The sequence below is a fragment of the Stieleria neptunia genome, assembly GCF_007754155.1.
GTDB lineage: Bacteria > Planctomycetota > Planctomycetia > Pirellulales > Pirellulaceae > Stieleria > Stieleria neptunia.
In genome coordinates this window covers 9,860,537-9,918,207 of the sequence record NZ_CP037423.1, presented here as the reverse complement: position 1 = coordinate 9,918,207, position 57,671 = coordinate 9,860,537, and the positions used below count along the sequence as shown (strand labels likewise).

At 58.5% G+C, this 57,671-nt stretch carries 30 protein-coding genes and 1 pseudogene (2 of these 31 running past the window's edge); 23 read left to right on the top strand and 8 right to left on the bottom strand.

The window, feature by feature from the left end; genetic code table 11:
• The 3 genes from Enr13x_RS34365 to Enr13x_RS34355 form a co-directional block, all read right to left on the bottom strand.
• Window positions 1-1,072: the 5' portion of a M56 family metallopeptidase gene (locus Enr13x_RS34365; RefSeq protein WP_145391403.1), read on the bottom strand. The gene continues 2,336 nt to the left of window position 1, outside the view; 1,072 of the gene's 3,408 nt are visible here — the first part of the coding sequence; it begins with the start codon at window positions 1,070-1,072; its stop codon lies beyond the left edge, outside the window.
• Window positions 1,073-1,074: 2 nt separating this feature from the next.
• The gene (locus Enr13x_RS34360; RefSeq protein ID WP_390621052.1) at window positions 1,075-1,545 is read right to left on the bottom strand and encodes a BlaI/MecI/CopY family transcriptional regulator; all 471 of its coding nucleotides are present in this window, start codon (window positions 1,543-1,545) and stop codon (window positions 1,075-1,077) included.
• Window positions 1,546-1,671: 126 nt separating this feature from the next.
• Window positions 1,672-2,235, bottom strand: coding sequence for a hypothetical protein (locus Enr13x_RS34355; protein WP_145391401.1), 564 nt, complete (start codon window positions 2,233-2,235; stop codon window positions 1,672-1,674).
• 732 nt (window positions 2,236-2,967) lie between these two features.
• Between Enr13x_RS34355 and Enr13x_RS34350 the strand changes: the two are divergent.
• Both Enr13x_RS34350 and Enr13x_RS38610 read left to right on the top strand, forming a co-directional pair.
• Window positions 2,968-4,102 (top strand): annotated as a pseudogene (locus Enr13x_RS34350) (transposase).
• 613 nt (window positions 4,103-4,715) lie between these two features.
• The gene (locus Enr13x_RS38610; RefSeq protein ID WP_197455573.1) at window positions 4,716-5,234 is read left to right on the top strand and encodes a PDZ domain-containing protein; all 519 of its coding nucleotides are present in this window, start codon (window positions 4,716-4,718) and stop codon (window positions 5,232-5,234) included.
• A 73-nt stretch (window positions 5,235-5,307) separates the two neighbouring features.
• On the opposite strand, the gene Enr13x_RS34340 is transcribed toward Enr13x_RS38610, so the two are convergent.
• Window positions 5,308-6,894, bottom strand: a complete 1,587-nt coding sequence (locus Enr13x_RS34340) for a sulfatase family protein (RefSeq protein ID WP_145391399.1) — start codon at window positions 6,892-6,894, stop codon at window positions 5,308-5,310.
• Between the two features lie 381 nt (window positions 6,895-7,275).
• On the opposite strand from Enr13x_RS34340, the gene Enr13x_RS34335 reads away from it, so the two are divergent.
• A complete protein-coding gene (locus tag Enr13x_RS34335) occupies window positions 7,276-7,869 on the top strand; it encodes a sigma-70 family RNA polymerase sigma factor (protein WP_145391398.1) in 594 nt (197 codons plus the stop codon).
• A 76-nt stretch (window positions 7,870-7,945) separates the two neighbouring features.
• On the opposite strand, the gene Enr13x_RS34330 is transcribed toward Enr13x_RS34335, so the two are convergent.
• Together Enr13x_RS34330 and Enr13x_RS34325 are read right to left on the bottom strand one after the other, a co-directional pair.
• Window positions 7,946-8,554 carry a PEP-CTERM sorting domain-containing protein gene (locus Enr13x_RS34330; RefSeq protein ID WP_145391397.1) on the bottom strand — a complete coding sequence of 203 codons (609 nt, stop codon included), beginning with the start codon at window positions 8,552-8,554 and terminating at the stop codon, window positions 7,946-7,948.
• Between the two features lie 59 nt (window positions 8,555-8,613).
• Window positions 8,614-32,043, bottom strand: a complete 23,430-nt coding sequence (locus Enr13x_RS34325) for a PKD domain-containing protein (RefSeq protein ID WP_145391396.1) — start codon at window positions 32,041-32,043, stop codon at window positions 8,614-8,616.
• A 412-nt stretch (window positions 32,044-32,455) separates the two neighbouring features.
• Between Enr13x_RS34325 and Enr13x_RS34320 the strand changes: the two genes are divergently transcribed.
• A complete protein-coding gene (locus Enr13x_RS34320) occupies window positions 32,456-35,776 on the top strand; it encodes a WD40 domain-containing protein (protein ID WP_145391395.1) in 3,321 nt (1,106 codons plus the stop codon).
• A 245-nt stretch (window positions 35,777-36,021) separates the two neighbouring features.
• On the opposite strand, the gene Enr13x_RS34315 is transcribed toward Enr13x_RS34320, so the two are convergent.
• Complete coding sequence (locus tag Enr13x_RS34315) at window positions 36,022-37,038, bottom strand: Acg family FMN-binding oxidoreductase (RefSeq protein WP_145391394.1); 1,017 nt, start codon at window positions 37,036-37,038, stop codon at window positions 36,022-36,024.
• Between the two features lie 667 nt (window positions 37,039-37,705).
• Between Enr13x_RS34315 and Enr13x_RS34310 the strand changes: the two genes are divergently transcribed.
• The 8 genes from Enr13x_RS34310 to Enr13x_RS34275 all read left to right on the top strand — a co-directional run bounded on the left by Enr13x_RS34310 (window position 37,706) and on the right by Enr13x_RS34275 (window position 46,339).
• A complete protein-coding gene (locus Enr13x_RS34310; RefSeq protein ID WP_145391393.1) occupies window positions 37,706-38,026 on the top strand; it encodes a hypothetical protein in 321 nt (106 codons plus the stop codon).
• Window positions 38,027-39,113: 1,087 nt separating this feature from the next.
• Complete coding sequence (locus tag Enr13x_RS38605) at window positions 39,114-39,260, top strand: hypothetical protein (protein WP_197455348.1); 147 nt, start codon at window positions 39,114-39,116, stop codon at window positions 39,258-39,260.
• Window positions 39,261-39,388: 128 nt separating this feature from the next.
• Window positions 39,389-40,585 carry an IS91 family transposase gene (locus Enr13x_RS34305; protein WP_145385673.1) on the top strand — a complete coding sequence of 399 codons (1,197 nt, stop codon included), beginning with the start codon at window positions 39,389-39,391 and terminating at the stop codon, window positions 40,583-40,585.
• Between the two features lie 314 nt (window positions 40,586-40,899).
• Window positions 40,900-42,096, top strand: a complete 1,197-nt coding sequence (locus Enr13x_RS34300; protein WP_145390903.1) for an IS91 family transposase — start codon at window positions 40,900-40,902, stop codon at window positions 42,094-42,096.
• Between the two features lie 566 nt (window positions 42,097-42,662).
• Window positions 42,663-43,583 (top strand): tyrosine-type recombinase/integrase, encoded by a 921-nt coding sequence (locus tag Enr13x_RS39235; protein ID WP_231743776.1) that lies wholly within the window; start codon window positions 42,663-42,665, stop codon window positions 43,581-43,583.
• Window positions 43,502-44,608, top strand: coding sequence for an IS91 family transposase (locus Enr13x_RS34290; RefSeq protein WP_261344217.1), 1,107 nt, complete (start codon window positions 43,502-43,504; stop codon window positions 44,606-44,608). The genes Enr13x_RS39235 and Enr13x_RS34290 overlap by 82 nt, the downstream gene beginning before the upstream one ends.
• A gap of 343 nt (window positions 44,609-44,951) precedes the next feature.
• Entirely contained in the window at window positions 44,952-45,872 is a 921-nt protein-coding gene (locus tag Enr13x_RS34280; RefSeq protein ID WP_231743739.1) for an ISAzo13 family transposase, read from the top strand.
• A gap of 119 nt (window positions 45,873-45,991) precedes the next feature.
• The gene (locus Enr13x_RS34275) at window positions 45,992-46,339 is read left to right on the top strand and encodes a hypothetical protein (RefSeq protein WP_145391391.1); all 348 of its coding nucleotides are present in this window, start codon (window positions 45,992-45,994) and stop codon (window positions 46,337-46,339) included.
• Between the two features lie 1,003 nt (window positions 46,340-47,342).
• Here Enr13x_RS34275 and Enr13x_RS38600 read toward each other — a convergent pair.
• Entirely contained in the window at window positions 47,343-47,510 is a 168-nt protein-coding gene (locus Enr13x_RS38600) for a hypothetical protein (RefSeq protein WP_197455571.1), read from the bottom strand.
• A gap of 123 nt (window positions 47,511-47,633) precedes the next feature.
• Here Enr13x_RS38600 and Enr13x_RS34270 point away from each other — a divergent pair, with 123 nt between their 5' ends.
• The 11 genes from Enr13x_RS34270 to Enr13x_RS34230 all read left to right on the top strand — a co-directional run.
• Entirely contained in the window at window positions 47,634-48,830 is a 1,197-nt protein-coding gene (locus tag Enr13x_RS34270; protein ID WP_145385673.1) for an IS91 family transposase, read from the top strand.
• A 488-nt stretch (window positions 48,831-49,318) separates the two neighbouring features.
• Window positions 49,319-50,764, top strand: a complete 1,446-nt coding sequence (locus tag Enr13x_RS34265) for an IS1380 family transposase (protein WP_145391390.1) — start codon at window positions 49,319-49,321, stop codon at window positions 50,762-50,764.
• A gap of 321 nt (window positions 50,765-51,085) precedes the next feature.
• A complete protein-coding gene (locus Enr13x_RS34260) occupies window positions 51,086-51,595 on the top strand; it encodes a hypothetical protein (RefSeq protein WP_145391389.1) in 510 nt (169 codons plus the stop codon).
• A gap of 809 nt (window positions 51,596-52,404) precedes the next feature.
• The gene (locus tag Enr13x_RS34255; RefSeq protein WP_145390898.1) at window positions 52,405-52,911 is read left to right on the top strand and encodes a hypothetical protein; all 507 of its coding nucleotides are present in this window, start codon (window positions 52,405-52,407) and stop codon (window positions 52,909-52,911) included.
• Window positions 52,912-53,227: 316 nt separating this feature from the next.
• Window positions 53,228-53,374: a hypothetical protein gene (locus Enr13x_RS38595; protein WP_197455570.1), complete on the top strand. Its 147-nt coding sequence runs from the start codon at window positions 53,228-53,230 to the stop codon at window positions 53,372-53,374.
• 321 nt (window positions 53,375-53,695) lie between these two features.
• Window positions 53,696-53,842: a hypothetical protein gene (locus Enr13x_RS38590; RefSeq protein WP_197455569.1), complete on the top strand. Its 147-nt coding sequence runs from the start codon at window positions 53,696-53,698 to the stop codon at window positions 53,840-53,842.
• A 111-nt stretch (window positions 53,843-53,953) separates the two neighbouring features.
• The gene (locus Enr13x_RS34250) at window positions 53,954-54,520 is read left to right on the top strand and encodes a hypothetical protein (RefSeq protein WP_231743950.1); all 567 of its coding nucleotides are present in this window, start codon (window positions 53,954-53,956) and stop codon (window positions 54,518-54,520) included.
• Window positions 54,521-54,706: 186 nt separating this feature from the next.
• Window positions 54,707-55,018 (top strand): hypothetical protein, encoded by a 312-nt coding sequence (locus Enr13x_RS34245; RefSeq protein WP_145391388.1) that lies wholly within the window; start codon window positions 54,707-54,709, stop codon window positions 55,016-55,018.
• Between the two features lie 18 nt (window positions 55,019-55,036).
• Complete coding sequence (locus tag Enr13x_RS38585) at window positions 55,037-55,570, top strand: hypothetical protein (protein WP_197455568.1); 534 nt, start codon at window positions 55,037-55,039, stop codon at window positions 55,568-55,570.
• A gap of 1,356 nt (window positions 55,571-56,926) precedes the next feature.
• Complete coding sequence (locus Enr13x_RS34235; RefSeq protein ID WP_145391387.1) at window positions 56,927-57,151, top strand: hypothetical protein; 225 nt, start codon at window positions 56,927-56,929, stop codon at window positions 57,149-57,151.
• A 113-nt stretch (window positions 57,152-57,264) separates the two neighbouring features.
• Window positions 57,265-57,671 carry the 5' portion of a hypothetical protein gene (locus Enr13x_RS34230; protein WP_197455567.1) on the top strand. The gene runs 325 nt beyond the window's last position, so the window shows 407 of its 732 coding nt (coding positions 1-407); its start codon is at window positions 57,265-57,267; the stop codon falls past the right edge of the window.

The following is a 57,671-nucleotide window of genomic DNA, read 5'->3' as shown; positions in this document are numbered from 1 at the left end:
ATGCCACGCGATGTTCGAGTTTCCACTGCGACGAAAACAGGCCGGCGACGCTGCTCGGTGCCCAGCGTCCACAACGACGCTCCGCAAATTCCAGCAACGTTTGACTGTATTGAGTCCCATCGCTATCCGCCAACACATAATTGTCGCAAACATCCTCGCGGGCCTGGGCGAGTCGCCGATTGACGCGATAGACCAGCGGATGCCACCAATACAGTGCCGCGGCAAGGTGTTGAAGCAAAACGACAAACTGATCGCGCCGGACGACATGGGCCAGTTTATGGATCATCACTTCACGCATCTGTTGTCGCGTCGCGGTGCTCGGCATTTCAGCGGGCAACACAACGTGCGGATGAAGGATTCCCGCCGCCATCGGCGTATCGATACGATCGGATGTCACCAACGCGATTCGGGTTCCATCCGCGCCCACGTGTTTGCAGGCGTCCGCAAACGCATCCAGTAGGCGGGGGGTGGAGACCGGATGCGCGGCCTGCATAAGCTGTCGAACACGCAGCAAACTGACGGTCAATCGAAGCAGCAAAACCATGCTGCCAAGGCACCAGGTCGCCAGCGCGACCGGTGTGAAGGCGTGCAACACGTCCAACCATCGCGGTTGAGCTTCTGGTGCCGGTGTCGCTGTCTGCACTTCGGCTTGCAGCGTTCGCGATGCCAACGAAATCGGTTGGTTTGCACCATCGATCGCGTCAGCCATCTCGTCTGGCAATTCAACTGCAGCCGAGGCCGTTACCGTGTGCGGTCGACGAATGACTTCGTCTGTCGGCATTTGACGCGGCGCGGTGATATGACGCTCGAACGATGGCGATTCGACCGATTCGGGTTCGACCGTGGACTGGTTTTGGCCGATCCAACTGACTCGTCGCCATCCTGGATCCATTTGCTGCAACACGACGACCGAGATCGGGCTGAACAAGATCAAGACGATCGCTGTGAGATTGATCCAGTGTCGAAACGCCGCAAGCCGACCGGCGGCTGCGTCGAAGCAGGCCGCGACGATCAGAATGATGGTGACGTGCAAAACCAAACTGCCGCCCCAATTCAGGTCAAAGAAGCTCATGATCACTTCCCTCGGCGTTTACCGCGTTTGGGGGTTGGGTTGTCTGCCACATTCGACGAGGAACCCGACTCGAGTTCTGCGTCTTGAATCATCTTGCGAATCCGCTGCGATTCTTCGCTGGTCAAACCGCGGTGTTCAATCAGCGCGTTGACCATGTCCTCGGGCGAACCGGCAAAGAATCGATCGATCAGTTGTGACACCTTCACGCCGAGCGATCGTTTGCGTTCCCGCACCGCCGAATAGACGAACGTCCGGCCCTGTTTGCGGTGTTGCAGCCATCCCTTTTCTTCCAAACGCACGATCGTCGTCTGCACCGTATTGCGGGCGACGCTGCGGCCCTGGTCCTGCAACTGCTCACGCACCTGGCTGACGGTGGCTTCACCGTGTTGCCAGAAAATCTCCATCAGCTCCCGCTGCGCGGCGGTTAACGGTGGTGGCTCGGCCCGTTTCATCGACTCTCTCCCGATCGGCATTCTGACTACACGTTGTAGGCATTGTTGCCGACAATGTGTAGGCGATGCAACAGGGAGTTGCCGGAATTCTCAAAAACGCGTTTGGGCCGTCGGAGGATGCACAGACGCAAGGCACCCCATCTGCTGTTAGGAATCGCCAGACTCAACGACCTCGCCGTCAAACGGAGCGTCTGCGCTGCTCCAATACTTGGCCAAGAAATACACCGTCGCAATGATGCCCCAGCCAAGTCCAATGATCACACCGAAATCCAAGATGCCGCGCCACGGTTGTGGGATGAATCGAAATAGCACGACGATCGAGGCGATCAGAATCAATAGCACCACTCCTGTGAGTCGACGCTTGCGCGGTGCGTGAAAAAACGCCATGCAGAATAGCGGTGCCAACAGCAATCGTAGTGGCGTCGAGCGCTCACGCAGATACACCGAACGGGCCGCGACACGCGGCGAAAAAGCTCGCTGGAAGCCTCTGTAACCTTCGCTGTACGCCATGAACGCGGTCCACAGAATAAGCACCAGGTAGTGTTCCAGGTTCCATGAGTGCGTGACCGCTCCGCGGGTTTGATGGAACATGCGGAAGACGGCGTATGAGAGAACCGCGACGGTGCCAGCGACTCCCCATAGTGCCGCGATGGTGCCCAGTTTCCGATTCAGAAACATCTGTGTCGCTCGCGTACCTAGATTGACCTCCATGTGAATCGTCTCGGTGTTGACGAGTCACTGCACCAGAATAGAGCATAGTGGAGCGTAGTATGCGAAGGCACACCAAGACCTTTTTGTCAGTCGAGCCCTCGAGTTAGTCGGAATGGGGCGTGCGAAAAAGCGTCCGCGCGAGCCATCGCCCTCCTGCTCCCTGCGGGGGATATCGATTCTTTTACTGCAGGGATTTGGCCACCGATTTAGATTCTCTCCCCCTGGGGGTTCTTCGTGAATTTTAGTGGCTAATCGCTCAGGACCCAGGTTTTTCGAGGCATTGCTGCGATGTCCGAATGGGGAGAGCGAGGACAAACGCTCGGTTCAAACGACCCTCCGCCGACACGGGGGCCGGCGGAGGGCACGAAGCACCTTCGGCGCATTGCAGACCAGGTGATTCCTTGGCGGGTTGCTCCTCAGCCGCCGCAGGCCACAAGTGACCAAATGATTCCGAGGAACTGGGTGTGAGGATTATCATGTCGGATACGCGGCGGGTCGTGGAGGCCGTTCTCTACGTGGTGCTTCGTGCCCGCTTCTCAGCCTGGTCCCGGGAGTTTGCTTGAAAATGGCATTGGTGGCTCGCCTCACGGCGTTGACCCCGTTTGAGAGAATAACAGAGCCCTACTCCCGCGCCTGCCGCGTTTTTCCGTTGAAGTCACCTTTCGGAGTTCCGCCATGGCCAAGAAGAAATCCTCTGGGAAACCTAAGCGTCGATCACGTGGTGGGTTTCCGATTGACAACGCACCCGTTCCACAATCACTTGACACAATCAACTTGAACGCTGCCGGCATCGATATTGGTTCGACCCAGCACTATGTTGCCGTGCCCTCCGATCGCGACTCATCACACGTTCGCTGCTTCGGCACCTTTACATCCGATCTGGCGTCGCTCGCAGATTGGTTGGAAGAGTGCGGCAATTTGTGTTCTGCGTTCTTACATGCGGCAACGAGCCATGCTCGTCGCCAACGCGAGCGAGCATATCCAACGGATGCAGAAGGCGATGATGGAAATGAATGTCCAGCTCCATCACGTCATTTCGGACATCACCGGCACCACTGGCCTTGCCATTTTGGATGCCATTGTTGCGGGCAGTCGAGACCCTCACCTACTCGCAAAACTTCGCGATCCAAGGTGCAAAAATGACGAGTCGACGATCGCGAAAGCTCTGGAAGGCAATTGGCGTGAAGAACATGTATTTGCGTTAAAACAGGCTCTGGAACTGTACCGTTTTTACGGTTCCAAACTGTCGGAAGTCGATTCCAAGCTTGAAGAACATTTGGGTACATTTTCCGACCGAAGTGACGGTGAGATTCTGCCGAAGCTGAAGGCTCCTAAAGCTGGAAGCAATAGCCCCCGGTTCGATATGCGCAATCAGCTCTACCGGGTGCTGGGCGTCGACATGACGACCATTGATGGGATTAGCGGTCAATCCGCAATCACACTGATTTCTGAAATCGGTACCGACATGAGTAGGTGGGCAACAGAGAAGCATTTCACTTCTTGGCTTTGCCTATGTCCGGGCAGTAAGAAGACAGGTGGGAAATTGCTCAGTGGTAAAACACGTACAAGTGCGAACCGAGCCGCCGCCGCACTTCGAACAGCCGCCGCGTCCCTGGCACGATCAAACTGCGCCTTAGGAGCGTTCTTTCGCAGGATCCGTTCCCGTCTTGGTTCACCCAAAGCGATCACGGCGACGGCCCACAAGCTCGCGAAAATAGTTTATGGGATGCTGAAGTACGGGAGGGAATATGTCGATGTCGGCAACGACTATTACGAACAGCAATACAAGAAGCGAGCAATGGAAAACCTGGCGAAACGGGCAGCTGCACTCAACCTGCGAGTGGTCCCCAATGAACTAGCTGGGTAGGAAGTTCCTTGAGAGCAGAGCCCGCCTCCGCTTCACCTGGCTTCGCCATCCTACCGAACAGAACAGAACCATCGGACATCGCAGTCATCCCTCAAAAAACCTTCCCCGAGTATTCGAGAGCACCCACGAAAATCCGCGAAGAACCCCCCTGCGAGAGAGGGCGTTTGCGCAGCAAGCAAACGCCAGAGAGGGCCGGCGCTGCAAAAGTCTTGGCGCCTTGCGCTACGATCAACTCCGCCACTTATGCAATTGACGTCCCGCGCAGCGACTGTGGGCGGCCGAAGCCTGCACACCAACGCCGTGGATGTCTAGCCTTCAGCCGATTCCGGGCAAGACCGTGATCGGCATGGGAATTGCGTCGATTCCGAATCCGCAGACGAATCGTTGTGGGGTGGTGGTGTTTCATCCACCGCGTCGCGATTCGATCGAAAGCCATTCAACCAAAACGAACCGCCTGATCGAGAATCGACCAATGTCAACCACGCCAATCCCACACCGAGCCAGTATGAATTCCCCGGCACCCTTGCCGAGAAGGTTTGGATGCTACATTTCAGCTCTGGTTTTTGCCATCGCTTTCATTCACGCCAGCGGCGAACTGAACGCACAGGAAACCGTGAATTCGAATGACCGCGTGCCCGGTTCGCGATCGATCGATGCGCTGTTGATCGAGTTGGACCAATTCCAGACGGATGAAAATCTTGATCCCGTCGACGCGGTGGCGATCGACGGGAAACCGATGTTGGGCGTCCTGCTGGACGACTCGCCGCTGGGCGTCGAAGTGGTGGGTGTGACCGATGGCCTTGCCGGCGACCGCGCCGGATTGATCAAGGGCGACAAGATCGTGCAGATCGATGAAGCGGATGTCGAGACGCCGGCGGACGCCCAGATGGCCCTCGCGAATCATCCGTTGGGTTCGCCCCTGCAATTGGTCTACATCCGCAACAATCGACGTTATGAGCGCGAGATTCGATTTACCGGTGCGTCGGACGCGGGGGGGCAAGCGGCCGATGCAGCCGCCTATCGAGTCACGAGCCTGGAGCGGGAAGTCGCGGTCTTGCGCCGACAAGTTGTCTTGTTGCGAGATGCGATTCGACTTCTCGCGGCGGATCATCACCATGATGCCGCTGAATAGACGGCGAACGTAACGCAAGCTTCCTGCTTGCGAATGCTGCGTGATCGCAAGCAGGATGCTTACCCCACTGCCGCTACCGCTTCGCCTTGGCCCGCGGTTTTGCCGGCAGCGGTTTGACCATCACGATCTCGGTGTCGTTGGCCAGTTTTTCACCGGGCGTGGTGCGACCGTCGTCGATGACTTTGCGCAACATCGCCTTCATCTTTGCCACGCGATCGGGATGTTCGGCGATCAAATTGTTTTGCTCGCCCGGGTCGGCTGCCAGGTCGTACAGCTGCATCGGCGGCATGCCGGACGGGTCATAGCGGCCCGGCCGTGGGCTGCTCCATCCGCCCGAGCCGGGGCACAGGCAAAGTTTCCAGTCGCCGTCACGGATCGCGAATTGGCCGCCGATCGATTGCGAGATGATCGAGTTCCGCGGCGGTTGATCGGCTTGGCCGAGCATGGTGGACAGGAACGACACGCTGTCTTCGGCGCCGTCGGCGGGAATCGTCGCGCCGGTGATTTCGGCCGCGGTGGCCAGGAAATCGATTTGACCGATCAGGTGTTCGGTGCGTGACCCCGGTTTGACTTTGCCGGGCCAGCGGACCACGAACGGGACGCGGTGCCCGCCCTCGTAGATGTCGGCTTTGTGTCCGCGATAGATGTAGTTTTGGTCGTGTCCGGCCGCTTCCAATTCGTTGATCTTCGCCGCGGGAGAACAACCGTTGTCGGTCGTGAACACGATCAGTGTTTCGTCGGCGATGTTGTTTTTGTCGAGCGCCTCGAGTACTTGTCCGACCGTCGCATCGACTTGCATGGTGAAGTCGCCGTAGACATTGATACCGCTCTTGCCGCGCCACTGGTCGGTGGGCACGATCGGCGTGTGCGGTGCGTTGAGCGGAAAGTAGATGAAGAAGGGCTGATCCGAATCGGCGTTGTCATTGATAAAGCGAACAGTTTCATCCGTGATTTTCGGCAACACGTCGACGGCTTCGAAGTTCGCACCGGCGGGGCCCTTGCGGTTGAACGCTTTGACGACGGTCGCCTTTTCGGTCGGGACGCGGTTGCGGACAAACACGTACGGGGGCATGTCGAGCGAGGCGCTGATGCCAAAGAAGTAGTCAAACCCCAGGTCGTTGGGGCCGTTTTGGATTTCGCCTTCGTAATCGACGTCCCAACCCTTGGCATAGGGTTTGGAAAAGTCGCCGCCGTCGTTGGCGGTGCCGCCAGCTTTCAGGGGCCAATCCCAGCCGAGGTGCCATTTGCCGATGCCGGCTGTTTTGTAGCCTTGGCTTTTCAGCATCGAGGCGATCGTCAGTCGGCCCGGAGAAATCAGCGGCTTGGAAAACCCGCCCAGCACGCCTTTCTGCAAATGCGTTCGCCAGTGATAGCGACCCGTCAGCACGCTGTAGCGTGTCGGCGTGCAAACCGAAGACGAAGTGTGGGCGTCGCCAAAGATCATGCCTTCGGCGGCAATCCGGTCGATGTTCGGTGTCGGGATTTTGGAATCCGGGTTGAGCGCCCCGACGTCGCCAAAACCTTGGTCATCGGCGAGAATAAAAATGATGTTCGGTCGATCGCTCGAGGCGGCTCGGACGATCGACACGTCGACAGTCAAGATGAAGAGTGCCGCGGCGGCAGCGAGAGCGAGCGACGCGAAACCGGATCGCAAAAACATATTAAATCTCATTACATGAAATAGATGGACGTTCGGTGTTGGTCACGAATTTGCGTTCCCCAGAGAACCTGCGGATCGAGGCCGGCAAATCGAATGATGCCCCAGTTGGGTGAGGAACCGAACGCGGTTCGGGCCCCCAGTTTCTTCGCTCGGGCTCCCAAAGTCAAATTGCGACACTTGCGGTGGATGGCGAATCCAAAACCGGACGTTATCCGCAAAACGCATCGCTTCCCTCTTTGGACCGAATTGTGACGCATTCCAAATGCCGGAATCGCTCGATGGTGTCACGGCAGACGGTTCACAATGGAAGGTCGCGAGCGATCAGGTAAGATAAAGCTGCGGGTCGGAATGTGCACCGATTCATCAGCTGTAGGAAAGTACATGCGTGTGACTGGGGCCGATAAAGACGAAATCACGTTGCTGTTGCAAAGCGATCGGGATGGGGAGGCGCTTTCGGAGAAGCTTTTCCCTCTGATTTATGGCGAATTGCGACGGATGGCGGCTGCGCAAATGGCGCGCGAGAAACCGGGACAGACGCTGCAGCCGACGGCGTTGGTCCACGAGGCATATCTCCGCCTGGTCGGCGATTCAGAAGTACGTTGGCAGAATCGTGCTCATTTTTTTTCCGCGGCGGCGCGGTCCATGCGTCAGATTTTGGTCAATCGGGCGGTAAAGAAAAAGGCACAAAAACATGGTGGCGATCTGCAACGCCTGCCGTTTGATGAAGCGTTCTTTTCCGATGAACCTCCGCCGGATCAGTTGTTGGCACTGGACGAGGCACTCCATCGATTGGAAGCGATTGACACGCGGAAGGGCCAAGTCGTCATGATGCGGTACTTTGGTGGTCTGAGCATCGAAGAAACCGCCACCGCGCTGGGGATGTCAGCGGCGACGGTCAAGCGGGAATGGCAGTTTTCTCGATCATGGCTGTATCGGGAAATGACGCGTGAGGGGAATCAAGGATCGTCGAAATAATACGTGGGATAGGCTTCCAGCCTGTCATGGCGAAAACGACAGGCTGGAAGCCTATCCCACACTCCATTCCCGTCACTTACCTTTTTCGGCGTCGGCAACCGAACCCGATGGCGGCCATCGCCAAGAGAGTTAGGCTGGAAGGTTCCGGAACCGCGACGACCCGTATGGTTGCGGTTTCGGACCCGAAAATCTGGTTGTCGAAATCAGCGTTGATGCCATCGAAAATCAACTCTTGAAATCCGGTGTCCGTTGTCGATGCAATGGTTGTTCCCTCGGCGATCCCGGTGAAGGTGAACGTCCCGATGGTGATCGACGTGGGACTGCCCGCCGGAGCAAGGACTCCGGACAGGTCGATGCTTTGCGCACTTAGCAACGGCATGCTTGGGTCCGACAAATCTGAAAATGTCGAGTCTTCGAAGCCGGTGCCGAATTGAATGGCGGTGACCGCTGCGGCGGGTGAATCGAGCAGCAATTGGACGTCGGCGATCATCAGTCCGTTGGCCGTCAGATCGACGGGCGTCGCCGGGTCAGTCTGCGTCAAGACAACGTCAATGTCGACCGATTCGCCAAGCGTGATGTCCGCATCGATGGGGTCAAAATGAAGGACAAGGCCTGCGCGGCCGACATCGGAAAACGCGACGACGATCGACAGGCACAGAAGGAAGTGTTTCAGGGGCTTTTGCATGATTCTCTACTTGTGAAGTGATGTGGACGAAAGGAGGCTCGGTGTTGTGGTATAGGGGCTTAGGGAGAAAGTTGAGTTCGATAGCGATTCCGGAACTCACTGAAGTCGCCGGCGTCGACATCGCCGTCGTCATCGAAGTCGAATGCCGCATCGAAGTCCGGGTGAGAATCGGTCTTGCGATACGTGCTTCGCATCGCGGCGAGGTCCGCTGCGTCGACGTCGCGGTCGCCGTCGCGGTCCCCATAGAATCGAAAGAATTCATCGACGACATCGGTCGCCATCGCCGTCGAACCGACGGTGATTCGGTCCGCGTCGATGTGAAGCTGATAGTTTCCATCGGCCAGCGAACCGCCGATGAATTCGTCTCCCTCAAACGTGAGCGTGACGACCGAGTAGCCCAGACTGTCATCGGTGTTGATGGTCGGCGTGATCGTTTCGGGACCATCTTTGGTCAGCGTGAATGCCCCGTCGGCAACGCTGACCGTCGTGTTGAAGGCAATCGAAATCTCACGAATCATCGAGCGTTGGCCGCTCTCGTCGTCGATCGCGATGTCCACGACCTCCGGAATGACAGCCGACTCATCAACATCGGTGAGCCGGATGTAGACGGTTCGGGTCGCGGTCTTGCCGCCGCTATCGGTCGCCGTGACCTGAACCGTGAAGACGGGCGTCGTTTCGAAATCGAGCGGGCTGCTATCGTTGACGGACAGGACGCCGCTATCGGGATCAATCGCAAACGGTGTGTCGGTGTCCAAGCTGAACGTCACCTGGTCGCCCAAATCGCTGTCGGTCGCCGTCGCCGTGTCGATCACCGTGCCAACCGGAGCGTTCTCGTCCAACTCGAAGAACAAATCGCTGAGCGCCAGCACCGGGGCAAACTCATTGACATTGTTGACCGTGATTGAAATCGTCGCCTCGGCCGTTTCACCGAACAGGTCCGTGACGATGACTTGCAGCGTGTAGCTGTCCGCGAATTCGGCATCGAGCAAGTCTTCGGCGACCCGGATCACTCCGGTGTCGGGATCGATGGTGAATTCGGGGGGCGCGGCGGGTCCGGGAGTCGCGGCCGGATCGATCAGCTGGAACGTCAGATCGCTGTCGTCGTTGGCGGCAACGGTGCCGACGATCGTGCCGGCCGGCGAATTCTCGTCGACGACAAACGATTGGTCATCGATCGTGGGCAGGACGTTGGCGTAGGTACCTACCAGCGCGCGAGCGGATTCCGTGGCGGAGACGCCACCGTCATCGTCCGTGATTTTGACGGTGACATCGTAGATCTGCTCGACCGAATAGACGTGAACCGCCGTGAGCGTCCCGATGCCCGTGGCGGCGTCGTACGTGCCCGATTCGGTCGTCACGTTTCCGTCACCCCAGTCGACCGATGCGGTATAGGTGTCTGAGGTACCGGCGGGATCGGTGAAGGTGGCCGTCAGCGTGACGTTGTCGCCAACCTCTGCGGCGTCGTTGATTGTTTGAGCCGACGTTTCAATCGTCAGCATCGTGGGCGCGACGTTCACAACCGTCACCGTGGCGTCCTGGCTACCGCTGCTGGTCGCATCGGCGACATCGACGACGGTGACGGTCACGGTGTAGTCGTCGGACGTCGTCGCGGTCGGGTTGTCGTCGTCGTAGACGTGCGTGACCGAAAATGTTCGAGCGGTGACTGGAACCGTCGTCACGGCGCCGTCGCCCCAGGCAACTTGGACCTCGTGCGTGTCCAACACTCCGACATCGGTGATGGTCCCCACCAATCGCAGTTGGGTTCCTTCGTCAATGGCCAGCGGAGTCAGGGTGTACGCCAAGGTCGGGGACGCGTTGGCGACCACGATCGTCGCGGTCCCGGACACGCTCGCACCATCGTCATCGGTCAACGTCACAGCGATCGTATAGGTTCCGTCGTCTTCATAGGGATGCACGACGTTGAAGTCGGTCGATCGAGCGTCCAGGGGAAGAACTTCGGGATCCGAACCGTCGGCCCAGTCGACGGCGAGCGTGAAGCTGTCCAGCGCGCCGGGATCGCTGACATCGCCGGTCAGCGACACCGAGTTCCCTTCGACCATCACGGCCAGACCGCTCGATTCGAGGGCGACCAGATTGCTCAGCATGGGAGCCTGGTTGGCGACTGCGATGTCCTTCGTGACGGCGTCGTACGTCCCCTTGTCGTCTTTGGGAGTGACCGAGATCGTGGTCGTGCCCGATCCGTTGTCGACAAAGACGTGGCTGACGACCAGCGGGTCGACGCCGCTGATCGGGGTGACCGTTTCAATCGCGCCGCCGTCGCCCCAGTCGATCAAGAACGTCGGGTCACCATCGGTGCTGCCGGGATCGCTGAAGTCGATCGTCAACTGATAGCTTGCCCCTTCGGCGGCAACGTCCGCACCTTCCAAAACAACCGTCGGATCGACATCGTTGACTTGGATGGTTGTCACGTACTCGCTTGTTCCGCCGTCGCCGTCGTCGATGGTACCGCGGATTTCCAGCAGCCCGTCTTCGGTCAGCGCGCCGCCGTCCCAGGTGGCCGGGATCGTCGTCGTCGGTGTGTCGGAAACGACATCGATCGTTCCGTCGTTTCCGAAGTCAAAGCGGAATGTTAAATCGTCTCCGGACGCCGGTTCGACGATCGATTCAAAGAACACGTTGTAGGTATCGCCCGAAGCCGGCCCTTCGTTGATGCCGCCGTCGGGCACATCGGTTGAAAGCTCGGCCGTCGGACCGACGTTGTTGACCGTCAGCGTTCCAGTGTTCGTGACCGAATCTCCGTTGGCGTAGGTGGCTCGCAGGGAAATGATGATGACGTCATGGGTGCTGCCATCAATTCCCAGATTCAGCAGATCTGTCTCCCAATCCAAGACCGCGTCCAGTTCCGTCGCGTCGCCGAACGCTGCGTCGCCGTTGAGGTCCCAGGAAACGCTGGTGGGTGTGCCGATGATTTCGGCGGCCAGTTGCAACGATTCACCCTCGTCGATGATGTAGTCACCCGCTCGAACGTTGTCACTCGATACCGTTGCCGACACCGAGTGCGTGGCCGTCGCGGCGATACCTGGAGTGGATTCGTCATCGATCACCTCCACGACGATGTCATAGAGATTGGGGCTGTCATAGGTGTGTGTGGCGGACGTCACCTCGTTGCCGAACGATTCACTGGTCCCGTCGCCCCAGTTGACCAACCAAGACAGGACGTTGTCATCGCCGGGGTCGAGCGCGGAGAATTGCAGCGTCAGCGGCAGGCCGACCCGGACGCTCGAGTCGGCAATGAGACTGATTTCCGGAGCGACATCGGTCACGGTCAATTCGATGACTTCTGTCGTCGTCACCCCCGCAGCGTTGGTTGCGCTGACCAGGATCGGGTAGGTCTCGGTTCCGTCATCAATTCCCAGCGAAGCCAACTGGCCCCAGGTCCGTTCTAGGCTGGTGCTTCCGGAATTGTCGATCTCAAACCCGTTGATGGTCCAGGTGACGTCGCCCACACCGGCATTCTGCGGGACGTCCGGCAGCGTCACGCTGAGCAGTAGATCGTCGCCTTCGTCAATCGACGGATCGACTTGGTCGAAATCGATTCTCGGTCCCGACTCGACCACGACGACCTCGATATCGCTGAAGTCAACGACGCCGCGCGCCGGATCGTCGATGCCGACTTGACCGGCTCGCGGCGGGTCGGACGGGTTCACCGTCGTGTTGGGGTCGCCCGGATTGAAGAACAACTGATCGCCGTCGCTGGTCGATTGATCGGTCGGGTTGCCGCCATCGATCACGGTCGTGGTCGACGAAGGAAGTTGATCTCCGGCGACAAAGAACTGGTCATCGCCGGCATCGCCCAGCAGCGTCACCGATTGAGCGTCGCCGGGTGTGATCAAGTGGAACGTGTCGTTTTCCGATCCTCCCGAGACGTTCAATGTGTCGGTGCCGCCGGCCGCGAGCGTGGCGAGACTGATTTCGTCGTCGCCGCCGCCCAGGTCGATGGTGGTTGTCGCGGCAAGGTCGTAAACGCTTACGATGTCGGCCTGGTCGCCGCTGACGACGGTCAGCGAAGTCACGTTAGCGCCGGGCGTCGCCGCCACGTTGATCACGTCTTCGCCACCGGCGGTCCCCACCGTCACCGCCTGGATGTCGATAAACTGCGCCCGAACCGCATCGGCCGCCTCGGTGACTCGGAAGTTGGCTTGAACCGAATAGGTGCGGTTCAGGACCGTCGCACCGGTGAAGGTTCGGTCTGCATTCTCCAGATCCGAAAGGCTGTCGCTGATGTTTCCCGTTGATAGATTCAAGCTAAACGTGGTGGACGCCGTGGCTTCGTCGTAGTCGATCGTTCCACGATCGGCGAAGAATCCCGTCGAGAACCAGCCGAAGTATTTGCCCGTCGTATCGGCACTGCCTTGTTCTAGATCAAAGTCAAACACGGTGCCGGAATTTGAACCGGAATCGATGACGCGCTCCGTTCCGACGGCCGTGATCGTCCACTGGTCGCCATTGCGGGAAAGGAGCAGGGGCGTGGCCTGGGCGGGATACACGTCGTTGATCGAGTCTGCACTGGGGAAGAAACTCCAGCTATCGATCACCGACTCGGATTCGCCGAACGCTGTCGGCAGCACGAACAATTGGTCTTCATGGAGCACCGTGCCGGTCCGCTGCACGACCGCATTGCCTAAAACGCCGGAGGACGTGAAGGAAACCAATCCGCCGCGGGTGTTGGAATCACCGAGGGTCGCGGCGACGATTTCGCCGCCGCTGGTTCCACCGGTAATCCAGATGGGTGCGACCAAGCCCTCGACGCCGGCGGAATTGTTACGCAGTCGTTGAACCATCGCGCCGCTGCCGTCGAGTTTGACGACCACGATGGAATCAGAATCACGATTGGTGATGTAGGCGAGGCTGGCGTCGCTGGATTCAAACAATGACGTCGGATGCAGCATGCCGGTCACGCCATCGGTGTTGTTGGTGACATTCTGAAGAAACGTCACTTCGCCGTTTGAGCCGGTTGAGAACGTGGTGACGAAGTTGTCGTCGGGGCTGATCAAGTGCAGGAAGTTGTCGCCCGCGATCAACTGCGTCGCACCGCGGAACTGCAGCGTGTCATCATTGGGTTCGATATCGACCAACGTGTATCCGCCCGTGTCAACTCGATAGCCTCGCAGCAACGTTCCCGACGCGGTTTCAGACAGCGTGTAGTACGTGCTGCCCAAACGCGCCAAGTCCAAGAAGACTTCGTTCGATCCGGGAGAGATTTCGCCTTCGTGATGGAAGGTCCCCCCGTTGTCAACATTGGGAATGGCCGTCAGCAAACCGCTGTCAGAATCAATGGTAAAGAACTTGTAGCGGGTTTCGACATCGCCGGTATTGTCGTTAGTCACTGTGAACAAACCCGCCGCGTGGCCTTCGGGACCGTTGACCTGCAATCGTTGCAGATCGACGGTATAGCTGCCGATGGTGTCAAAAATGTCGACGGTCAACGTTTGAGTTTGCAGCGGCGTGAGCAAACCGGACGACGCGTCACGTGCAAACGTGGCCACATTTGACAAGCCAGACTGAATCTGCAGCAGATCGCCCAATTCGGTGTAGATCAAATTTCGAAGATCGGTCAGTGCGGTCCTGCCATCGAAGTTGTTCTCGATGACTTGCAGCACACGATGGTCGCTGCCGTCGATGACCAGCAGCGCGTCACGCGTCTCGGAGAGCGCATAGATTTCGCCGGCCGGTCCGGTCAGAACTTCGGTCAAGCCATCAAACGCGGCGTCCGCAGACGCGATTCCCACCGATTGCAGTGCCGGCCGGGCAGCGGTGATGTAGGCGACTTGGTCCTCGCCCGCGGCACCAAGTTCGCTGGCACTGAGATTCGTCAGCGAGCCCTGATCGCTGTCATCACCGGCGACCGAGACGTTGACGCGGACCGTTTGTGTTCCGCCGGAGTTGGGGATCAGGGTGACCCAAACGTCGCCCGCATTCAGCGCGGTCAGTGTTTGGGGCCCATCGCTGGACCGGTCGATGTCGTCAAAGGCGAGTTCGGTCTGCGTCGAGATCGTCGTGTCGTCATCGCTGTGCACGCCGATGCCGATCATCGGGTCCGCCAAATTCAGATTCGACACGTTTGCGACCAAGACCCAGTCGTAACCGGGGAAATTGATCGCGGAGGGGTGATCGCCGAGTCCGATATCGGCGAGCCCACCGGGCAACCGCATCGTTGCGACCAGACCGTTGGTTTGGGGAGCATCGCGGTTGGCGGTTTGCGGATTGAAGTCGATCTCGTCGATGCTGATGTCGTCGAGTAAACCGTAGATCTGTGATCCGCCGATCAAGTTGGGAATGTAGGGCGTGAAGACTCCGTCGCCAAGATCGCCGTGCAGGTACGGATTCAGTGCAGTCGGTCCGCTGATCTCCTCAGCGGCGGCGCTGTCGATGTCAGTCGATGTACGGCTCAACTCGCTCGAATCATCGTTGTCACCGATCAGAATCCGACCGTCGGCGCCCTCATCGGTCGCAACTCCGCCGAAGGTTCCATTGCCTCCGTCGGCAAATAGATCAACGGCTTTTTGGACGCCGTCGACGGTAAACACGAGCGAGGAGCCGACCAGTTTGACCGTTCCTCCGGCACCACCGGCGCCCGATCCACCGCGTCCCCCGTCGCCGCCGCGACCGCCATCGGAGCCATCACCACCGGCGGTTCCGTCACCGCCGTCGCCTGCGTCACCACTTTCAGATCCACCGCCATCACCTGCTAAACCTCCTTCGCCACCGAGTGCCCCCTGGCCGTGACCGCCGCCGCGACCATCGAAGGTTCCGACGCGGTCGGTACCGTCTTCGCCGGCGCCCTCGGCATCTTCGCCGTCATCGGCCGACCCGCCGTTGGATCCTCCGGTGCTTGAACTGGCTCCATTGAGTCCCCCGACTCCGACGGCGCCCTGGGTTCCACCGCTGCCGCCTCCGACACCGCCCTGTCCGCCTGCACCGCCTTCACCGGTGTGGCCATCGCCACCCTCGGCACGGAAGTCCGACGAACCGATTCGCAGTTCACCGAGTACGACGATCTCGAAAGCACCGCCGCCACCGCCGCCGGCACCACCATCGGCGCCGCCGCCACCGCCGCCTCCATTGCCACCACCGCCACCGCCACCGCCGGCACCACCACCGCCACCGGCATAGGAATTGTTCAAAGCAACGCGACCGCCGCCACCGCCGCCACCACCACCGCCGCCGCCGCCCGCGCCACCGGCTCCACCGCCGCCGCCACCACCTCCGCCGCCTCCGCCACCGCCACCGCCGGCGGAGATCACGGTGCTGGTGCCTTCATTACCGCCGCCGCCGCCATGCCCGCCGATCGCACCACTATCCCCGTGCTTATCGCCTTGGCCGTCTTGGGCTGGATCCGCCGGTCCACCGTCATGGGGATCGGTGCGGATGGCAGCTCCTCCCGCGTTTCCACCTGTACCACCGCGGGTCGTATGGCGGACGCCGCTCTCACCGCCGATGCCGGCGCCGGTGTCTTCGTCGGTCACGCCCGCGGCCCCGCCGACGCCGCCACCAAAACCGTCGGTGCCCGCCGTCCCGTCGGCGCCGTTGCCGCCGGCATCAAGGGTGGTTGTAAACAGCGCCCCCGCTTCGCCCGACTCGCCCTTCAGCCCGTCATAGGCACTCAGCAATGACGTCGCGTTACCGAACGCCGCACCGCCGTCCCCGCCGTCCCCACCGTCGCCGCCGCTGAGCCCCAAACCACCGGTGACGCCTTCCCCGCCCTCGCCGCCGCCGCCGCCGTCTCCCGCACCGGGACCGCCGACGCCGGCAACCAATACCGCTTCTGCTGTTCCCTCATTGAGAACTTCGGCGTTACTTCCCGACATGTCGAACTGGACACTGTCGCCGATGACCGCGTTGTTTTCAACGTAGATCGATAACGCGTGATCGCCGGCCGCGCTGACGCTGCTGCCGTCGGGAATGACCAGATCCCCGAGGAATCGATAGCGAACGATGTACGTTTCTCCGGCCACCGGCGTGACGACGTTTTCGCTGTCATCAAGATACTCGACGACGAAGGGCGTACCGTTGATCGACGCCGTCTCGGTGCCTGCGATGAACACGGTCGGATCGTCATTGTTCATGTCGGCATCGTTCAGGCTGCCGGTATTGAACACGATCGATTGCGCCGTCAGCGAATCGATGTCCGCGGCGTCGGCGACCGGCGTCGGCCCCGGCGACTCCGGTGCGTTCTGCAACAACCCCTGACTGGCGACCAGATTGTCCATCCGCAAGCCGAACGTGCCGGGTGCCCGAAAGGTGACCGAGTCGACATCTTGAAACTGGGTCAGCGGCAATGTGACGAGGTCCGAATTCCCGACGAATGAGACGCTTTCACTTCGCGTCGCTCCGCTGGATGTTATCCCGTTCAGCGTCAGGTTGACCGTGCCATTGAAATCGATGTGACGCAGGTCCAGCGAGTGCAGGGTGAACGGACGACCGTCCTGGGAGGTGATGGTCGTCAGCTGGTTGCTCTGGAAAACCAGTTCATCCGAACCACCGATCAGTTGTGCCTGCGAGGTCACGTGATAGCCGGCTTCGGAATACGTCCGTCCGTTGGCGGAAAACGCGGCATCGCCACCATCGAAAGTCATGACCGATTCGATCCTTCCGATCGCGACGAGCTTGTCGACACGCAGGTCCGTATCCGCGGTCCAGCGAACAGACTGGACCAGTCCCGACACGGCCAGGAAGGGATCGGAGACCGTGGTCCACTGACCGCCCGCGGCGACCGTCACCGGGATGGTGATCGCTTCACCGGTCAACGTCGTGACGATGAAATCGACGTCGGCGTCGGTATCACCGATCGTCGCCAGATCGATCGAATAGAACGCAAACGCACCGCCGTCCCGCTGCGTCAGCGTGACTTCGGAATCGTCGCTCGATACGACAAGCGACGAACCGGATTCGGCGTCAATCTGCAGACCGCCCGGACTTGTGATGACGAACGCGTCTTCCTCGTAGGAGAACACATCGATCGGGGCCAAGCTGAAGTCGATCGTCGTCTGGGGCTGCGAGAAAGTCGTCGATCCAACCGGTTCCAATGCGATCGAACCAAAGTCCAAGTCGACGCGTCCGGCGGCGACCAGTTGTGCCGACGCGACGGCATCAAGAATCTCCATGCCCGCGAGCAGATCGATTTCGATCGACGTGACGTCTCGCATCGTTGCCAGGCTGATCACTTGTGCCGAACCATCGCCGCTGGTTTGAAACAATTCTTCGATGGTCGATCCATCGACTGCCGAAACGCCGACGACCGACAGGGTTTCGACTTCGTCGCTGCGGACGGTTAGCCGGAGCAAGTCGAACGGTCCCGATGAGTCATCGGTCATCGTGACGCTGCCACCGCCGTCAATCGCCAAGCTGCCGGCGGAGGTCGCGAAGGCCTCGCCGAGTCCCGCGGTGAAGGTGAACGCGTCTTCGGAGTAGCTCGATTGACCGGCGGTGGCGGAGTCGAAATCGAGTTCCACACGGCTGCGGATGGTGCCGTCGTCGTCCACAAAACCGATCACGTCATTGACCGTCTCGGTTCCGATCTCCAACGAATTGGCTCCCGATCCGGCGAAGAAGTTGACTCGATCGATCCGCAGAATGTCGTCGATCACCGTCACTGGGCTGCCCGGCGAGCTGGCCCGGTCCGCCGTCAGCGATGCATCGACCAGCGACCAAGCCGTGTCGGTGGCGCTGTCCGAGTTGTGGATCGCCAGAGTCTCGGTGTCTAAGCCGAGATCTGTGAACTGGTCCGCCGTCGGGAAGCCGTTGATGAAGAGATTGACGGTGTCCTCGCCATCCCCGCCGCTGACCGCGGTTTCGTCACTGATCGTCAAGACATCGATCGTGTCGGTGCTGTCGCCCCCGTCGATGATCAGATTGGTCCCTGCAAGCTCGGGACCGGCATCGATGACGAAATCGTCGTTCCCAGTTCCCAGCAACAGTTCGAAAACTGCGAAGTCATCGAAGGTGACGGCCCCGTCGGTGACGCCGGTGAGTACACCGCTCGCCGAATCGTCCAAACGTCCGGCGGTGACTGCGGTTGTGATCTCGCTGCGGTCGACGGTCAATCGATCGATCCCGCTGGTGTCACCGCTGACGGTCAAGTCGGTACTGGTGCCCAGCACCGTCAGTTGGTCTTCGAACGCGTCGTCGCCGAGATGTATCGTCGAGGCCACCGAAAACTCAGCCGCCGTGACTTGGTCGGCTCCGCCACCGGTATCGAGATCCAATCGCGCACCGACATCATCGATCTGAACCACGTCGCCACCGTCGGACAGGGTTGCAATGATATCGCTCAGTTGCTCGTAGTGGATGTCGCCGCGACCCTGAAAGTTTTCAATCGTCGATTGATCCATTCGAAAGACCGAAGACGTCGGCATGCTCAGCACAAGCGTGTCGCTCTGGCCGGTGTCGGCGGTGGAGTCGCCGAGCGTCGTGCCGGAGAGACTGATGTCGGCCTGGAAGCGAAACAATTCACCGGTGATCGAAACATCGTCGTCACCGTCTCCGAGTTCGACGATGGCCAGCGAGGCCGTGCCCGTGACTTGAAGATCATCGTCGCCCGCGCCGAGGACAAGCTGGACGGTTTCGAATGCTCCAAAACCGACGCCACCTTCTGTGCCATCACCCATGCCGAACCCGGTCAGGTTCGATTGGCCGAGTACGCCTATCCCACCGATCAAGTCGCCGGTGTTTTCGATCAACAGCTCATCGTCGCCATCGATCCCCGCTTCAAAGTTAACTTTGCCGTCAATCAGATCGAGGATGCGAACCGAGTCTGCTCCAACGGTCACCGATTCCTGGCCAACGCTGGCAAGATCATCACCCTGGCCCAGGTCGATGTTTAACTCGGTGTCGGAGTGAGTCTGGCGAACCGTAACGGTGTCGTTGCCAGCACCAAGTTCCAGGGACACGATCTCGGCATTGGCGTAGTGAACGCTACGCCCCTGATAGACCAGCTTCGCATCCAACATCAAGTCCGACGCGGTGTGGTCGACCGTGACAGGTGATGTGCTGACTCTGCCGGAATCATCCAGGTTGATTTGGTCCCGCACCAGCAGATCCGCCAGCGGATCGGTCTCTTCGCCCGCATCGATCGTGAAGGAGCTTCGCAGTGGAGTCAGCAAGCCCGCTTCGCTGCCGATGTTGATGATGTCAGCTCCGGCGTCGGTTTCGATCACGACGGGGACAACCGAATCGAGTCGTTGGAAATCGATCGTGTCCGTATCAACGCCGGTGGTCAGGTTGATCGCCGTCGCCGCTTCCAATTGGCCTCGCAGCATGATATTCGCTCCCGTGCCGACATCCAAACCGTCCTGATCGGCCAGGATGGTCAGCGATCCGCCGGCACGGATCAGGCCGTCGATTTCCAGGTTGTCGCCGATCGAGAGTGTGATCGAACCGGATTCGGCCGTGATGGCGGCGTCGTCGACGAGGATCAAAGTCTGTCCGACGTTGTCCGCATCGGTCACCGTCAAGGCGATGTCGCCGATCGCTGAATTGATAATGCCCGGGTTCATGCTGCCGCTGACTTCGACCAGCGACAGGTTGCCGCCGGCGGTCGCGTCGAGTGTTCCGGAGATGTCGATTTCCAGCGGGTTGGCCAGGGTGCCCACCGTGCGATCGGTCGCCGTCGCGGATTCGCTCAAGTCCGGTTGGGCCGTCAAAGATAGGGATGCCCCCGAAAGATCGACGCCGTCGGCATCCTCGGAATCGGCATCGGTGATCGACCCCTCGGCGACCAGCGTCACCGCACCGCCGCCGCGTACCGTGCCGACCAGCAGATCGCCACTGAAATGCTCGACATTAACAAAGTCTTCTGCCGAAGCATTGAGCAACGTGGTCGCATCGCTGCCGGCAAACACGCTGATGCCGAAACCGCTGCGTCCGATCTCGCCCGCCGGGGCGGACAGCGTCAATTCGCTCGTCCGGATGGCACGGGGGTTCGCCGACGATAGACTCGGATAGATCCGCAAAGCACCCGAATTGTTGGCGACAATGTATTCCGAACTGTCGTCTTTCACGGCCCAGCGAATTCCGGGTGTGGTTACGGTGGTCGTCGGGTTGACCAACGTGATGCCAGCGGTGGCGAAGGCATCACTGGTCGTCGAAGAGACGGTTCCGTTGTCGAGGGAATCGATTTCCGAATTGGGGACACCGCCCAGCGACGCAGCAACGATGCCGCTTTCGGTTGCCGTCATGGAAGTGGTGCCGAACGGATTGTCGATCAAACCTGCCAAGCCGATCGTTTGTGCATTTTCGATGATGATATCGGTCGCCCCCGGACTGGTCGTCTCCGTGGGCGTCAGCGTATTGGTTGTCGGAGTTTGGACGATGGTGATCAGGTCGCTGGCGGTCGCCGATTCATTGCCGACATCAATCTTTCGCAACACCAAGTCTTTTGGCGACGCGTTTTGAATCAGCACCTCCGAGTAACCTGTTTGGAACGTCACGTCGGGGCTGCCCGTGATCACCCGGGGATCGGTCATTTCGGAGTCGCGATTGGAACGATTCACCAGCAGATTGATTTCGCCACCGAGCGTTCCCTGATTGATGATGCTCGCGATCGTGATCAGCGTGTCGGTCTCGGTGAATTCGATCGTTTCCTGCTCGACGACGTTGCCGGCTTCGTCGATGATCAGCTTGGGATCCGCTGCGACGGGCAGGATGATGTCGGAATTTAAATCGATCAGCCGATCGGCCTGCAAGTCTTCGCTCTCGTCGTCGTTGCTACTGGAGCCGTCTTTGGTGGCCGACGCCGTCACGCCTCCGAGCGTGGGGTCGGTCAGCGCGGACACGTTCAACTGCCGCGTCGTGATTTTCGATGTCGCTCCCGTCGTGACGTCACTGAGCGTGTTGATGACGACTTCCGCATCGGGATCCAGATCGCGAATGAACGAACCCACACCACCGCTGCTGCTGGCGGTCCGAGAAATCGAATCGGCATCGATACTGGATTGTCCCGCCGTCAGGCTGACGCTGTCTTCGCCGTTGAGGACGGCTCCGCTGCCGATCAGGACCTGTGTGTCGACGTTAAAGTTAAGGTCCGAGAACGAGTCGGCGTCGGCGTACCCGGCGGACGCCTGGCTGCTGGCATCGGACGTGATGTCCGCCGAGGTAACGTCCGCTGACACATCGATGACATCGGCGGTGAGTGTCGCCGCACCGATTTCGGTCTTGACGATGGCGTTGTCGGTCGTGCGGCCGCGGGTGGTGACGTTGGTTCGGCCGGTGGGAATCGCGATCGCCGACCCGCTCAGCGCGTCGCTTTCAGCGGTCAGTGCGGTGTCATAGGTTGTCAGAATCGAAACGGTATCAAAGGCGTCGATTGTGACGCCACCTGCGATCGAAACCACTGTTTCGTGACGGACGTCGACGTTCGATTTGGCTTCGGAGATCCCCAAAAATCCGCCACTGCCGGAGATCGCGTGCGTGTCGGATAATTCACTCGAACCGGCGCCGATGGTGACATCACCCTGGGTGGAAGTGATCGCCGCACCGGATTGAATATCAACATCGTTGTGGGTGTTGATGTTGACATCGGCCTGTTGAATGCCGACACCGATGATGGCGAAGCTGTCGCCCTGGGCGTCGCTGGTCCCGGCGTTGCGGCTGAGTGATCGGATCGTGACGTCGCCGGCTTCTGCGGTGATCGTTGCTGCGCCGATCGTCGTCGCAACGTCCGCGGTCGCTTCGCCCGTGGCCCAGCTTCCCTGGACGCCCAGCAATCCGGCGCCGCCCGATGAGGTCGCTTCGGCATTGGCCACGCCGGATGCCGATGTGCCATCCGCCTGGGTCAGATTGTGTGCCGCTTCGATGGTGACGTTCTCGGCAACGATCAGCGACGATGCCCCAACCGATGCGTCCACACTGGGGTCGATCGCCGCGGTCGATCCGGACAAGCCGATCGTGACACCGGCGGCGCCGTTCTGTCCGACCGCGATCGCCTCGGCGTCATGGTCGGTGCCGGACAAGAGGGTCACGTCGCCGTCGGAGAAGATCTCGGTTCCCAAACCGAGGCTGGCATCGACGTCGGTGTCGATCGTGGAATTGGCGATCGATCCGGCGACCGCGATTCCGATCCCGCCGGCCAACGCGGGCGCCTTCGTACGCGCCTGGGTGACCGAACTGTGCGCGGTGACGCTGACGTCGCCAACCGCTTCAATCAAGTTGCTGTCGTCATCCAATTCACCGAGCAGCGAGCCGTTGATCTGTGCACGGACGTCACCGCCCATGTCGATCGTTGCGCCGGAGAATCCGACGGCCAGTTGTCCGGCAATCGACGCGGCGTTGCCGATGACTTCGACATCCCGGACGTGCGTGGCGTTGACGTTGACCTCGCTCGCACCGGACAATTTCACATCGCTTCCGATCGATGCAACTTGGTTGCTTTCGAGCACGGCTTCCGCGTACTGGGCACCCGCAGCCAGCAACAGTCCGCCTCCGGCAGCAACGGCATCGCTGTCGGCGCGTTCGTTTGATGACGCATCGACCGTTACGGTCCCGTCGACAACCAGGATCGCGTCGTCATCAATGAAGGCTTCGGTGACGGTCCCGACCGTCAGCCAGGTGACTGACGCGCCGAAGCCGTTGCTGGCGGATAGCGCGGCCGAACCGGCCGCGGAGTCATACGCGACGGTCTCGCTGGCCCGGACCGTCAGATCGCCGCCGACGGTGATTTCCGCCGACTCACCGATGAATGCCGCGACGTCTTGAACACTACGGTCGACGGTACCGGGTGACGAGACGCTCGCGTCTTGCCCGCCAACGCTTGCCTCCACTTCGCCGGGCGTCTGCTCGCCGGGTAACGCGGAGAGGTCATTGACGGAATCGAGAGCGCTATTGATCGCAGCGAAGATTTCGCTGCTGAGATCGTCGCCGACGGCATTCGATGCGTTGCCTGACCCAATGTTGGTGACGATCAGGGTCCCGGCGAATCCGGTGCCTCCCCCGATCGCAAGCCCACCGGCAGCCGCGGCCACCGTCTTGTCAGACTCGGCTTCGACGGCCACGTCGTCAACCGCCGCGACAAGGGCGAAGTCGCCGATGTGGGCGTCGACCGTATTCTGGATGTCGAAGATGCCGATGTTGCCGCCGGCTCCGACGCCCGCAGCGGCCGTTGCCCCGCCTTCGAGTGAGAAGACGTCGACACGGTCGACCGCCTTGACGCTGACCGCCTGGTCCGTCGTGGCGTAGATCGGATTTTGGTTGACTTCAACCTGGCGCGTTCCGCCTTCGATCACGGCGCGGGTTGTACCGGAGGCGAAGTAAGCTGTGAAGACGACGTTGAATGCCGCTTTGACCCCCACGCCCCCGGAGATCGCGAGCGTGTCGATGTCCGCGTCGCTGGTGGCGTGGACCGATGTCAATCCGCCGGCATGGGTGTGGGTATCGACCAGACGGGCTTCGGTTTCGTTCTGATTCACCATCGCGATCACGCTGCCGCCGACGCTGCCGGTTCCGCCGGCCACCGAGCCGACGACTCGATTCAGGATCACGTTGTCGACCGCGTCGACGGTCAAGTCGCCTGCGGCGAACACGTCGACGTCCGAGAGTGTTGATTTGTTGTCGCTGTTGAGCAATAAGAAATCGATCGATCCCGCCCCGGCGTAATCCTTGGAAACACTGACGCCCAGGATTCCGACCGTCATGTCGGCGCGTGTGTTGCTGCTGACTTCGACGTCGCTGCCGGAATGAATCGCTTGACGACCGCCACCGGTTGCATCGGAGGTGTCGGTGTCTGAAATCCATGACCGGGTGTCGTTGGACACGAACAAGCCCTGAGCGGCCGCCCCGACCGACAGACGTCCCAAGCTGATCGCAGCGGCGCCCATGAAGGCGAAAAAGTCACTGTCCTGGTGCGACCGCACAATCACGTCGCCGCCGGAATCGGCGGCCGAGTTGATGTCGCTGTCTTGGATGTACGCGTAGGTCGTGTCGCTCAGCACGGTGGGTGCCAAATTGACCGCGACCGCGCCCTTCTTACCCACCCCCGCGGTGATCGAAAGTAAATCGAAGATCTCGTTGGAGCTGGCCACGACGGCCAGACCCGAAATCGATTCGGTGCTCTCGTTGCCTTCGGAATCCCAGGTTTGTACCGAAGTCGTGTCGTTGTTGTTGGCTCTGGCGTGGACGGTTGATTGATCGATGAACGCTTCGGTCGTATTCTCGACGACCGAGATCGCCAGACTGGCCCCGACGCCGACCGCTTGGCGGCTGATGCCGACCGCGCCGGCAAGTGTGGTGATCGTGCCGTTTTGGTCTGCCCGGACGCGAATATTGCGGTCCGCATCGACGGTCGAATCAACGATCTTTGCCCGGGTTTCGCTGGACGTCACGATTGTCGAGATCGATCCGCCGACCGCGACTTGCTTGCCGCCCGCGATGCCCGCAGTGATCGTCAGCATGTCGCCGTCCGAGGTCGCGATGACATCGACATCGCCATCGTTTGCGGTCACTTCGGATCGCTCGATGACCGCCAGTGTGTCGTCGTCGATGATGTTGAACGCGAGCGCCGCGCCGATCGCGGCACCGTCGTCGAAGGCGATGGCCGCACCGCCGGCGATGGAATGGATGGTCGACAAATTCGACGCGTTGAGGGCGACGTCTCCGCCGTTGTCCGTTGCGGTGACGGTCGCGTCGGCGATGCGGGCGTGCACCGTCTGGCCGGTGTAATTGACCGTGATTTGACCCGCGACGGCGTAGTTTTCCGCGGCTGCCGCGGCGGCTCCGATCGAATTAATAATCGCATCGGAGCTCGCGTCAAGCTGAACCGCTGCGGCGGTCAATTCGGTGTCGGAGACGTCGGCGGTGATCTCCGTGACGATCACATTGATCGCGACCGCGGCACCGACCGCCGTCGAGGTCGCCCCGCCCGAACCGGCATCGGCGAAGGCCAATGAACCGACCAGTGCGGTGATGCCCGAGGCGTCGTTGGACGTCACCGCGGTCGCACCGTCGGCGGTGACGCCATCGTCCTGGCGTCGTCCGCGAATCGAAGCTCGAGTCCGCGTGCCAACCACGTTGACGCCGATGTTGACGGCGCCGGAAAAGATCAGCGACGCGTTGCTGTTTGTGTTCAACGCGAATCCCAACGCGACACCGACGATGGCGCTGGCCGTTTCCGCATCGACAATCACATCGCCACCCGCATCGACCGACGAGTCCGCGATGTAGGCCAGCGTCCCACCGTCGCGGAGGGCGTTCCCGATCACGTTGATGCCGACGCCGAATCCAAAGGACACGCTGTTGGTCTGACGATCGTCGGGCGACGCATTCAGTTTGGTTGCCGTCCCGGCCAGGGCTAAAATCGTCGCCGTGTTGTCGGCGTGAATTTGGACATCGCCGCCAGCGACCACACTCGAATCGTCGACGTAGGCGAATGTGTTCTGGGAAATCACGTTGATGACGATCGCGCCGGCGGCCGCCAACGTTCCGCGGACCAACGCCGCACTGATGCCGACCCCGACGATGAATCCGGTGGCATCGGACGCCACGGCCAATTCGCCGCCCAGATCCACATCCGAGCCGGTGATAGAGGATTCGGTTAGGTTCGCGATCACGTTGACCGCCAGCGAACCGGCAATGCCCTTGGAGGACCCCGACGGGTCAAGCTGGTTTTCTTGCTCCGCACGGTTGAGCGACGCGAAGACCGCCGCACCGGCACCCATGTAAATTTCCGAATCGTTGAGTGCATCGATCGAAAGATCGTTGGCCGTGATGTCGGCATTCATGACGTAGGCCCGCGTGATATCGCGAATGACGTTGGCCGCCACGGTACCGGACACGTTGGTGCCGCCGAACTGTTTCTCGGCGATGTCGTCGGAGTTGGAGACCGACGCCCATCCCGCGCCGGTGTAATTGTTGGTCGATGCCGACGTCGCGACCGTCCCCGCCAACGTGACCGAAATGATTTGACCGGTGTTGGTGGCCGCCAACGCGACGTCGCCATCAACGATGATCTGAGCGATATTGGCGGTCGCTGCTTCGGCGAACTTGTGATTTCCGCCAGAGGCCGCCGCGGCATCCAAGTCGATCGGATCATCGTCAATCGAACCGGCCGTCAGTTGAATCTGTTGATCGTTAACGACAACGACCGTGTAGACATCGCCATCGACCAGGCCGCCGATCGACGTCCCGCCACCGTTGTCGTAGACCAGTTGGTCGCCATCGGTCAATCCATGCAGCACACCGAAATCGATCAAGTTGGCGGATCCGTCGACGACCGGATTCGGACGCAACACCGCGGCGATGGTATGGTTCGTCCCGGTTGCCGAGTCCGCATCGATCTCGACGACTTCCGGGTCGTCCGTGTCGGCCAGGGCCAACTCCTGCGTCGTGGCCAATTGCAGTTGGCTGTCGTTGCCATCGATCAAGCGGACGAAGTAGACTTGCCCCTCGGTCAGTCCACTGATCGGTTCACCCCAACCGGACGAGTACACCACCGCTTGTCCGGCGGAAAACCCGTGCGTATATCCAAGATCGATCGTGTCATGCGACGGGTCACCGCTGGAGTCTGTGGTCGATCCGGCACCGCTAAACGTCTTTCCAAAGCCATGGGTGCTCTTGGTGGCAACGGTCGGATCGGTCGTGATGCGGAGGCTGTGGGAGCTGCCGCTGGCGACACTCGCGTCGAGCATCAACTTGGCATCGCCGGACACGTAGTGAACATCCGACGTGCCGCCGCCGGACAGAGACAGCCTGACCGACTGGTTGACCAAGACGCTGTAGTCATCGGCATCCCCGCTGTCGGTCAATTCGACCAGGTCACCGTTGGCATCGAGCAGTTGCAGCTTTGTTTGCGGCAGATCAAGCTGACTGGTCGCCGGATCCAGCAAGCGAACCGTGTAGGACGCTCCGTCGATCAATCCGATCTCGACACCTTCGGCTTGGCGATAGACCAACGGGTCACCGTCGGCATAACCATGCTCGGTGTAAACCTCGATCGTATCAAACTTGGCCGGATCGGTCGCATCGCCGTTGTCGAGCAACTTGCCGGTGCTAAAGATTCGCTCGCGTCCCGCATCGGCATCGTCTTCGCTGGCTGCCAACGCGATCTGCGTGTCCGTCAGGACGATGGCGTAGTACCGAGTGTCGTCCGCGAGATCACCCAATGCTTCTCCTGTCGTCGTATAGCGAATCGGGTCGCCGGTGCCCAGTCCGTGTTCGTAACCGAGGTCGATCGTATGAACGCCAGCAAGTCCGAGCGTACCGGTCGCATCGGTGTCAACGTCTTCGGCCAGGAAGCCCGGGTGAAAACCATGTCCGGCGCCGGTCGCCGACGAAGGATCGAGTTCGATCGATGTGCCGATCTGGCCGCTGTCGGGGGCAAACTCGTTCAACCGAATCGCCGTCTCGTCGCCGTCGACAAGCTCGACGTAGTAGGTTTCGCCGTCTTCCAGGCCGCCAACCGCTGCGCCGCCCTGAGTCCGGTAAACGAGCGGCTGGCCGGCGGAGAGGCCGTGGGCGATACCCAATTGGATCGCGTCGTTGCTCACATCGATTGCCGGTGTGAACACAATTGCCGATTGGCTGACCGCATCCTGGACGGTTTCGGCCAGCGAAATGGTTTGCGAGTCCACGACGATCACCAGGTACGTTCCGCCGTCGACCAATCCTCCGATCGCCGAATCTGCGTCTGCATGTCGGTACTGCACCGCATCGCCGTTTTGGAACGCGTGGTCGTACCCCAAATCGATCGTCCATCGCCCGTCACTGTTGTCAACGGTCGATGCGTCAAAGGTCGCGGTCGCTTCAGTGGCCGACCGGCCGATCCGGATCGTCTCGGTGTCGACTTCGGTGATCGTGTAGATGCCGCGATCGCGCAAGCCGCCGACCGGCGTGTCGCCACCGGCGGTGTAGGTCACGGTGTCGCCGACGGAGAAACCGTGTTCGTAATCCAGGACGATCAAGTCGCTGCTGTCGATGCCCAGCGCGGGACTGAATCCCTCGGTGTCCAGTGGCAACTCTTCGGCACCGATGAACGCTTCGGTCTGACGGTGGAACACATCGACTGAAACCGAACCGCTGGACGCCGACGAGGTTGTCTTGGTGATCGCACCGGTGCCACTGAACGACTCGCTACGGTCCTCGGCCATCACCAGCAACGTTTGGTTGGTTTGCACCGTGCGTGCCATCGGGCCGTCGTCGCCGGCCAAGTTGAAACCGGTGATGAAATCATCCTCGACCGACAGATCCCCGTCGCCGTTGGAGTCCAAGGATTGCAAGTGATCCAGGACGTCGACCGAGTTGAACGAAATCGGACGAAGTGAGTGGCCGTGTCCGACGCCGACGGACGTCAAATCAATGATGTTCGCGGTATTGCCGGTGATATCCGCTTCGACCGCCTCGTCCGTTGTCGCGGCAAGCTTGTAGGACTGCCGCCCCGTGACGACGGCGTAGTAGGTCGTTCCCGGCTCCAAACCACCGATCTCGGTTCCACCACCAACGCCGTAGACCACCGGTTGGCCGGATATCAATTGATGGTCAAAGCCCAGATTGATCTCGTTGCTGTCTAAATCGACCACGCCGGTGACGGTCGGGGCAAAACCGGGGTAGAGCGAATGAAACTGCTCGGTGTCCAAGTCCAGCGATGTGATGTCGATCGACAGCGGCGTCTCGGTGGTGTCGAATGACGCCGCCAATTGCAGCTCGCCGGTCGTCTCGTCGTCATCCGTGACGATGGCGTAATACGTTTGGCCGCTGGTCAAGCCGTCGATTTCAGTGTTGCCGCGGCTGTCGTAAACGACCGGATCGCCCGTCGAGAATCCATGGGCGTACGGCAATCGAACCGTCATCGAATCGGCGTCGATGCGGAACTGGTTCGAAGCATCATCGAGCGCTTCGACGGGGTTGAACATCGGCGTACTACTGATCAGCGACGTGTCGTCCTGGGAGACCGATCGGAACGACAGCGGTACGGAGACCTGTCCGTCGCCCAGCGTGATCATCGCTTGGGGCGATACCTTGGCCACGGTGCGGTTGTCGACGAAGCGGCCCGTGAACGCACCATTAAAATTGCCGAGCCGGCCGATACCGCGGTCGTCGGCCAACCCGCCTTGAATTCCGATCGAAACCGTGCGGCCGCGATTGTTGGCCAACACCAGCAGACTGTCGGCGTTGATGACCGCGCCCTGATTGATCTTGGCGGTCGTGTCATTCAGATAGCCGACCAGCATCGCCGCGGCGCCGATGCCGCGACCGGCCGACGCGTTGAACAGAGCCAGCGGTGAGCCGACGAAGTTGATCGTGTCGACGTTTGTTTCGGCATTGACGACCAGATCGCCGCCGACGGTGACCACCGCTCCGTCACCGATGTAAGCATAGTTGTGCGTGTCGGTGATCAGCACGTTGACCATGCCGCCATAGGCTTTCTGTTCCGCCGCGGCGATGGCTTCGGCCCACGTGGTGAAGAACCCGTTTTGAATGCCCGCGTTGTAGTTGAATTTATCGGTCACCGTCGAAATGCCGACAGCCTCAAAATCACCTTCGCGACTGTCCCAGACCCACTGGAACGAATAGGGGACGGTGGCCACCGAATCGATCGTCAGATCACCCGCGACGTCCACGGTTGCCCCGGCGCCGATGTAGACGTCGATCTTGTTGGCGAAATAGGCACCGGTGATCGCGCCGCTGATCCCCGTTTCCCGTTGGCTGTAGGTGCCATCGGTCGATCCGGTGAGGTACTTGTTGGAACTGTTGAGAAAGCTGATCGCGCTGGTCTCGGGAAACTCTTCGACGCGGCCTTGCAGGGTCAGGTTTCCGCCGACGTTGACGTCCGCGTCGGGGCCGATCCGGACTTCGACTTCGTTGAATCCGATGCCGACGTTGACGGCGGCCGAGGTGGCAAAGTCGTTGGGAGTCGCCGCCGACTTCATTCCGGCCGGTCGAGCGGCATCTAAATCGCGGGCAAAGCCGGAATCGCCGCTTCCGATCGATCCGGTACCGAAGACACTTCCAAAGGCGGACGAAAACCCTCGCAACGGCCCGCCGAGCAGGCCCGATTGAAGTCGTCCGCCGAGAGCCCCCGTGCCAACGGTGCTGGTCGCATTGAAGTCATTTTTGACCGTTTCCAATTCCGCGTCGACGGTCATGTCGCCGCCGGTGGTCACCGTGCCATCGATCAACGACTGAACCGTCGACTCATGCACGGCCACGTTGAGCGCCAACCCCAAGGTGCCATCGGCGTAGGCTGCCGCATTGGATTGCGTGTTGTGTTCGCGTGTCGCATCGAGGTGAATCGAAAGGTCGTCGCCGACCTCCAAGGTCGAATCGCTCGAAAGATTCGCCGTTGACACGACGTCGGAATAGGCACCGGCCAGCGTGACATTCCGCTTTTCGACCGTCGTGCTGGCGCCGACCAGATTTTGAGTCGCGATGATGCTCATGTCGCTTTCGGCGTTCGTCATGATGCTAAGATCGTCGGACGTCGAGATCTTCGAACCGCCGAGGATGTCGACGGTCGCGTGCGGGACCGACTGGCCGTAGGCGATCGCTGCGTACGCCGTCAGCACTTGGGCTTCGGCATCGGTGGCGGCGTCGGAAGACAGCGTCACGTTCCTGCCGGAAATCTCACTGGCGTTGATTTCCAACTCCGCGAAGGCTTGCGAGATCGCCACTCCGGCTCCGATCGACACGCTGCCGACCCATTCCAACAGCGGTTCGCCCCAATCGCCTTCTTCACTCTGTTCGTCAAACAGATCCGACGCATCCGAATGAACATCGATCGTGATGTCGCGTCCGAGCAGGGTTGCCGAATCCAAATCGACGCTCGCCTGGGTCGCCGAAAGATCAACCGGAAAGATGGGAGCGACGACGAACCCGCTGGAAATGTCGTCCAGGTTTCCGACCGCTTCGATCTGGATGTCGCCGGCCGTGTTGGTCGTGTCATCGCCGCCAATCTGGGCCAACAGCTTGCCTTCAACGCGGACGATCGGGGCATCAATCGACAAATCCCCCGAATCGCCAATCGAATCGGCCGTCAATGGATCGGCGCCGGCGGCCAGCGCTCGCGTATTGATCGTGCTGTCAGCCCCAACGTTGATATCGAGCGCCGAAAAACTCAGGCCAACGCCGGGCGCGTCGATGTCGCCGAGATGGAGCGTTGAAATCGAGTTGCCGAATAGGTTGCGGATGAATTCCGCATAGTCGCTGTCGGACTGGGCCTGGTAGGTCACCTCGATGGACAGCGAATCGACGCTGCCGTCGGCCAGATTGACGCCCAGGTTTTCAAACGAGCCGTCGAATCCCGAGTTTCCGAATTGCAAATTCCCCGACGCGTCGGTGCGGAGGTACACGTCGTCGAGATCCGAAACCGTCTCACCGGCTTCATAAGAAACCTGCAACTCATAACCGCCGGTCACCTCGATCGGGGTGACGGCGAGCAATTGACGCGATTCGAGCGATTCGATCAGCGATTGCCGTCGCAGAAACCTTGAACCGGCGGAGCGACGGCGTGTTTTTCGAGCTTTTGATCTTCGAAGTATTCCGAGCATGGACGGGTCCGGGCGTGGTGGGGCGACGCGGATTCCCGAGACAGGAATCCGCCATCGACCCATGCAAGATCTCGCCCGCGAATGGCTCAGAAGAAGTTGGGAAAGTAGAAGATTTTTTTGGTTTTCGATCCACGGAGATCAGAGGGCAGAAATGTTGGTGTGCAGGCTTAAGAGACTGTCCAGCTTAGGACGACCGGTTTTTCGAGTACGATGGCCCTTCCGGGCCGTCGTCCGCTGGACTCCCGACGACGACCTAGAAAGGACGTCGTACAACGATTCGCTGAATCGGCCGTTGGCGGTCTGGTTGCGGTGACGTCGACATCTCTGAGCGGGCCGTTGAGCGGGCAGTTAAACTGAACGTTCAGCGCCGTTGTGTGGCGTTGAATCCCGGGTCTTGCGCTGGAACCTCCCGATGACTGAAATTGTGTCCACTTCGTCGTCACATGACAGCGACTCGTGGTCTGCGATCCAGTTGATCTTTGAAAAGGCACTTTCGGTGAGCGAACCGGAACGCGCGGCAGTGATCGACGCGGCCTGTGGAAACGATCTGAAACTTCGCCAAGAAGTGCTGGGTTTACTGGAGGCGCACGATTCGTCGGAAGATTCACTGGAGGCCTACGCGAGCCGGGATGCGGATGCTGACCCGCTGGATCATCTGGCGCTGTTACAAGAGTCCTTGGCGGGCTACGAGATCCGTCGTGAATTGAAACGGGGCGGACAGGGCGTCGTCTACGAAGCGATCCAGACCGGCACCAATCAACGCGTCGCGCTGAAATTCCTGCTGGCCGGTCCACTGGCGGACAAGGCTGACAAGCGACGCTTTCGGCGCGAAGTCGAACTGATCGGAGGACTGCGGCATCCGGGCATCGTTCGTGTGTTCGATAGTGGTTTGGCGGCAGGCCAGTATTTTTACGTCATGGAATTCGTCGACGGCGAACACCTGGATCAATACGCGCGGACACGCTGCCGTTCGATTGCCGATCGAGTCGAACTGATCATTCGCGTCTGCGAAGCGATGCAACACGCCCACTTGCACGGCATCATTCATCGCGACCTGAAGCCGTCGAACATTTTAGTCGATGAAAACGGATGCCCCCACATCGTCGACTTTGGTCTGGCACGGATGACGCACCGCGGCTCCGATCAAACACTGCAATTGTCGATGACCGGCCAGATCATGGGCACGGTCGCGTACATGAGTCCCGAACAGGCATCCGGCCGACATGCGGAAACCGATGTTCGCAGCGATGTCTATTCGTTGGGTGTGATGCTGTACGAGATTCTTTCGGGCGAGTTGCCGTACGAACTCGGAGACACCGTTACGGACAGCATCTTGATGATCCGGCACGCCGAGGCGAAGTCGTTGCGAGGTTCCACACCGCCGATCGACAGCGACCTGGAAACCATCACACTGAAGTCGCTCCATAAAGAAAAGTCCCGCCGATACGTCTCCGCGGGTGCATTGGGCGATGATCTGCAACGGTTCCTCGACGGCAAGCCGATTGACGCCAAACGCGACAGCACCATCTACGTCGTGTCAAAACTGTTGCGTCGTCATCTGGCGATCGTCGGCGGACTACTAGCCCTGCTCGTCTTGATCGTCGGATTGGCTATCACGGCCGGTTTCTTGTATGTCTCGGCAGAAAAAGCCTCGCAAGACTACCGCGCCCAACGTGACGAAGCACGGCGGTTGCGCCAAGAGAGTATGCGTCAACTTTATCGAGCCGAAATGCGTTTGGCCGGACGGGCGGTTGGCATTCCCGGCGGCACCCGTCGCATCGCCGAAACCACCGATCGTTGGCATCCCCGCGTTGCCGGTCAGGACCTACGTGGTTGGGAATGGTATTACCTGCGCGCTCAGTGTGAGCAGGACGTCGATGAGATCGATTTTGGGAAAGATCTGTGGTCCAGCGCGCTCAGTCCCGACGGATCAATCCTGGCGGTGGGTGATCACGACGGCACCGTGCACCTGGTCGCACCCTCCACCGGGACAGTCCTGCAAACCATGCACGGCGGCAGCCGAAGCATCCGGGCCATTGCGTGGAATCCGCTCGGCGACCAGGTTGCATTTTGCGACGCGGTCGGGAACCTGGTGGTGTGGCGATTGGAGGATGACCAGGCTGTCTATCAATTGAGTCAGCAGGAAGCCTACGCGGATGTCACTTGGAATCACGAGGGATCGCAGATTGCCGCGACCAACCTGGACGGTTTGATTCAAATCATCGATGCGACCAACGGCGATGAAATTCGACGACTTCCTACGAAACGCTTTTCCGTTCGAACGCTGCAATGGAACCCTCATCGAAACGAACTCACCAGCGGAGGACCTTCGCTGGTGGTTTGGGATCCGGACACCGGAGAAGCTTTGCATCGGATTGACGAATCCGAGTTCAACACGACGGCGGTGGCGTGGGGAAATGGGGAGTGCTTGGCATCGGCAGTCACCGAAGGCACCGCATGCCTTCGGCGGATCGGATCCGATTCGGTTCAAATCGAGTGGACCGTCGCACTCCGTGGTCATCCGACCAAGATGGTTTGGAGTCCCGACCAGACGCAGATCGCGGTGGCGTGCAAGGATTCCAGTTTGCGAATTCTGGACGCAAAAAGCGGTCGGATTTCGCGATGGCTGGGCAGCGGCATCGACGTCATTCGAGGCGTTCATTGGCATCCCAATGGGAAAAGCCTGATTGCCGTCACTCAAAATGGACTCCTTCGTCATTGGAATCTCTCTCAGACGCATGGCAATCGGTTGATCGCACATCATGGCCGTTTCCGCGTCATGGAAGTCCAATGGAGTCCCGACGGGCAACGGATCGCGTATCACGGGACGGCGCCGATCGCCACGCTGATGGATTCACGATCCGGCCAACAACTGGCGCAATGGACGGGGGATGCAGGATTGAGCGGTCTTTGCTTCAGCCCTGGCGGCGACAGGATCGCCGTCCTTGACCGATCCGGAAAAGTTATCATTGGCGACGTCGATTCGGGGGACGTCTTGCTGACGTTCGCCGGTCACAAAACGCACGTCACAAGTGCGGCGTGGAATCCCAACGGAAAACAGATCTTCACCGGCGGAATCGGGGGCCGGTCGTGCGTGTGGGATGCCTCCACGGGAGAAGTCCTGCATCATCTGTTTCATCGCAAATCCAATATCGTCGACGTCGCGTGGCACCCGTCCTTGCCGATCGTCTTCACCGCCGACGCGAAGGGCATGGTTGTCGGTTGGAACCCGAGGAGCGGCGAAAAACGTTTCGCAATTCGCGCCCACCAACAACGGATCCGCGATATCGATTTAAGTCCCTCCGGAGAACACTTCATCACCGGCAGTCTCGATCAGACGATCAAGATTTGGAACCTCAAAACGCTGCAAATGGCCGCAATGATTGAAGGGCATACGGGACCGATCACTGCGGCTCGATGGAACCCCTCGGGTCGAGAGATTGCTTCCAGCGGTGAAGATGGGACAATCAAGATATGGACCATTGACGGCTCCGAAGCGGGCGGGCCGGAAGAAGAACTTTCGGCGATCGAGGTTTTGACGATCGATGCGTCCGACTCGGCCATTGAGTCAATCGATTGGAGCACCGATGGACAAAGCCTTTTGTCCGCGGACACCGCCGGTGACATTCGACTCTGGGATGCAAGGCCGGCGGAAGGCCGCAAGGCGGTCCATCAACCCGAGCCGAATCCCCTTCCACTGCTGCTCGCACCACTCCACACCGAACCCTTTTAGGACCGCCGGAACAATTGCTGGCGTAGCGAAACTCATCAACAGTTTCGTCCACCCTGGAAAACGAAAGCCGTTGACGGGCTGTCGATTGAGTCGGGATCTGCTGAGTCAATGGTGAGCCGCTGGCCGTAAGGCCTCGGGCAACGTCTCAATGCCCGGCCGCTTACGCGCCCGAGGCTCACAAAAACGACAGCCCGTTGACGGCTTCCGCTACATTTGAAAACCGACACTACTTGATCGTGCGTTGCTTAGTGTTGCCCCTCAGGTCCGATGATCACGTCCTCGACACGCCGTCTGGGTGTCGGTTTGACGTCGCTGCCGTGGCCCAGCCGTAGCAAGATTTGAGGGTAGGCCTTGATGCCGATCAACTCAGCGAGCTTGGTGCGCAAGCGAGGGATTTCGATCGGCTGGTTCAGGTAGGATGCGTCGACCGACCAGGACGCGGCGCGGAGCGAGATCTTGGCGAGTGCCTGGCCGCACGCAACCCAGTCCGCAGGCGTGTCGGCGTCAGTCCCGATGACGGCCAACAAGGGTGATCCTTCGGCGAGCTGTCGGTCTTTGGCGGCTTGTCCGTCGCCCCAGTCGAAGGTGCGGACGGCCAGCCAACCGAAATGCGACGCAAAATCGCTGACCCCTTGTGAAGAGCCCGGGATGCCGTCGCGTCGCGAGCTGCTGTTGGAATGGATCCATTTGGCAAGCTCGTGTCGAAAACGCTTGTCGTGCGCTTGTTCACGATCGCCCTCGCTAATCAAATCGGCGATCGCGTGCTTCTCCCGATCCGCGTGAATCAAGTGGATCCATGCACCTTCGCTCTTTGCGTCATTGATCCATTCGGTTTGCAATTGTGGATCGACGTCTTGCTTGCTGAAGGGGAACCGGTTGGTGCGTCGTTTGGGGATCGCTTCGAAAAGCATCTGCTCGTCATCGTTAGGGGCATGCGGTCCGGCGACCATCACCCGAGCGATCACGTTCTCTTCACTGCCGAGCGGAAGCACCCGTACCTGGGTGGCCATGGAATCGCAGTTGATCGCCAAACGCAAGTGGAACAAGGCCGCCCCGCAACTGATCGTCAGCTCGCGATTGTTTGGATCGACCACAGGGCATGCCCGCCGGAGATCCGCCAACAGTTCCACTTGGCCCGGCTTCAAACGGAACAGCCATGGCTGGGTGTTGTGGCCCGAGGGCGCCTTCACAGCATGCCCCACTGCATCGAACAGTCGGTCGGAAAGTTTGGCGGACGGTTTCGGCTGCGCAATCGTAGTCATCGGATCTTTGCCTGGTTTAGAAGTAAGAATGGGTTTGCCGGACAGGTGTCGGCAAATGTTTTCTTGTTCTGAATGGGTGGCGAGAGAACCGATCGTTACACGTTGCGCGTCATCGATGTTTGACCGATCACCGCCAGCGTTGTGTGATCGAATCAATTTCAGCATGTCTCAGTGTAACGCCGAAAGGTCACGCAGGGTAATTGGACAAATGCCTAGGTTGTCGTTCTCCGCGATCCCCCCGGTGCAACACACGTGAACTGATGTGAGCCGCTTCGGCAGGCGTCTGGTTGGTGTCTGGATTCTTCCGGGAATGGAGTGGCAGATCGCTCAGGCCCGATGGCAAAGAGGGGATTGAAACTTCAGGCGGAGTCGGCGAAGAAAAGCGAACCAAAACTTGACCGGATCGCCGCCAATCCCTACCATCGGGTGGCAGGAGATATTCCTCGGTCCGACCACGGAATATCCGGTTTTTACCCCAGTCGGACCGCCGATAATTAATTGTTCGCGCTCCCAAATCGTACTCGTACTCAGGCGTCAGCCGGTACTCCTACTCGTACTCGACTGGAAGGCAAACAAACCGATGCCGGTCGCCCACGCTGCTGAACGTTGTGACTGAACTCGGCCCACCTGATGTCATCGGACCTCCATTTCCTAAGATTCGCATTTGATGTCACGGTTCGATAGATGCGCGGTCGACCAAGACAAACCGACGCCTGTCGATTCGAGTAGGAGTACGAGTACCGCGATGCTGAGTACGAGTACGATCCAAGACAAACCGGCGCCTGAAATGCCGACCGCTGATTGGGACACCGAATTTCCCGCGGCGATTCCGATCGAGTACATTGGCCGTCAGCGGCGATGGCACGGGCTGTCGTCGTGGCCGGACGCGCGAACCATCCGTTGCACACGCAGGCACGGAGTCGACGTCAACCGAAAACCCAATGTCGTTCGCCGTGCCGCGGTGAACGGTGGACGTTCACGCTGCTAGCCGACGCCTGACGACAGCGCCCACTTCTTCTTTTGCGTCTTCTCGCGTTCTTTTGTGGCAATTGATTTGCTGTCGTTTGATCGTGACCCGAAGTTCGCCCACCGGAATTCGTCGAACCTCTGTTTCCTGGGATTCGCATTTGATGCCATCGTTCGATGGGTGCGCGGTCGACTCGGCCGAAGAAGACAAACCGACGCCTGTCGATGCCCACGCTGACAACCGACGCCTGAAGTGCCGACCGCAGATTGGGACACCGGATTTCCCACGGCGATTCCGATCGAGTACATTGACAAAGAGCGGCAATGGCTCGGGCTGTCGTCGTGGCCGGACGCGTGAACTATGTGGTGCACCGCAGTCGGCGAGTTGAGTTTGTCTTTGAGTTTAGGTCCATCGCGCCGACGCGGTGACCACCGACGTTCACGCTGCTAGCCGACGCCTGACGACAGCGCCCACTTCTTCTCTGTGTCCCTCTGCGACCTCTGTGGTTGCTCATTCACACACGGTTTGATTGGTGCGCTCGAAGTGCGCCCTCTTGATCTCATCGAACCTCTGTTTCCTGGAATTCGCATTTGATGTCACGGTTCGATAGGTACGCGGTCGACTCGGCCGAGGAAGACAGACCGACGCCTGTTGATTCCAACGCAGGTAACCAACGCCTGAAGTGCCGACCGCTGATTGGGATACTGAATTTCCCTTGGCGATTCCGATCGAGTACATTGGCAGCGAGCGGCGATGGCACATGCCGTCGTCGTGGCCGACCGCGTGAACCAAGTGGTGCACCGCAGTCGGCGAATTGAGTTTGTTTTTCAGATCAGGTCATTCGCGCCGACGCGGTGACCACCGCCGTTCACGCTGGTAACCCACGCCTGACGACAGCGGCCACTTCTTCTTTTGCGTCTTCTCGCGTTCTTTTGTGGCAATTGATTTGCTGTCGTTTGATCGTGACTCGAAGGTCGCCCACCGGATGTCATCGAACCTCCGTTTCCTGGGTTTCGCATTTGATGTCACGGTTCGATAGGTGCGCGGTCGACTCGGCCGGCGAAGGCAAACCGACGCCTGTCGATTGAGTACGAGCACGAGTACCGCAATGCTGAGTACGAGTACGATCCAAGACAAGCCGACGCCTGAAGTGCCGACCGCAGATTGGGACACTGGATTTCCCACGGCGATTCCGATCGAGTACATTGGCAAACAGCGGCAATGGCTCGGGCTGTCGTCGTGGCCGGACGCGTGAACTATGTGGTGCACCGCAGTCGGCGAGTTGAGTTTGTTTTTGAGTTTAGGTCCATCGCGCCGACGCGGTGACCACCGCCGTTGAACTGGCCTTCGGGTTGAGCTGCAAACATTGATTGCGAGGTGCCGATGGCCATCACGCTTCAACAGATTTTCGGACGCTATTTCGACTCCTTCGCCTCGCGTTTTCACGTCTCGCGGGAGATGCTTCGCGCCGCATGGTGCATCCAACACTGTCGCACTCGGACGCTCGGTGGGCACGTCAACAGTTGCCCCGAAGGTCACTACCACAGCATCGCCTACAACTCCTGTCGGCATCGGTGCTGCCCCCAGTGCGCCTGGGTGGCCCGAGAGCAGTGGCTGGCCAAATGTAAGCAACGCTTGCTGCCCTGCCCGCATCATCACATCGTCTTCACACTCCCGAGCGAACTGAATCGAATCTGGCGGTTCAACAAGGCTGCCTATGCAGAGACCCTCTTCAACGCCGCGAAGGAAACACTCCAGCAACTGCTCAAGGACCCCAAGTACCTCGGTGCGAAGCCTGGGATCCTGGCGGCGCTGCACACCTGGAACCAGACCCTGTTGCCGCACGTGCACTTGCATTGCATCGTCACCGCCGGCGGGCTGGCTGGTGATGGGACGTGGCGCCGTCCCCAAAAAGATTGTTTGCTGCCCCGCAAAGTGTTGATGCTCAAGTTCCGCGGCAAATTCAAGGCGATGCTTCAGCAGAAGGTTCAATCAGGCAAGATCCAATTGCCCGACTCGATGAGCGCGTCCGACTTTCAGAAGCTGTTGGCCAAGCTCAGCGACAAACCGTGGAACGTCAAAATATTTGACGCCTATCGTGATGGCTCCGGTGTGGCGACCTATTTGGCTCGGTACATCAAGGGCGGCCCGATCGGCAAGTCACGGTTACTGGACGTTCAAGATGACAAGGTCGTGTTTCGCTATCGGATTGGAACGCAGGACGGTGGGGACGGGAAACGTCAGGGGGTGACCGCGTTGCCGATCGATCAGTTTCTCGGCCGCTGGCTGGAGCACGTGCCGCCGCGGCGATTTCAGACGGTCCGCGGCTACGGTCTGTACAGCGGCAACCAATACTCCCAGCTCGATGAGGCCCGTGCCGCGCTCGGCGTGGAGCCGCCAGAGTCCGACTCGCTTGAACAGTTGACTTGGCAACAATGGTGCGAGTCGGCCGGGCTGCTTGATGCTTGCACGTGTCCGGTGTGTGGTAAACGGTTGGTCTCGCATCACGAATTTTCCGCCGGGCGGGATCCTCCCTCTGATGCGTATTCTTGGCGTGAGAAACAAGGGCAAGCCGCATGATGCCGCTGGAGAATTTCACAAGGGACAGCCATTGCCACCGACGGTACCGAAGGTGCGCGCCCGATGAGGTCCATTCGTTGGGGACAGCTGCGAGAATCCCCCACGACGGGTCGTTCGATCGGGTAAACTCCTAAACATCGGTCGAGCCGGTCCCACGACATCGGGGCCGAACGAAGGCCTCGTTCAACCAAAAAATGCACCCGAGTCGCGAAGTCGGGCGTTTTGACATTGGAGAATCTCTCGTCGCGACCGGGTGATTTTAAACGTTGAACTGGCCTTCGGGTTGAGCTGCAAACATTGATTGCGAGGTGCCGATGGCCATCACGCTTCAACAGATTTTCGGACGCTATTTCGACTCCTTCGCCTCGCGTTTTCACGTCTCGCGGGAGATGCTTCGCGCCGCATGGTGCATCCAACACTGTCGCACTCGGACGCTCGGTGGGCACGTCAACAGTTGCCCCGAAGGTCACTACCACAGCATCGCCTACAACTCCTGTCGGCATCGGTGCTGCCCCCAGTGCGCCTGGGTGGCCCGAGAGCAGTGGCTGGCCAAATGTAAGCAACGCTTGCTGCCCTGCCCGCATCATCACATCGTCTTCACACTCCCGAGCGAACTGAATCGAATCTGGCGGTTCAACAAGGCTGCCTATGCCGAGACCCTCTTCAACGCCGCGAAGGAAACACTCCAGCAACTGCTCAAGGACCCCAAGTACCTCGGTGCGAAGCCTGGGATCCTGGCGGCGCTGCACACCTGGAACCAGACCCTGTTGCCGCACGTGCACTTGCATTGCATCGTCACCGCCGGCGGGCTGGCTGGTGATGGGACGTGGCGCCGTCCCCAAAAAGATTGTTTGCTGCCCCGCAAAGTGTTGATGCTCAAGTTCCGCGGCAAATTCAAGGCGATGCTTCAGCAGAAGGTTCAATCAGGCAAGATCCAATTGCCCGACTCGATGAGCGCATCCGACTTTCAGAAGCTGTTGGCCAAGCTCAGCGGCAAACCGTGGAACGTCAAGATATTTGACGCCTATCGTGATGGCTCCGGTGTGGCGACCTATTTGGCTCGGTACATCAAGGGCGGCCCGATCGGCAAGTCACGGTTACTGGACGTTCAAGATGACAAGGTCGTGTTTCGCTATCGGATTGGAACGCAGGACGGTGGGGACGGGAAACGTCAGGGGGTGACCGCGTTGCCGATCGATCAGTTTCTCGGCCGCTGGCTGGAGCACGTGCCGCCGCGGCGATTTCAGACGGTTCGCGGCTACGGTCTGTACAGCGGCAACCAATACTCCCAGCTCGATGAGGCCCGTGCCGCGCTCGGCGTGGAGCCGCCAGAGTCCGACTCGCTTGAACAGTTGACTTGGCAACAATGGTGCGAGTCGGCCGGGCTTCTTGATGCTTGCACGTGTCCGGTGTGTGGTAAACGGTTGGTCTCGCATCACGAATTTTCCGCCGGGCGGGATCCTCCCTCTGATGCGTATTCTTGGCGTGAGAAACAAGGGCAAGCCGCATGATGCCGCTGGAGAATTTCACAAGGGACAGCCATTGCCACCGACGGTACCGAAGGTGCGCGCCCGATGAGATCCATTCGTTGGGGACAGCTGCTAGAATCCCTCACGACGGGTCGTTCGATCGGGTAAACTCCTAAACATCGGTCGAGCCGGTCCCACGACATCGGGGCCGAACGAAGGCCTCGTTCAACCAAACGTTGCACCGAACTTAGCATCAGGGGCAACGAAGTGCCAATCAGCCCACTCACCCGCCAGCGTTTACCGCCGCTAACTCGGTGAACGTAGACGTTGAACTTAATCGGCAGCGACTTCATTGGCGCGACTGTTTTCTTTTGTCGGTGCGGTGAGTGTGTGAGGGTCACAACGTGTCTGTCTTTCGGCGCGCCTGTAGGCGCTTTTTCGGTTAGCCAGTTGTGCGCGCTAGGCGTTCTTACTGTCTCTTTCTTGGTGCTTTGCCTGACGTTTTAACTTGCGCTTTTTGCTCGTTGACGCACCCTTGTTGTGTTCCCCGCACGCTGCGGCACGAACTTCTTTTGAACTCTGTTTCACAACAAGGACAAGCAACCGTGATGTCACACAAAAAACGAACTTGCAAGCTCACCAAACGACTTGCCGAAGACATGTTGATCCGCAACATGGCCGAAGCAACCATCGACGCCTATACCTACCACGTTCGCAAATTCGCCGACTTTATCGAAAAACCGCTCGGCCAGGCAACCTGCGAAGACGTTAGAACCTTCCAGCTCCATTTGATCCAAGAACGAAAGCTTGCCTACGGTTCGTTCAACCAAGCCGTTTGTGCTTTACGGTTTTACTATCGCCACACCCAGCCCATGCCCTGGCCGGTCACGATGGTGCCCTTCGGCAAACGGCCCAAGAAGCTGCCTACCGTGCTCGGCCGACAAGAAGTCGACCAGCTGATTCAATGCACGGCCAATCTGAAACACCGAACCTTTCTGATGACGCTCTACTCCGCAGGGCTTCGATTCTCCGAAGCGGCCAACTTGAGGATCCACGACATCGACTCCAAGCGGATGATGATCCGAGTCGCCAACGGCAAGGGCAACAAGGAACGGTTGGTGCCACTCTCACCGAGACTCTTGAAAGAGCTCAGGCTCTACTGGCTCAAGTACAAGCCGACCGACTTCCTGTTTCCAGGCAAGAAACCGGGGAAGCCCTACGCCGACACCACGATTCGCAAAGCGATGAAGGACGCCGGAGTGAAAGCGGGGATCAAACGCAGGATTTATCCGCATGTCCTGAGGCACTCCTACGCGACAGGACTTCTCGAAGCCGGGGTGGACTTGTTGACGATCAGCAAGCTGCTCGGCCACGCCAGCTTCATCACGACGATGGTTTATCTGCATTGCCGCCGGGAGCACCTGCACAGTGTCCCGAGCCCACTGGACTGGTTGCCGGTCAAGCAACTTCCGACGTACACGCCGCCGCAGGAGAACGGCGAACAGGACGATTCAGACAAGAAAAGCTAACCGTCCACCAACTCCTTCGTCGCGGTGCCGAACGTTACGTCAACGAGCACCGCGACGGTGCAGCGACGATGACGGTCCAAAGTGTCTTGGCCAAAACGACTCTGTGTCGTACGTCTGCACTTGGTGGTCGTTGGTACCAGTGTGATGATTGTGATCGGCTTACGAAACGACACAACTCGTGTGGTGATCGTCACTGCCCGCAATGCAGCGGAGGAAAACGACAGACGTTTTCGGATCGTGCTTCGAAGCTGATCCTTGACGGTGTGGACTACTACCAAGTCGTCTTCACGTTGCCGGACGTGATCTCGACGATGGCGTTGGCGAACCGCGAAGAGATCGCCGAGTTGCTGTTTCACTCGGCTTGGAAAGCTCTCAAGAAGACAGTCGAAACCGAACAGCAATACGAACTGGCCGCCTTGATGGTCCTTCACACCTGGAACCAGAAGCTGGATGCTCACTGGCACGTCCACGCGTTGGTCCCCGGTGCAGGACCGAGCTTGGTCGATGGGAGCTGGACGGAATCAAAGGCTCCGGCGGCCGCAGGATACGACGACGATCGCAAGTACCTTGTCGATGCGATCAATCTCCGGCGGTCGTTTCGCAAAATCGCGGTGGCTCACCTGCAGCGTCTTCGCAAGAACGGCAAACTTCAACTTGACGGCTCAGTTGAGTACCTGCGCTGTGATGAAGCCTGGGACACGATGATCGATCAGATTGAATCGAAGGAATGGGTCAGCTACATCGAGCCCCCGCCGACCGAAAGCAGTAGTGGAGAGCATGTGGTTCGTTACTTGACGCGTTATCTGACCGGTGGGCCGATCAGCGACCATCGAATCATCGCGGCCGATGACCAGGAGGTAACGTTCTGGGCACGTGAAGGATACACGACGGGTGGTGAGTCGATTCAAGTTCCGTTGACTCTTTCGACAGCGGAGTTCATTTGCCGCTGGTGCTTGCACATCCAGCCCAATCAGCTTAGGACCGCCGGAACAATTAGTGTCGCGGGTTTTCGCTGGATGGGGTAGACTTTCCGCGTCTCAATCCACCAGCGAGGGTGCCAAGGATGGCGTTTGTATTCGAAAATCAGCTTGACGATCTGGCTGCCAAGCGAGCAGTCGATTTTTATTCAACCTTGTCCGAAAAGGATCGCCGTCGGTTCGCGGCTGTCGAGGCACAGCGTCTCGGGCGAGGAGGTGTACCGTACATCAGTCAATTACTGGGCTGCTCGACTCGCACCATCGAACGAGGTATCGCTGAGCTCGATCAACTCTCCAATGATCCGGCGAAAGGTAGGATACGGCGGCCAGGTGCTGGACGAAAAAAAAGATCGAAACCGATCCCGACCTCGAAGACAATCTGAACGAACTATTGAGCGTTCGTGTTGGAGGCGATCCTGATGAGCCCGACGTGGTTTACACAAACCTGGCCTCCACTGAAATGGCTGAGAAGGCGGCCGAGGCCGGCACCCCTGTGAGCGACAAGACGGTCTCCGCTTGGCTGAATAGCTTGAAGATCGGTTTTCGAAAAATGATCAAAACTATTTCCGGTGGCTTGTCAGCGGATCGCGAGCAGCAGTTTGATCTCATCGCAGGACATGTGGAGAGCTATCAGGCTGCCGGCAATCCGGTCTTTTCGATCGACACAAAAAGCAAAGAATTCCTGGGCCGTCTTTACCGGGCCGGTCGCATTCGCACCACAGAGCCCATTGAAGCGTTCGACCACGACTTTCCGAGTTGGGCTGATGGCGTTGTGATTCCTCACGGAATCTACGACATCGGACGAAATGCTGGGCACGTCAACATTGGACTCTCTCACGAGACGAGTCGCTTCGCGACCGATAGCCTCAAATGGTACTGGAACCGGATAGGGAAACGTTGTTATCCGGATACCAATTCCATTTTGCTATTGTGCGATTGCGGCGGTAGCAACTCAGCTTCAAAATACATCTTCAAGCACTACCTTCAAAAGTTGGTCGACACGATCGGCATCGAAATTCGGGTAGCCCACTATCCAAGCTACTGTTCAAAATACAATCCGATTGAACGCCGTTTTTTTCCGCATCTTGGACGTGCTTGCTCCGGGATGCTTTTCGATAAGTTGGAAACAGTTGTCAAGTTGATGCGGAACACATCGACTCGGACCGGCCTTCGCACTACGGTCAACGTCTTGCGAGGGTTGTACGAGACGGGTGAGAACGCGACCGCAACAATGAAAGCAGCTCTGCGTACAGTTTTTGACGAACAAATACCGAGATGGAACTATCGATTCTCGCCAATTAACCGACACTAATTGTTCCGGCGGTCCTAACCAAAACGCGTCAATTCGGAGGTTGGTCGAGCACGAAAGCGGTGGCGTATCAGCAACGCTGCCTTGCCTCCCTGAGTGCAGTCGACGGTGCGGAGGCTCGCATGGCCGTGATGGCTGCGGTGGAAGAAGCGGAGGCCGAGTTGGAGACCGAGCCGGAGCTATGCTGTGAGCACTGTGGCAGCGAGTCGGTTCGTCTGACGCACGAGTATCCGAAGCGATCCTGGAGCGTGATCTTGGGACGCGATTCGGAGTGTAGCCCAGGTTGGTACCGAGAGAGCCAAAAACTTGATGATATTCGGTTCTGGGACGATGCGATGGGGGAAGGTTTTTCGGAGTGGTACGAGTGGTATCTGAAAAGTGGCATTGAAAGTGCAAGAGAGTCCCCGGGCTTGGACGCCATGACCGAGACGACCGCAGAAACTGGCATGCAGCAACTCATGCTGTTCTAATAGCGTCCCCCAGATCGGCCAAGTCGTGCCGACAAACTTCAACGCACGATCTATCCGTGTACTCCGTACCCGGATAGATCGCATTTCGTTACGTCAACAGGTATGAGATGGAATTCGCCGCAGACTTGATTGCGAAGGCGACGTCACTTGGATTGGCGCCAGACGATTTTCGTCTCGTTGACGCGCAATCCGTCCCTACACTTGTCCATGATTGCAACCACGCATTTCCCGACATCCCATTGTTCTTGTGGTGGCCGCATCCGAAACGTGAAACCGGCGAGCCGCCCTCCGAGTCTTTTACGTCACACCAATTCATCGACCAACTGGGCTATCAACGAATTCCCGAACTTGTGTCCGATCAAACCGAACGGATCTGGATGTTCGCAGAGAACTGGGGCATGGTTGATAGACGAGGGTATGACGCGTTAGTTGCATTTCACACAACGCCGCGCCACGCGCATGACGTTATCGGAGAATCGCACGGATTTGAATACATCCTCGTATCACAGACGCTAGACTGGTTGATCGCGGAAAACGATCACCGATACTTAATCGTTTCGGGATGTAGCGTCGTCGACCGCCTCAGAGAGATCACGACGTAACCATGCCGTGCACACGAAGGACGGCTTGCGCGGTTGTTGAAGTGGAAAATCCATCGTCCGTCCTCGGTGACGGCTGCCGTTCGTCGCAAAAGGTGATTCCGCCATCCTCAATGAACCTTTTCTACATACTCGCTCACGGGCATTCGTTCGACGTCGAACGGTTTATTGGGAGTTCAACGTTGATACCGTCACTGACGTGGAATGTCGGACAGCGGTCGCACGGAATGGTTCGGGCAGATACGGACGGGTTTATCATTTACCTCACTGAGGAAGCACTTGGCTATCAAGCTCAGCAGACAATAGCGGTGGAATTCATCCGTAAGAATCAGGAGGAACTACGACGCTGTTGTAACTTTCCAGGAGTCGACTACTTTCTGCTTTCACTTCATGTCGTGTTGCCGCTAACCGATTCGACTTTCGGCTTTGGGGCGAATGCGAATATGGATCTGCTTGAAGCGTGTGTAGGAGTAGGACTTAACCCAACCATATTCGTTGAATTCGACCGTGGGACTGGCGATTCCAATTTGCTTGACACGAATCAAGGCAACGCCGAATAATGGACGAACCATGGATTGCAACGAAGTGCTCGATCGGCTGTTTCACCTCGCGTAGAATCAACTGCTCGCACTCGCTGAATCCGAACGTTGAACTGGCCTTCGGGTTGAGCTGCAAACATTGATTGCGAGGTGCCGATGGCCATCACGCTTCAACAGATTTTCGGACGCTATTTCGACTCCTTCGCCTCGCGTTTTCACGTCTCGCGGGAGATGCTTCGCGCCGCATGGTGCATCCAACACTGTCGCACTCGGACGCTCGGTGGGCACGTCAACAGTTGCCCCGAAGGTCACTACCACAGCATCGCCTACAACTCCTGTCGGCATCGGTGCTGCCCCCAGTGCGCCTGGGTGGCCCGAGAGCAGTGGCTGGCCAAATGTAAGCAACGCTTGCTGCCCTGCCCGCATCATCACATCGTCTTCACACTCCCGAGCGAACTGAATCGAATCTGGCGGTTCAACAAGGCTGCCTATGCAGAGACCCTCTTCAACGCCGCGAAGGAAACACTCCAGCAACTGCTCAAGGACCCCAAGTACCTCGGTGCGAAGCCTGGGATCCTGGCGGCGCTGCACACCTGGAACCAGACCCTGTTGCCGCACGTGCACTTGCATTGCATCGTCACCGCCGGCGGGCTGGCTGGTGATGGGACGTGGCGCCGTCCCCAAAAAGATTGTTTGCTGCCCCGCAAAGTGTTGATGCTCAAGTTCCGCGGCAAATTCAAGGCGATGCTTCAGCAGAAGGTTCAATCAGGCAAGATCCAATTGCCCGACTCGATGAGCGCGTCCGACTTTCAGAAGCTGTTGGCCAAGCTCAGCGACAAACCGTGGAACGTCAAAATATTTGACGCCTATCGTGATGGCTCCGGTGTGGCGACCTATTTGGCTCGGTACATCAAGGGCGGCCCGATCGGCAAGTCACGGTTACTGGACGTTCAAGATGACAAGGTCGTGTTTCGCTATCGGATTGGAACGCAGGACGGTGGGGACGGGAAACGTCAGGGGGTGACCGCGTTGCCGATCGATCAGTTTCTCGGCCGCTGGCTGGAGCACGTGCCGCCGCGGCGATTTCAGACGGTCCGCGGCTACGGTCTGTACAGCGGCAACCAATACTCCCAGCTCGATGAGGCCCGTGCCGCGCTCGGCGTGGAGCCGCCAGAGTCCGACTCGCTTGAACAGTTGACTTGGCAACAATGGTGCGAGTCGGCCGGGCTGCTTGATGCTTGCACGTGTCCGGTGTGTGGTAAACGGTTGGTCTCGCATCACGAATTTTCCGCCGGGCGGGATCCTCCCTCTGATGCGTATTCTTGGCGTGAGAAACAAGGGCAAGCCGCATGATGCCGCTGGAGAATTTCACAAGGGACAGCCATTGCCACCGACGGTACCGAAGGTGCGCGCCCGATGAGGTCCATTCGTTGGGGACAGCTGCGAGAATCCCCCACGACGGGTCGTTCGATCGGGTAAACTCCTAAACATCGGTCGAGCCGGTCCCACGACATCGGGGCCGAACGAAGGCCTCGTTCAACCAAAAAATGCACCCGAGTCGCGAAGTCGGGCGTTTTGACATTGGAGAATCTCTCGTCGCGACCGGGTGATTTTAAACGTTCGTCGCACTAGACCTCAATCAAGCGAACACTGGATGATGAAAATCTGAAAAAACTCGAAACCCTCGGCGTTTTGCGGGTGTATTGGAGGTAACTACAACTTCAACGCACTCACTCAGCAGAGGATTTCGAGTGAACGACAATTTACGCCGTCGATTTCATCGCCGCAAGCGAGTTCTTTTGCAACGTATCGATAAGAAGAAGGGCAAGACGCATACGCCCATGATTCGCCCTTTGCGGGCGAAGTACGAACTGGCCAATAAAGTTGAGGCGATCTCCTGCGGTGGAATCGGCATGATCATGCAGCTTGTCCAGCAATTCGGATTGCGAAAGCACATCAACCAGTCCGCGCCAGTGTTTAAGCTTCACGCGCCGTACGACGAAGCCGACCACGTGCTCAATATTGCCCTGAATCTATTGGCCGGGGGGACCTGCCTCGAACATTTAGAGCATCGCCGCACCGACCAGGCGTACCTGGATGCACTCGGCGCAGAACGGATTCCCGATCCGACAACCGCTGGTGACTTCTGCCGCCGTTTTGATGGTTTCAAGCTACTGCTCTTGATGCAGGGAATTAACGCGGCACGCAAGAAGGTTTGGAAGCAACAATCCGATGCGTTCTTCGAGCAGGCCACGATTGAAGCCGATGGTACGATGGTTGAGACTTGCGGTGAAAAGAAGGAGGGCGTCGGAATCAACTACAAAGGTCAGTGGGGATACCATCCACTGGTTGTAACGCTCGCGGAAACCAAAGAGTTGCTGTATCTGGCCAACCGCAGCGGCAATCGTCCCAGCGGTGAAGGCTCATCGTTCTACTTCGACAGGGCGATCGAATTGTGTCGCAGTGCCGGGTTTCGAAAGATCCTGTTGCGTGGTGACACAGACTTTTCGTCAACTCAACATCTCGATCGATGGGACGCGCAGGGCGTCCGTTTTGTGTTTGGTTATGACGCCAACAAAACACTGACTGCAATTGCCGATTCCCTCGACGAATCGGCATGGAAACCGCTCCGGCGGCAAAGATCGACTTCGAAAAATCCGCGTGCAAAACGTCCGAATTACAAAGAGCAAATCGTCGTAGAAAATGGCTACGAGAACAAAAAACTGCGTGCTGAAAGCTACGCTGAGTTTCCGTATCAGCCCGGCAACTGCAAGCGTCCCTACCGGATGGTTGCTGTTCGCAAAAACATCGACGTCACGACCGGACAGCAATTCCTGTTCAGCACCGAAAAGTACTTCTTCTACATCAGCAATGAACCAAAGCAAGAAAAGCAGTCGCGTGAATTGATCGGAGACGGCAATCATCGCTGCGATCAGGAAAACACGATTAGCCAGCTCAAGGCGAGTCACGCATTGACCGCGCCACTGGATTCACTGGAAAGCAATTGGGCGTACATGTTGTTCGCTTCTCTTGCCTGGACGCTGAAGCTTTGGAGTGGACTGATGGTCCGCGTCAAAGGGAATCCGGGTCAGAAGAAGGCGAGGAAGCGGCTCCGTGACCGCGTGATCAAAATGGAGTTTTCGACGTTCCTGACATCGTTGATCCAGATCCCGGCCCAAGTCATCCGCTCATCGCGTCAGTTGAAGTTGCGGATTCTGACATACCGTCTCGGCGTCGAAAATTTGTTCACGCTCAGTGACCATATTGCGATGCCGCTTCGAACGTGACACGTCGCAACCAACGAAGCCGGAGTCCGGACGCTCCGGTACCGCCGCTAACGCCTAACCCGAGAAACGAAACATTGAGCACCATACATTGCGAAATTTTTGATAAGGAGCAGTGCTCCCGCGTGCCCCGCTGCGCCTCGGAAATCTACAGCCGTCATCCAAAATCAACGCCCGCGTTCGCTTGATTGAGGACTAGAGGCCAGAACTCTTTCTTCACTTACCGAATTGGCTACACGATACACATGCTCTAATTGCGCGTTCAGCCAGACCGTGGATTACGTCCCGCGTAAATACCGTCTTCCAAATGGTGCGGGGTTCCTAATGGCTCAGATGCACACCTATTGCGATCAATGTCGCGCGATTACGGTTGTCGAGAGCTTAAAGCAGGTTCCAGCTGCAATCGATCATGACGCAGAGATGCTGGCCTTCTACGAGGGGAAGTTGGCAAAACTTCCTGCTGATTCTGATGAAGCGAGACGGCTGCGTGAACGAATTGGTGAAATGGCAACGTACACCGAGACCGCTGCGAAACTCTTCGCGGAGCTTCAGGCCAACAGGCGGAAGCCACAACGTTGTCTTCGGTGCGACAACACGGACGTCGAGATTCCTGACAATGATCATCCGACACTAAGACATCGTCCGTGTACGGGAGTATTGTCTGCTCCGTTCATGATAGGCGGTGGCGTGCTTCATCCCGGGTTTTACAACATCCCGCATACTTATAACGTGGACGGAGACCTGATTGAGATTGGCAAAAAAGTAACGCCTTCGGGCTCCTCGCCCTTGCCGCTTTGGTGGGTGGATGAACACGTTTCGGAAGATCTTGGATAGAATCGACGAACCATGCGATGCAACGGAGCACGGCATGGGATTTTTACAAATGGTGACCACATGGGCCGTGCCCGCTGATCACCACCGTTCGCGTTCCCAAATCGTACTCGTACTCAGGCGTCAGCCGGTACTCCTACTCGTACTCGACTGGAAGGCAAACAAACCGATGCCGGACGCCCACGCTGCTGAACGTTGTGACTGAACTCGGCCCACCTGATGTCATCGAACCTCCGTTTCCTGGGATTCGCATTTGATGTCACGGTTCGATAGGTGCGCGGTCGACTCGGCCGACGAAGACAAACCGGCGCCTGTCGATTTCAACGGTTGATCGTGACATCACTGATTCCGACGATTGGATTCGGGTATGCCGGCAGAGCGAAGTGTCTTAGGCCCGGAGGGCCGGTAGAGTGTCTGCCGGTGGCGTGAGCCACCGGGGGTGGATTCAAAGGAATGCTCAAGGCCCAGCGGGCCGACACAATGCCCGCGTTTGGAGTGGACCGGGAGGCCCATTGTGCCGGCCTTCCAGGCCTCAGCAAATTCGTACTTTCGATACCGGTGGCTGACACCACCGGCAAGCATTGTGCCAGCCCTCCGGGCTTCATCCCGACTCCACATAGAAATCGGTTCAGCGAGGGGAGTGAAAGTTTCCACGGCCATTCCGATCGGGTACATTGGCCGCGAGCGACGATGGCTCAAGCTGTCGTCGCGGCCGACCGCGCGAACCAAGTGGTGCACCGCAGTCGGCGAGTTGAGTTTGTTTTTGAGTTTAGGTCCATCGCGCCGACGCGGTGACCACCGCCGTTCTGTCGATGAAGAAACTCAATCCGTACGAGCCGACGAATGTCGCGACGGAAGACCGAACGCTTCTTGAGCGTCTACGGAGAATGGTCTTCGCGCCGACGCCCTCGCGTATTGCCCCAGAACAACCAATGCGGTGGGTTGTGGACGCAGTGATTGCGTTTGTGTTGATTATCGCCGGAATCGCATTCGCCGAATTGCTGCGCGACGCTTTTGCTTACTTGGGGCCGCTCGCATATCCAACGGCGTTGCTCGTTTCCTGGTTTCCGACGGGGTTGTGGATTCACTATTGCAACGTTGGCCGCGACAGTATTCACTCAAACGCAACGCTGATTCTTGTGCTTCTTGTCGTCTTCGCTGCATCCACAGGATGGGCTGGGCTAATGTTGCTTCCCGTCAGCATCCTCACACTACTGCCCATTTTGTTGATCGAATGGATTACTGGTAAGATAGTGCTGTCGGCGTTACCAGGTGGACACGAACGACCTGGGGTCACGCGAAGAACGACAGAACCATGAAATGCACGGGAGAACGGGTGGTCCGTTTTCTCGTCTGCTTGCAAGTCTCTCGCCCGTTCCCCGTGATTTCTACCGTTCACGCTGGTAACCCACGCCTGACGACAGCGGCCACTTCTTCTTTTGCGTCTTCTCGCGTTCTTTTGTGGCAATTGATTTGCTGTCGTTTGATCGTGACTCGAAGGTCGCCCACCTGAATTCATCGGACCTCAATTTCCTGGGTTTCGCATTTGATGTCACGGTTCGATAGGTGCGCGGTCGACTCGGCCGGCGAAGGCAAACCGACGCCTGTCGATCGAGTACGAGCACGAGTACCGCAATGCTGAGTACGAGTACGATCCAAGACAAGCCGACGCCTGAAGTGCCGACCGCAGATTGGGACACTGGATTTCCCACGGCGATTCCGATCGAGTACATTGACAAAGAGCGGCGATGGCTCGGGCTGAAGTCGTGGCCGGACACGTGAACCAAGTGGTGCACCGCAGTCGGCGAGTTGAGTTCGTTTTTGAGTTCCGGTCGATCGCGCCGACGCGGTGACCACCGCCGTTCACGCTGCTAACCGGCGCCTGGTGACAGCGTCCACTTCTTCTTTTGCGTCTTCTCGCGTTCTTTTGTGGCAATTGATTTGCTGTCGTTTGATCGTGACCCGGAGGACGTCCACCGGATTTCATCGGACCTCTGTTTCCCGGGATTCGCATTTGATGTCACGGTTCGATAGGTGCGCGGTCGACTCGACCGACGAAGACAAACCGGCGCCTGTTGATCGAGTACGAGCACGAGTACCGCGATGCTGAGTACGAGTACGATTCAAGACAGACCGACGCCTGAAGTGCCGACCGCTGATTGGGACGCTCGATTTCCCACGACGATTCCGATCGAGTACATTGACAAAGAGCGGCGATGGCTCGGGCTGTCGTCGTGGCCGGACGCGTGAACCAAGTGGTGCACCGCAGTCGGCGAGTCGAGTTTGTTTTTGAGTTCAGGTCCATCGCGCCGACGCGGTGACCACCGCCGTTCTGCCATAGGATCGGATGTCACTCGCCACATGTTTTTCGGAAACCCAGAAGACTTTGCGATCGAGGCAATGACGGAGCCTCATTTAATAGCTCCATCTGCCGTGTGGGGTAGAATGTGCGTGCATATTGGTCCTGTCATTCTCGGTGATTTTTCGGATGAACACTGCGGTTTGTACGGCGCTTACTGCGGGTTCAAGGAGCTACTCAACAGGAAGACCCGACTCTGGGACGCATCATTTGATGGGTTGGCTCGCGAGCAGATCCATGATCTCGTTCGAAACGCAATCTATGGCGACGACGACAGGCCGATGGCTGCGGTCTTGGCAGATTCACAGCGATATCGACAATTTGATTTTCTGACAAATTGGGATGAACAGTTCGACGGATTTGCTTCTGTGATCATCCAAGAAAATGCCACGACAACCACAATTCTGCATCGCCCACACTCTGCATTTGCACGTCAACGAGAGCCGGGGTCATTTGTGGTCGCGATTTGCAGTACAATTGGATTTCGAAATGCGTGTGCCGGGCTGGTTGAGTGGTTTGACCGCGAAGCTGCAAGGCTCACACTTGATGAAGGCAGAACCATGACATGAACCGAAGCGGCGGAATCGAGGTTTTTGAAGTGGTGAGTCGTTCGCCGCCGCTCGGTTATGTCCGCCGTTCGTGGCGGTAGACGTGGCTGCGATCGACCAACGCCTGTCGTCCATGCTGCTGATTGGTGCGCTCGAGGTTGGCCCACCTGATGTCATCGAACCTCCGTTTCCTGGGATTCGCTTTTGATGTCGCGGTTTGACGGGTGCGCGGTCGACTCGGCTGACAAAGACAACCCGACGCCTGTCGATTTCAATGCTGACAACCGACGCCTGTCATCCCGACTGGAGATTGGGACGCTGGAATTCCCCATGGCGATTCTGATCGAGTACATTGGCAAGCCGCGACAGTCGTTCCAAACCGGCGTGCCGACCGACGCCACGAACCCGGCGATGCACCCCAGCACGCTCGTCGTTGCGATACACAAACTCTCACCCCACCCCGATCATCACGCTCACGCCAACTCAATCGTAAAGGCCCGCGTGCGAGGTGATCGCTGATGTTCTGCCACCGAATAAATGATCCCACTCGATGTCACGACGATTCTCGGCAACAAGACAAAACCATGGTTTCACGTTTGCCAACTGAACGTTCGTCGCGAGGATGCAGCGTCATTCTTTGACGTCGAACCAGTTGTTGCTGATGAACCCGGTCTTGGTGACGCCGACTATTGGGCAGTTCAATTTGACTGCGGGTTAGAGCTTGGGTTTGAATTCTTTCATCTGTCCGAAGGCGCTTCTGTTTACGCTGATTTGCCGTGTGTTCAACATGTACGTCGGCATCTGCGCCACTGGGAACGTGAACTGGTTGACGTCCCGCCCGACATGTTCGCCCCTGACCGCGAGGCAATGATCGAGCGGTTTGCCGACCAGAAATCTGCCTTGCTTGAACTTGATGCCTTTCAGGTCTGGCGACAGGGAGACGATGGCAACCAAGTCAAGATCGGAATCCCAACCACCAAACGCGACGCCGATTGCTGGGTCGCGGAATTTGAATCTCACCACCACAAGCAGATATACTGGGTTTCCCGATGCGTCAACGCTTCAACGTGACGCAAGAAGGCAGAACAATGCCGTGCACACGGAGCACGGCTTGCGCGTTTTCACGAATGGAAAGTCGTCTCTCCGTGCCCGGTGACGGCTACCGTTCGCCGACGGAATCCCGGCACCTGGCCACGTGTATGAGCGAAGAATCCAACGACGAACAAACATCCGTGCAGAGACCGCAGTTTTCGCTCCGCACGCTGTTCAAGATCACGACATACTCCGCAGTCCTTATCTACATCGTCTGGAACTCATGGGATCATTTGGGATTAACTTTGATCGTATTCATCCTAATGTCTCCATTCATCTTCTTTGCCGAGATCGTTGACTTGGTGCTGGGCGTAAAGAAGCGATGACATGGTCGACGCTGCATTCGGAATCCTGTCGCGTTGTCACCCGCGGCATCCTATAATGCAATCACATGCGGCCTTGTTGCCGAACCGACTGCAACTCACGTCTTCTCCCGCGGCAACTGTCGTAAAGCGGCGAACCATGGGTTGCAACGGAGGCCGCGAGTTGACGTTTTTGAAGTGGAGAGTCGTTCGCGCGGCCCCGCTGAACCCTACCGTTCGCCTCTTAAAGAAACTTGGTAATTCACTCGGACCTCCAATCGTCACCGGCGATTCACTGCCCAATGTGCCGAAGGCAGACGTCGACCCAAATCGTCTATGGTTTCCCGCTTCAAGAAGATTTGCCTGCTCGATGCGTCTATGGCGGTGAGGAGTGTTCCATTCACGCACCAACTCATTTCTGTGATCGGTGCGATTTCGCATGGCGATTTGCCGACTATCCGCCCCTTTACTTTGCGTTCCCAGGAAAATGCTACTTCTGCTCAGAATCGCTTAATGCAAATGACAAGTTGACCTACAGCATGGAGTTCGAGCATTGGATCTCATCTGATCGCTCTGATTTGAACTTGACTGACGACACTTTCATTCAAAACCTCTACCCTGTTTGCGGACCTTGTCGAGAAAGTATTCGCAGCAATCTGGACGATCTCTTAGATCAAGAATGCCTGGATGAGAAAGATCGGGTCACCGCTGTAAGGTATTGGATTGCTGGCGTTGTATGCTTCATTTTGTTTTTTTATTTCGTGACGATGGCAAAGAAATGAAGGCGAACCATGGCATGAACCGAAGACGCGGAGTCGAGGTTTTTGAAGTGGTGAGTCGTTCGCCGCGTCTCGGTTATGCCCGCCGTTCGCGCTCCCAAATCGTACTCGTACTCAGGCGTCAGCCGGTACTCCTACTCGTACTCGACTGGAAGGCAAACAGACCAATGCCGGTCGCCCACGCTGCAGAACGTTGTGGCTGAACTCGGCCCACCTGATGTCATCGGACCTCCGTTTCCTAAGATTCGCATTTGATGTCACGGTTCGATAGATGCGCGGTCGACCAAGACAAACCGACGCCTGTCGATTCGAGTAGGAGTACGAGTACCGCGGTGCTGAGTACGAGTACGATCCAAGACAAACCGGCGCCTGAAATGCCGACCGCTGATTGGGACACTGGATTTCCCACGGCGATTCCGATCGAGTACATTGACAAAGAGCGGCGATGGCTCGGGCTGTCGTCGTGGCCGGACGCGTGAACTATGTGGTGCACCGCAGTCGGCGAGTTGAGTTTGTTTTTGAGTTTAGGTCCATCGCGCCGACGCGGTGACCACCGCCGTTATCCCCAGACGAATTCCAACCTGACAGATACATGGACTCCGATTCCAAATTAACTTCACTTTTTGAGGCTGAGGTCTCACGTCTTGGTTTCACTTGCGAGTGGCTCGATCCGTCGTACTGCCAATTGCGAAAGGGTGGGCTGGAGTCACTCGTATGCCTCCAATTCCTACGAGATGACTTTTCTCACTCGCAAGATTTTGAATCCGTTTCTGAATTCGCACGAGAGCAGTGTCGTTCGTTTGACATGCGATTTGCTGAGACTCCTTCCGCTACAAACATCGACCTAGGTTCCAGCCAGATCATTCATTCAGATACCGTTGTGCCAACGACATTAGACAACCCGGATGAACTTATTGCGAGATGGTCCGCCCCAGGGTTTCTGATCCGCGCCGGTAGGATACCGATCAACGGCCAAACATCGTCTATCTACTTTGGGCT

Excerpts from the sequence above, each read along its gene's own strand:
- Enr13x_RS34360 (WP_390621052.1), bottom strand. The coding sequence starts at position 1,545 with ATGCCGATCGGGAGAGAGTCGATGAAACGGGCCGAGCCACCACCGTTA.
- Enr13x_RS34355 (WP_145391401.1), bottom strand. The coding sequence starts at position 2,235 with ATGGAGGTCAATCTAGGTACGCGAGCGACACAGATGTTTCTGAATCGG.
- Enr13x_RS34340 (WP_145391399.1), bottom strand. The coding sequence starts at position 6,894 with ATGTTTTTGCGATCCGGTTTCGCGTCGCTCGCTCTCGCTGCCGCCGCG.
- Enr13x_RS34335 (WP_145391398.1), top strand. The coding sequence starts at position 7,276 with ATGCGTGTGACTGGGGCCGATAAAGACGAAATCACGTTGCTGTTGCAA.
- Enr13x_RS34330 (WP_145391397.1), bottom strand. The coding sequence starts at position 8,554 with ATGCAAAAGCCCCTGAAACACTTCCTTCTGTGCCTGTCGATCGTCGTC.
- Enr13x_RS34325 (WP_145391396.1), bottom strand. The coding sequence starts at position 32,043 with ATGCTCGGAATACTTCGAAGATCAAAAGCTCGAAAAACACGCCGTCGC.
- Enr13x_RS34320 (WP_145391395.1), top strand. The coding sequence starts at position 32,456 with ATGACTGAAATTGTGTCCACTTCGTCGTCACATGACAGCGACTCGTGG.
- Enr13x_RS34315 (WP_145391394.1), bottom strand. The coding sequence starts at position 37,038 with ATGACTACGATTGCGCAGCCGAAACCGTCCGCCAAACTTTCCGACCGA.
- Enr13x_RS34310 (WP_145391393.1), top strand. The coding sequence starts at position 37,706 with ATGTCACGGTTCGATAGATGCGCGGTCGACCAAGACAAACCGACGCCT.
- Enr13x_RS38605 (WP_197455348.1), top strand. The coding sequence starts at position 39,114 with ATGCTGAGTACGAGTACGATCCAAGACAAGCCGACGCCTGAAGTGCCG.
- Enr13x_RS34305 (WP_145385673.1), top strand. The coding sequence starts at position 39,389 with ATGGCCATCACGCTTCAACAGATTTTCGGACGCTATTTCGACTCCTTC.
- Enr13x_RS34300 (WP_145390903.1), top strand. The coding sequence starts at position 40,900 with ATGGCCATCACGCTTCAACAGATTTTCGGACGCTATTTCGACTCCTTC.
- Enr13x_RS39235 (WP_231743776.1), top strand. The coding sequence starts at position 42,663 with ATGTCACACAAAAAACGAACTTGCAAGCTCACCAAACGACTTGCCGAA.
- Enr13x_RS34275 (WP_145391391.1), top strand. The coding sequence starts at position 45,992 with ATGGCCGTGATGGCTGCGGTGGAAGAAGCGGAGGCCGAGTTGGAGACC.
- Enr13x_RS38600 (WP_197455571.1), bottom strand. The coding sequence starts at position 47,510 with ATGGTTCGTCCATTATTCGGCGTTGCCTTGATTCGTGTCAAGCAAATT.
- Enr13x_RS34270 (WP_145385673.1), top strand. The coding sequence starts at position 47,634 with ATGGCCATCACGCTTCAACAGATTTTCGGACGCTATTTCGACTCCTTC.
- Enr13x_RS34265 (WP_145391390.1), top strand. The coding sequence starts at position 49,319 with ATGATTCGCCCTTTGCGGGCGAAGTACGAACTGGCCAATAAAGTTGAG.
- Enr13x_RS34260 (WP_145391389.1), top strand. The coding sequence starts at position 51,086 with ATGGCTCAGATGCACACCTATTGCGATCAATGTCGCGCGATTACGGTT.
- Enr13x_RS34255 (WP_145390898.1), top strand. The coding sequence starts at position 52,405 with ATGAAGAAACTCAATCCGTACGAGCCGACGAATGTCGCGACGGAAGAC.
- Enr13x_RS38595 (WP_197455570.1), top strand. The coding sequence starts at position 53,228 with ATGCTGAGTACGAGTACGATCCAAGACAAGCCGACGCCTGAAGTGCCG.
- Enr13x_RS38590 (WP_197455569.1), top strand. The coding sequence starts at position 53,696 with ATGCTGAGTACGAGTACGATTCAAGACAGACCGACGCCTGAAGTGCCG.
- Enr13x_RS34250 (WP_231743950.1), top strand. The coding sequence starts at position 53,954 with ATGTTTTTCGGAAACCCAGAAGACTTTGCGATCGAGGCAATGACGGAG.
- Enr13x_RS34245 (WP_145391388.1), top strand. The coding sequence starts at position 54,707 with ATGTCGCGGTTTGACGGGTGCGCGGTCGACTCGGCTGACAAAGACAAC.
- Enr13x_RS38585 (WP_197455568.1), top strand. The coding sequence starts at position 55,037 with ATGATCCCACTCGATGTCACGACGATTCTCGGCAACAAGACAAAACCA.
- Enr13x_RS34235 (WP_145391387.1), top strand. The coding sequence starts at position 56,927 with ATGTCACGGTTCGATAGATGCGCGGTCGACCAAGACAAACCGACGCCT.